The organism is Actinophytocola gossypii, from assembly GCF_025165815.1.
In the GTDB taxonomy this organism is placed as follows: domain Bacteria; phylum Actinomycetota; class Actinomycetes; order Mycobacteriales; family Pseudonocardiaceae; genus Actinophytocola; species Actinophytocola gossypii.
In genome coordinates, this window is the sequence record NZ_JAFFZE010000031.1 from 1 (window position 1) to 54,320 (window position 54,320).

General features: G+C 71.8%; 63 protein-coding genes, 2 tRNA genes and 2 pseudogenes (1 of these 67 running past the window's edge). 42 read left to right on the top strand and 25 right to left on the bottom strand.

Going from position 1 to position 54,320, the window contains the following annotated elements; genetic code table 11:
- Positions 1-384, top strand: a pseudogene (locus JT362_RS33420) (2-oxoacid:ferredoxin oxidoreductase subunit beta); the annotation flags it as partial.
- Here the strand turns inward: JT362_RS33420 and JT362_RS33425 are convergent.
- Positions 377-550, bottom strand: coding sequence for a hypothetical protein (locus JT362_RS33425; protein WP_260195905.1), 174 nt, complete (start codon positions 548-550; stop codon positions 377-379). The pseudogene JT362_RS33420 and the gene JT362_RS33425 sit on opposite strands and share 8 nt — an antisense overlap.
- A gap of 154 nt (positions 551-704) precedes the next feature.
- On the opposite strand from JT362_RS33425, the gene JT362_RS33430 reads away from it, so the two are divergent.
- From JT362_RS33430 to JT362_RS33445, 4 genes are all read left to right on the top strand, one after another.
- Positions 705-1,220, top strand: coding sequence for an aromatase/cyclase (locus tag JT362_RS33430; RefSeq protein WP_260195906.1), 516 nt, complete (start codon positions 705-707; stop codon positions 1,218-1,220).
- Positions 1,217-1,987, top strand: coding sequence for an AMP-binding protein (locus JT362_RS33435; RefSeq protein WP_260195907.1), 771 nt, complete (start codon positions 1,217-1,219; stop codon positions 1,985-1,987). The genes JT362_RS33430 and JT362_RS33435 overlap by 4 nt, the downstream gene beginning before the upstream one ends.
- On the top strand, positions 1,984-2,493 hold the full coding sequence (locus JT362_RS33440) for a flavin reductase family protein (RefSeq protein WP_260195908.1): 510 nt from the start codon (positions 1,984-1,986) through the stop codon (positions 2,491-2,493). Before JT362_RS33435 ends, JT362_RS33440 begins: the two co-directional genes overlap by 4 nt.
- A 130-nt stretch (positions 2,494-2,623) precedes the next feature.
- Positions 2,624-4,417, top strand: coding sequence for an AMP-dependent synthetase/ligase (locus JT362_RS33445; protein WP_260195909.1), 1,794 nt, complete (start codon positions 2,624-2,626; stop codon positions 4,415-4,417).
- On the opposite strand, the gene JT362_RS33450 is transcribed toward JT362_RS33445, so the two are convergent.
- On the bottom strand, positions 4,414-4,980 hold the full coding sequence (locus tag JT362_RS33450; RefSeq protein ID WP_260195910.1) for a TetR/AcrR family transcriptional regulator: 567 nt from the start codon (positions 4,978-4,980) through the stop codon (positions 4,414-4,416). The two genes, JT362_RS33445 and JT362_RS33450, sit on opposite strands and share 4 nt — an antisense overlap.
- A 50-nt stretch (positions 4,981-5,030) precedes the next feature.
- Here JT362_RS33450 and JT362_RS33455 point away from each other — a divergent pair, with 50 nt between their 5' ends.
- From JT362_RS33455 to JT362_RS33465, 3 genes are read left to right on the top strand one after another with little or no spacing between them, the layout of a single operon-like run.
- Positions 5,031-6,173, top strand: coding sequence for an FAD-dependent monooxygenase (locus tag JT362_RS33455; RefSeq protein WP_260195911.1), 1,143 nt, complete (start codon positions 5,031-5,033; stop codon positions 6,171-6,173).
- A gap of 5 nt (positions 6,174-6,178) precedes the next feature.
- Positions 6,179-6,862 carry a M50 family metallopeptidase gene (locus tag JT362_RS33460; protein ID WP_260195912.1) on the top strand — a complete coding sequence of 228 codons (684 nt, stop codon included), beginning with the start codon at positions 6,179-6,181 and terminating at the stop codon, positions 6,860-6,862.
- A gap of 15 nt (positions 6,863-6,877) precedes the next feature.
- On the top strand, positions 6,878-8,131 hold the full coding sequence (locus JT362_RS33465; RefSeq protein WP_260195913.1) for an aldehyde dehydrogenase family protein: 1,254 nt from the start codon (positions 6,878-6,880) through the stop codon (positions 8,129-8,131).
- On the opposite strand, the gene JT362_RS35790 is transcribed toward JT362_RS33465, so the two are convergent.
- Positions 8,132-8,545 carry a hypothetical protein gene (locus JT362_RS35790; protein WP_446014144.1) on the bottom strand — a complete coding sequence of 138 codons (414 nt, stop codon included), beginning with the start codon at positions 8,543-8,545 and terminating at the stop codon, positions 8,132-8,134.
- Positions 8,546-8,559: 14 nt separating this feature from the next.
- Positions 8,560-8,621 (bottom strand) — tRNA-OTHER (locus JT362_RS33475).
- Between the two features lie 159 nt (positions 8,622-8,780).
- Here JT362_RS33475 and JT362_RS33480 point away from each other — a divergent pair.
- Positions 8,781-9,653 (top strand): N-acetylmuramoyl-L-alanine amidase, encoded by an 873-nt coding sequence (locus JT362_RS33480; RefSeq protein WP_260195915.1) that lies wholly within the window; start codon positions 8,781-8,783, stop codon positions 9,651-9,653.
- Between the two features lie 21 nt (positions 9,654-9,674).
- Here the strand turns inward: JT362_RS33480 and JT362_RS33485 are convergent, their stop codons facing one another.
- On the bottom strand, positions 9,675-10,694 hold the full coding sequence (locus tag JT362_RS33485) for a LacI family DNA-binding transcriptional regulator (protein WP_260195916.1): 1,020 nt from the start codon (positions 10,692-10,694) through the stop codon (positions 9,675-9,677).
- A 168-nt stretch (positions 10,695-10,862) separates the two neighbouring features.
- Between JT362_RS33485 and JT362_RS33490 the strand changes: the two genes are divergently transcribed.
- The 12 genes from JT362_RS33490 (at position 10,863) to JT362_RS33545 (ending at position 23,436) form a co-directional block, all read left to right on the top strand.
- Entirely contained in the window at positions 10,863-11,534 is a 672-nt protein-coding gene (locus JT362_RS33490; protein WP_260195917.1) for a cupin domain-containing protein, read from the top strand.
- Between the two features lie 134 nt (positions 11,535-11,668).
- Entirely contained in the window at positions 11,669-12,544 is an 876-nt protein-coding gene (locus JT362_RS33495) for an ABC transporter permease (RefSeq protein ID WP_260195918.1), read from the top strand.
- Between the two features lie 11 nt (positions 12,545-12,555).
- Complete coding sequence (locus JT362_RS33500) at positions 12,556-13,581, top strand: ABC transporter substrate-binding protein (protein WP_260195919.1); 1,026 nt, start codon at positions 12,556-12,558, stop codon at positions 13,579-13,581.
- Complete coding sequence (locus tag JT362_RS33505) at positions 13,581-14,366, top strand: ABC transporter ATP-binding protein (protein WP_260195920.1); 786 nt, start codon at positions 13,581-13,583, stop codon at positions 14,364-14,366. Before JT362_RS33500 ends, JT362_RS33505 begins: the two co-directional genes overlap by 1 nt.
- Before the next feature lie 18 nt (positions 14,367-14,384).
- A complete protein-coding gene (locus JT362_RS33510) occupies positions 14,385-15,533 on the top strand; it encodes a Gfo/Idh/MocA family protein (RefSeq protein ID WP_260195921.1) in 1,149 nt (382 codons plus the stop codon).
- Positions 15,533-16,684: a dihydrodipicolinate synthase family protein gene (locus tag JT362_RS33515; protein ID WP_260195922.1), complete on the top strand. Its 1,152-nt coding sequence runs from the start codon at positions 15,533-15,535 to the stop codon at positions 16,682-16,684. The genes JT362_RS33510 and JT362_RS33515 overlap by 1 nt, the downstream gene beginning before the upstream one ends.
- Positions 16,681-17,487, top strand: coding sequence for a sugar phosphate isomerase/epimerase family protein (locus JT362_RS33520; RefSeq protein WP_260195923.1), 807 nt, complete (start codon positions 16,681-16,683; stop codon positions 17,485-17,487). The genes JT362_RS33515 and JT362_RS33520 overlap by 4 nt, the downstream gene beginning before the upstream one ends.
- Before the next feature lie 138 nt (positions 17,488-17,625).
- Positions 17,626-18,246, top strand: coding sequence for an ABC transporter ATP-binding protein (locus JT362_RS33525; protein ID WP_260195924.1), 621 nt, complete (start codon positions 17,626-17,628; stop codon positions 18,244-18,246).
- A complete protein-coding gene (locus JT362_RS33530) occupies positions 18,243-19,529 on the top strand; it encodes a hypothetical protein (RefSeq protein WP_260195925.1) in 1,287 nt (428 codons plus the stop codon). Before JT362_RS33525 ends, JT362_RS33530 begins: the two co-directional genes overlap by 4 nt.
- Before the next feature lie 118 nt (positions 19,530-19,647).
- Positions 19,648-21,444 (top strand): aa3-type cytochrome oxidase subunit I, encoded by a 1,797-nt coding sequence (gene ctaD, locus JT362_RS33535; protein ID WP_260195926.1) that lies wholly within the window; start codon positions 19,648-19,650, stop codon positions 21,442-21,444.
- Between the two features lie 7 nt (positions 21,445-21,451).
- Positions 21,452-22,675, top strand: coding sequence for a phosphoserine phosphatase SerB (gene serB, locus JT362_RS33540; RefSeq protein WP_260195927.1), 1,224 nt, complete (start codon positions 21,452-21,454; stop codon positions 22,673-22,675).
- Positions 22,672-23,436 (top strand): peptidyl-tRNA hydrolase, encoded by a 765-nt coding sequence (locus tag JT362_RS33545; protein WP_260195929.1) that lies wholly within the window; start codon positions 22,672-22,674, stop codon positions 23,434-23,436. Before serB ends, JT362_RS33545 begins: the two co-directional genes overlap by 4 nt.
- 162 nt (positions 23,437-23,598) lie before the next feature.
- Here JT362_RS33545 and JT362_RS33550 read toward each other — a convergent pair whose 3' ends face one another.
- Entirely contained in the window at positions 23,599-23,919 is a 321-nt protein-coding gene (locus JT362_RS33550; RefSeq protein WP_260195931.1) for a hypothetical protein, read from the bottom strand.
- A 19-nt stretch (positions 23,920-23,938) separates the two neighbouring features.
- A complete protein-coding gene (locus JT362_RS33555) occupies positions 23,939-25,969 on the bottom strand; it encodes an ATP-dependent DNA helicase (protein ID WP_260195932.1) in 2,031 nt (676 codons plus the stop codon).
- Between the two features lie 132 nt (positions 25,970-26,101).
- Here JT362_RS33555 and JT362_RS33560 point away from each other — a divergent pair, with 132 nt between their 5' ends.
- Positions 26,102-26,743: a choice-of-anchor P domain-containing protein gene (locus JT362_RS33560; RefSeq protein ID WP_260195933.1), complete on the top strand. Its 642-nt coding sequence runs from the start codon at positions 26,102-26,104 to the stop codon at positions 26,741-26,743.
- Between the two features lie 4 nt (positions 26,744-26,747).
- On the opposite strand, the gene JT362_RS33565 is transcribed toward JT362_RS33560, so the two are convergent.
- The 4 genes and pseudogenes from JT362_RS33565 to JT362_RS33575 form a co-directional block, all read right to left on the bottom strand.
- A complete protein-coding gene (locus JT362_RS33565) occupies positions 26,748-27,041 on the bottom strand; it encodes a hypothetical protein (protein WP_260195934.1) in 294 nt (97 codons plus the stop codon).
- 196 nt (positions 27,042-27,237) lie between these two features.
- Positions 27,238-27,447 (bottom strand): annotated as a pseudogene (locus tag JT362_RS35735) (RNA polymerase sigma factor); the annotation flags it as partial.
- 30 nt (positions 27,448-27,477) lie between these two features.
- Positions 27,478-28,029: an isochorismatase family protein gene (locus tag JT362_RS33570; protein WP_311202790.1), complete on the bottom strand. Its 552-nt coding sequence runs from the start codon at positions 28,027-28,029 to the stop codon at positions 27,478-27,480.
- 9 nt (positions 28,030-28,038) lie between these two features.
- Positions 28,039-29,331, bottom strand: a complete 1,293-nt coding sequence (locus tag JT362_RS33575) for a nicotinate phosphoribosyltransferase (RefSeq protein ID WP_260195936.1) — start codon at positions 29,329-29,331, stop codon at positions 28,039-28,041.
- Positions 29,332-29,365: 34 nt separating this feature from the next.
- On the opposite strand from JT362_RS33575, the gene clpS reads away from it, so the two are divergent.
- The 11 genes from clpS (at position 29,366) to rdgB (ending at position 36,627) form a co-directional block, all read left to right on the top strand.
- Positions 29,366-29,689, top strand: coding sequence for an ATP-dependent Clp protease adapter ClpS (clpS, locus tag JT362_RS33580; RefSeq protein WP_260195937.1), 324 nt, complete (start codon positions 29,366-29,368; stop codon positions 29,687-29,689).
- A complete protein-coding gene (locus tag JT362_RS33585) occupies positions 29,686-30,255 on the top strand; it encodes a DUF2017 domain-containing protein (protein ID WP_260195938.1) in 570 nt (189 codons plus the stop codon). The genes clpS and JT362_RS33585 overlap by 4 nt, the downstream gene beginning before the upstream one ends.
- The gene (locus tag JT362_RS33590) at positions 30,255-31,244 is read left to right on the top strand and encodes a P1 family peptidase (RefSeq protein ID WP_260195939.1); all 990 of its coding nucleotides are present in this window, start codon (positions 30,255-30,257) and stop codon (positions 31,242-31,244) included. The genes JT362_RS33585 and JT362_RS33590 overlap by 1 nt, the downstream gene beginning before the upstream one ends.
- A gap of 35 nt (positions 31,245-31,279) precedes the next feature.
- Positions 31,280-31,699: a M67 family metallopeptidase gene (locus JT362_RS33595; protein WP_260195940.1), complete on the top strand. Its 420-nt coding sequence runs from the start codon at positions 31,280-31,282 to the stop codon at positions 31,697-31,699.
- Between the two features lie 60 nt (positions 31,700-31,759).
- Positions 31,760-32,032 carry a MoaD/ThiS family protein gene (locus JT362_RS33600; RefSeq protein WP_260195941.1) on the top strand — a complete coding sequence of 91 codons (273 nt, stop codon included), beginning with the start codon at positions 31,760-31,762 and terminating at the stop codon, positions 32,030-32,032.
- A 6-nt stretch (positions 32,033-32,038) separates the two neighbouring features.
- Complete coding sequence (locus tag JT362_RS33605) at positions 32,039-32,989, top strand: PLP-dependent cysteine synthase family protein (RefSeq protein ID WP_260195942.1); 951 nt, start codon at positions 32,039-32,041, stop codon at positions 32,987-32,989.
- A 127-nt stretch (positions 32,990-33,116) separates the two neighbouring features.
- A complete protein-coding gene (locus JT362_RS33610) occupies positions 33,117-33,740 on the top strand; it encodes a rhomboid family intramembrane serine protease (protein WP_260195943.1) in 624 nt (207 codons plus the stop codon).
- On the top strand, positions 33,680-34,489 hold the full coding sequence (murI, locus tag JT362_RS33615) for a glutamate racemase (RefSeq protein ID WP_260195944.1): 810 nt from the start codon (positions 33,680-33,682) through the stop codon (positions 34,487-34,489). Before JT362_RS33610 ends, murI begins: the two co-directional genes overlap by 61 nt.
- Before the next feature lie 24 nt (positions 34,490-34,513).
- Positions 34,514-35,275, top strand: a complete 762-nt coding sequence (locus JT362_RS33620) for an MBL fold metallo-hydrolase (protein WP_260195945.1) — start codon at positions 34,514-34,516, stop codon at positions 35,273-35,275.
- Positions 35,276-35,284: 9 nt separating this feature from the next.
- Positions 35,285-36,031 (top strand): ribonuclease PH, encoded by a 747-nt coding sequence (rph, locus tag JT362_RS33625; RefSeq protein ID WP_260195946.1) that lies wholly within the window; start codon positions 35,285-35,287, stop codon positions 36,029-36,031.
- Positions 36,028-36,627 (top strand): RdgB/HAM1 family non-canonical purine NTP pyrophosphatase, encoded by a 600-nt coding sequence (rdgB, locus tag JT362_RS33630; RefSeq protein WP_260195947.1) that lies wholly within the window; start codon positions 36,028-36,030, stop codon positions 36,625-36,627. The genes rph and rdgB overlap by 4 nt, the downstream gene beginning before the upstream one ends.
- A 37-nt stretch (positions 36,628-36,664) precedes the next feature.
- On the opposite strand, the gene JT362_RS33635 is transcribed toward rdgB, so the two are convergent.
- The 5 genes from JT362_RS33635 to JT362_RS33655 all read right to left on the bottom strand — a co-directional run bounded on the left by JT362_RS33635 (position 36,665) and on the right by JT362_RS33655 (position 40,168).
- Complete coding sequence (locus JT362_RS33635; protein ID WP_260195948.1) at positions 36,665-37,498, bottom strand: serine hydrolase; 834 nt, start codon at positions 37,496-37,498, stop codon at positions 36,665-36,667.
- 163 nt (positions 37,499-37,661) lie between these two features.
- On the bottom strand, positions 37,662-38,135 hold the full coding sequence (bcp, locus tag JT362_RS33640) for a thioredoxin-dependent thiol peroxidase (protein WP_260195949.1): 474 nt from the start codon (positions 38,133-38,135) through the stop codon (positions 37,662-37,664).
- Positions 38,136-38,166: 31 nt separating this feature from the next.
- Positions 38,167-38,694: a hypothetical protein gene (locus JT362_RS33645; protein ID WP_260195950.1), complete on the bottom strand. Its 528-nt coding sequence runs from the start codon at positions 38,692-38,694 to the stop codon at positions 38,167-38,169.
- A gap of 157 nt (positions 38,695-38,851) precedes the next feature.
- Positions 38,852-39,028 (bottom strand): hypothetical protein, encoded by a 177-nt coding sequence (locus tag JT362_RS33650; protein ID WP_260195951.1) that lies wholly within the window; start codon positions 39,026-39,028, stop codon positions 38,852-38,854.
- A 15-nt stretch (positions 39,029-39,043) separates the two neighbouring features.
- A complete protein-coding gene (locus JT362_RS33655) occupies positions 39,044-40,168 on the bottom strand; it encodes a sialidase family protein (RefSeq protein WP_260195952.1) in 1,125 nt (374 codons plus the stop codon).
- A gap of 181 nt (positions 40,169-40,349) precedes the next feature.
- Here JT362_RS33655 and JT362_RS33660 point away from each other — a divergent pair.
- Positions 40,350-40,422 (top strand) — tRNA-Leu (locus JT362_RS33660).
- A 334-nt stretch (positions 40,423-40,756) separates the two neighbouring features.
- On the opposite strand, the gene JT362_RS33665 is transcribed toward JT362_RS33660, so the two are convergent.
- Positions 40,757-41,227, bottom strand: coding sequence for a DUF6228 family protein (locus JT362_RS33665; protein ID WP_260195953.1), 471 nt, complete (start codon positions 41,225-41,227; stop codon positions 40,757-40,759).
- A 570-nt stretch (positions 41,228-41,797) separates the two neighbouring features.
- Between JT362_RS33665 and JT362_RS33670 the strand changes: the two genes are divergently transcribed.
- From JT362_RS33670 to JT362_RS33680, 3 genes are all read left to right on the top strand, one after another.
- The gene (locus JT362_RS33670; RefSeq protein ID WP_260195955.1) at positions 41,798-42,379 is read left to right on the top strand and encodes a TetR/AcrR family transcriptional regulator; all 582 of its coding nucleotides are present in this window, start codon (positions 41,798-41,800) and stop codon (positions 42,377-42,379) included.
- Positions 42,380-42,443: 64 nt separating this feature from the next.
- Positions 42,444-43,862 carry an MFS transporter gene (locus JT362_RS33675; protein WP_260195957.1) on the top strand — a complete coding sequence of 473 codons (1,419 nt, stop codon included), beginning with the start codon at positions 42,444-42,446 and terminating at the stop codon, positions 43,860-43,862.
- Entirely contained in the window at positions 43,859-44,617 is a 759-nt protein-coding gene (locus tag JT362_RS33680) for an SDR family NAD(P)-dependent oxidoreductase (RefSeq protein WP_260195958.1), read from the top strand. The genes JT362_RS33675 and JT362_RS33680 overlap by 4 nt, the downstream gene beginning before the upstream one ends.
- A 4-nt stretch (positions 44,618-44,621) precedes the next feature.
- Here JT362_RS33680 and JT362_RS33685 read toward each other — a convergent pair whose 3' ends face one another.
- Both JT362_RS33685 and JT362_RS33690 read right to left on the bottom strand, forming a co-directional pair.
- Complete coding sequence (locus JT362_RS33685; protein ID WP_260195959.1) at positions 44,622-44,948, bottom strand: hypothetical protein; 327 nt, start codon at positions 44,946-44,948, stop codon at positions 44,622-44,624.
- Between the two features lie 80 nt (positions 44,949-45,028).
- Positions 45,029-45,961, bottom strand: coding sequence for an NAD(P)-dependent alcohol dehydrogenase (locus tag JT362_RS33690; RefSeq protein WP_260195960.1), 933 nt, complete (start codon positions 45,959-45,961; stop codon positions 45,029-45,031).
- A gap of 73 nt (positions 45,962-46,034) precedes the next feature.
- On the opposite strand from JT362_RS33690, the gene JT362_RS33695 reads away from it, so the two are divergent.
- Both JT362_RS33695 and JT362_RS33700 read left to right on the top strand, forming a co-directional pair.
- Positions 46,035-46,658, top strand: coding sequence for a TetR/AcrR family transcriptional regulator (locus tag JT362_RS33695; RefSeq protein ID WP_260195961.1), 624 nt, complete (start codon positions 46,035-46,037; stop codon positions 46,656-46,658).
- A gap of 47 nt (positions 46,659-46,705) precedes the next feature.
- A complete protein-coding gene (locus tag JT362_RS33700) occupies positions 46,706-48,244 on the top strand; it encodes a protein kinase domain-containing protein (RefSeq protein ID WP_260195962.1) in 1,539 nt (512 codons plus the stop codon).
- 1 nt (position 48,245) lies between these two features.
- Here JT362_RS33700 and JT362_RS33705 read toward each other — a convergent pair whose 3' ends face one another.
- Positions 48,246-48,893 (bottom strand): maleylpyruvate isomerase N-terminal domain-containing protein, encoded by a 648-nt coding sequence (locus tag JT362_RS33705; protein WP_260195963.1) that lies wholly within the window; start codon positions 48,891-48,893, stop codon positions 48,246-48,248.
- A 10-nt stretch (positions 48,894-48,903) separates the two neighbouring features.
- The gene (locus JT362_RS33710; RefSeq protein WP_260195964.1) at positions 48,904-49,359 is read right to left on the bottom strand and encodes a winged helix-turn-helix transcriptional regulator; all 456 of its coding nucleotides are present in this window, start codon (positions 49,357-49,359) and stop codon (positions 48,904-48,906) included.
- Positions 49,360-49,443: 84 nt separating this feature from the next.
- Here JT362_RS33710 and JT362_RS33715 point away from each other — a divergent pair, with 84 nt between their 5' ends.
- Entirely contained in the window at positions 49,444-50,097 is a 654-nt protein-coding gene (locus JT362_RS33715; RefSeq protein ID WP_260195965.1) for a DUF899 domain-containing protein, read from the top strand.
- A gap of 12 nt (positions 50,098-50,109) precedes the next feature.
- Positions 50,110-50,547: a pyridoxamine 5'-phosphate oxidase family protein gene (locus JT362_RS33720; RefSeq protein ID WP_260195967.1), complete on the top strand. Its 438-nt coding sequence runs from the start codon at positions 50,110-50,112 to the stop codon at positions 50,545-50,547.
- Positions 50,548-50,688: 141 nt separating this feature from the next.
- On the opposite strand, the gene JT362_RS33725 is transcribed toward JT362_RS33720, so the two are convergent.
- A complete protein-coding gene (locus JT362_RS33725; RefSeq protein ID WP_260195968.1) occupies positions 50,689-51,762 on the bottom strand; it encodes a PQQ-dependent sugar dehydrogenase in 1,074 nt (357 codons plus the stop codon).
- Between the two features lie 30 nt (positions 51,763-51,792).
- Between JT362_RS33725 and JT362_RS33730 the strand changes: the two genes are divergently transcribed.
- The gene (locus JT362_RS33730; RefSeq protein WP_260195969.1) at positions 51,793-52,656 is read left to right on the top strand and encodes an exodeoxyribonuclease III; all 864 of its coding nucleotides are present in this window, start codon (positions 51,793-51,795) and stop codon (positions 52,654-52,656) included.
- Here JT362_RS33730 and JT362_RS33735 read toward each other — a convergent pair.
- From JT362_RS33735 to JT362_RS33745, 3 genes are all read right to left on the bottom strand, one after another.
- Positions 52,619-53,125, bottom strand: coding sequence for a hypothetical protein (locus JT362_RS33735; protein WP_260195970.1), 507 nt, complete (start codon positions 53,123-53,125; stop codon positions 52,619-52,621). The genes JT362_RS33730 and JT362_RS33735 overlap by 38 nt on opposite strands.
- On the bottom strand, positions 53,122-53,820 hold the full coding sequence (locus JT362_RS33740) for a MerR family transcriptional regulator (RefSeq protein ID WP_260195971.1): 699 nt from the start codon (positions 53,818-53,820) through the stop codon (positions 53,122-53,124). Before JT362_RS33740 ends, JT362_RS33735 begins: the two co-directional genes overlap by 4 nt.
- Before the next feature lie 143 nt (positions 53,821-53,963).
- Positions 53,964-54,320: the 3' end of a GNAT family N-acetyltransferase gene (locus JT362_RS33745; RefSeq protein WP_260195972.1), read on the bottom strand. It continues 663 nt past the right edge of the window; the window shows 357 of its 1,020 coding nt (coding positions 664-1,020); the start codon falls outside the window, past its right edge; the stop codon is at positions 53,964-53,966.

The window sequence follows — 54,320 nt, forward strand, 5'->3', positions numbered from 1 at the left end:
ATCTTCAACGACGGCGCCTTCGACGTACTCAAAGAACCAGGACAGAAGGAACAACGCCTCATCCCCGTCCAACACGGCAAACCCATCGTGTTCGGCGACCAGGCCGTGGTGCACGGCCGGCACGGGCTCGAGATCGCCCCGCTGTCCGAAGTGGACGACGAGCGGATCGTGGTGCACGACGCGACCGTGGACGACCCGTCCTACGCGTTCGCGCTGTCCCGGCTCTCGACGCAGGACCTCGAACACGTCGTCACCGGCGTGTACCGGGCGGTCGAGCGGCCCGCCTACGACGATCAGGCCCGCGACCAGGTCACCGCCGCGCGGGAACGGCCGGCCGACCTCCAGCACCTGCTCGACGGCCCCGACACCTGGACGGTCAGCTGACCACGAGGTATCGCACCGGCTCCGCCGGGCGACCGGTGTCCCACTCCCGGTAGGCACGCACCACCAGGTTCAGGAACCGGGGCCGGCGCGTGCCGCCGCCGGATTCTGCTTCGACGGTCACCACCGCCGGCACCGGCCGGCGGGGCACCGCGTGGAAACCTCGCATCACCCCAGGGTCCGCACGTGGTCTCGAACCCGGGTCGAGTCGCGGACGACTCCGGGTCGGCTCCGCACCGCCATCGATCGTGACTCGACCACGCCTCCAGTGCCGGTGAGGAAACTCACAGGTAGGCGCTCTTTCGACGGAAGGGAGCGACGACATGGCGGAGCTGAAGATCTGGACCGCACGTCACACCACGAAGGTGGCGGCGCCGCCGAAGCGGGTCTACCAGCTGATCGCGAACGTCGACCGGTGGCCGAGGCTGTTCGAGTCCGTGCTCGCGGTCGAGCACATCGGCTACGACGGGAACAGCCAGCGGGTCAGGTTCTGGGGCACGTTCGGCGAGCGGCGGGGCAGCTGGGTGTCGGCCAGGGAGCTCAACCCGAAGCGGCTGCGGGTGCGGTTCCGGCAGGAGCACGCCGCGGCACCGCTCGCGTCGATGGGCGGCATCTGGCTGATCGTGCCCAAGGGCAGCGGGTCGATGGTCGCGCTCGACCACTACTACCGGGTGGTCGACGACAACCCCGCCGCCGCGCGGCACATCGAGCACACCATCGCCCGGTCGAGCACGTCGATGCTCGAATCCCTGCGTACCACCGCCGAGACCGACGAGGACGACCGGTGGCTCCCGCTGCCGGACCCGGCGCTGGGCCTGGAGGGGGTGCGGCTGTCATGACCGCGCCACACACGCGGGTGCCGGTCGGCTCGGCCGACGTGCTGCCCCGGCTGGCCGCCGCCCGGTGGCCGCACCGCACCGCGCTCCGGGCCGGCACCAGGAGCACGACGTTCGCCGAGCTGGACGACGCCGTGTCCCGCCTGGCGTTCGGCCTGCGGCAGCTGATCGGCGGCGACGGGCTCCCGGTCGTGGTGTCGGCCGCGCTCGGCACCGCGTTCCCGGCCGCCTTCCACGCCGTGCTGCGCAGCGGGAACGTCGCCGTCCCGGTGAACCCGAGGATGCCGGCGGAGCCGTTCGCCGGCGTGCTCGCCGAGAGCGGCGCGCGGGCGGCCCTGCTGGGGCGGGTCACCTACGAGCGGGTCCGCCGGGTGCTCGCCGGAGCCCGGCTGGAGCAGGTCGTGCTGTACGACGCGCCGGCCGAGGCGGGCCAGCCGACCTGCGCGGACCTCGCCGGCCGCGGGAGCCTGCTGGTCGAGCCCCGGGACCGCGACGAGCACGCGGCCGCCACCGTCGAGGGCCGGCGGGTGCGCACCCACCACGAGCTGAAGACGGCCGCGCTGGCCACGGCCGACGGGCTCGACCCGGACTCCGTGGTGCTCAACGCGACCTCGGCGTACCACCCGGCCGACCTCGGCGCCGGACTCGCGGCCGGAGCGACCCAGGTGCTGCTCGGCAACCCCGACCCGGCCGCCGCGGTCCGCGAGGCCGCCCGCGCCGGCGCCACCCACGTCCGCCGGGACGGCGGCACCACGGCGGTGGCGGCATGATGCCCGGCTCGACGGTCTACCCCTGCTCGGTGCGCGACGCGATGGCGAACTGGCCGACCGGCATGGCCGTGATCACCACCGCGGACGGCGACGGCTGGTGGTGGGGGTTCACCGCCAGCGCGGTCAGCCAGGTCTCCGAGCGGCCGCCGATGATCTCGGTGTCGCTGGACCGGGACGCGCACTGCCGGCCGGTGTTCACCGCCGCCGACGCCTACGCCGTGCACGTGCTGCGCACCGGTCAGGAGGAGCTGGCCGACCGGTTCTCCGACGCGCCCAACGACTTCGAGGCGCTGTCGGTGACCACCGGGTACGAGGGCGTTCCGCTGCTCGACGACGTGGCCGTGCGGTTGGAGTGCCGGCCCGTGCAGTCGCTGCCGGCGGGCGACCACGTGCTGCTGCTCGGCGAGGTGGTCCGGGCCAGGACCGGCCCCCACGATCCACTGGTCCACGTCGGACAGTCGTTCCGGAGTTTGACTCGGCCGCTCTCGCTCCCGCACGCCAGCTGAGTCAGGCGACGCTGCGTCCGGTTGCGGTAACGTTGTCGTAAACGTCCAGATCAACGTGGACGGCGCGGGCATGTGGCACTTACGATCACGCGATCCACGGGTGTCATCATCGCCGCAGCGGAGCGTGCACATGACCGACAAGACCACCGCCACGCTGTGCGCGGCGTTCCAGGACTTCGTGACCACCAGCCCGGACGCCGTCGTGCTCCGAACGCCCGGCGACCGGGACCGGATCACCTGGCGGCAGTGGGACCAGCGGGTCCGCGCGCTCGCCGCGGGCCTCGCCGCGCTCGGTGTCGGCCGGGGCGACACCGTCGGGCTGATGCTCAGCAACCGGCCCGAGTTCCACCTCGTCGACGCGGCCGCGTTGCACCTGGGCGCCGCCCCGTTCTCGATCTACAACACCTCCGTGCCCGACCAGATCGCCTACCTGTTCGGCAACGCCGGCAACAAGGTCGTGTTCTGCGACGAGCGGTTCCTGTCCCGGATCAGGGAGGCCGGCGGCTCCGTCGAGCACATCGTCTGCGTCGACGGCCCGGCCGAGGGCGCGATGTCGCTCGCCGACCTGGAGTCCCGGGGCGACCCGGACTTCGACTTCGACGCCGCCTGGCGCGCGGTCGAGCCAGGCGACCTCGCCACGATCATCTACACCTCCGGCACCACCGGCCCGCCCAAGGGCGTCGAGCTCACCCACGCGAACGTGATCGCCGAGGCCGACGCCGTGCGGGTGCTGTTCGACGTCGAGCCGGGCGACCGGGTGGTGTCGTACCTGCCGGCCGCGCACATCGCCGACCGGGTGACCGCGCAGTACTTCGCGATCCTGTTCGGCATCCAGGTCACCTGCGTGGCCGACCTGACCACGCTGGCCCAGGCGCTGCCGGACGCCAAGCCGCACTCGTTCTTCGCCGTGCCGAGGGTGTGGCAGAAGTTCAAGGCCGCCATCGACACCGGGCTCGCCGCCGAGAAGCCGGTCAAGCGGAAGATCGCCGAGTGGGCGATCGAGACCGGGATCAGGGCGGCCCGGCACGAACTGGCCGGCCGGGAGCTGCCGAGGGCGCTGGCGGCCCAGCACCGCCTGGCCGACAAGCTGGTGCTGGCCAAGCTGCGCACCAAGCTCGGCATGGACGTCTGCCGCGGCCCGGCGTCCGGCGCTTCGGCGATCTCGCCGGACATCCTGGAGTTCTTCTGGGGCCTGGGCATCCGGATCTACGAGGTGTGGGGCATGTCCGAGACCGGCGGCGCCACCACCGCGAACGCGCCGGGGCACACCAAGCTCGGCAGCGTCGGCCGGCCGCTGCTGGACATGGAGGTCAAGCTGGCCGAGGACGGCGAGCTGCTGACCCGCGGCCCGACCATCATGCGCGGCTACCGCAACGAGCCGGAGAAGACCGCCGAGACCATCGACGCCGACGGCTGGCTGCGCACCGGTGACATCGCCGAGATCGACGCCGACGGCTACGTGACGATCGTCGACCGCAAGAAGGAACTGATCATCAACGCGGCCGGCAAGAACATGTCGCCGTCGAACATCGAGAACGCGATCAAGGCGGCCTCCTCCCTGGTCGGCCAGGTGGTCGCGATCGGCGACGACCGCCCGTACGTCGCCGCGATCGTCGTGCTCGACCCGGACGCGGCGGCGGGCTTCGCGGCCGCCCACAACATCTCCTCGACGTCCCCTGGTGAGCTGGCCGCGCACCCCGAGGTCCGGGCCGCCGTGCTGGCCGGCGTCAAGGAGGGCAACACCAAGCTCGCCAGGGTGGAGCAGCTCAAGCGCATCCGCATCATCCCCACCACCTGGGACCCGGGCGGCGACGAACTGACCCCCACGATGAAGCTCCGCCGCAAGCCGATCGCGGAGAAGTACGCCGACGAGATCGACTCGCTGTTCGCCGCCACCCCGGGCGACGACGTCCTGGAGGTCTAGGCCCGCAGCGCGGCGGCCAGCATGTCCCGGCAGGCCGCACGCAGGTCGGCCTCGTCGAGCGTGCCCGCGCCGGCGACCTGGTCGAACACGAGCCCGTCGATCTGCGCGATCAGCGTGTGCCCGCGCCGCCGGGGTTCCGGCGCGCCGGCCGACATCAGCAGGTGCTCGGCCATCGCCCGGATGGCGGCGCCGTGCTCGAGCAGGGTCGCGCGCAGCTCCGGGCGGCGGGTCGACTCCAGGGACAGCTCGTAGCGGGCGAGGGTCCGCGCGCGGCTCGTGGTCAGGAACCGCCGGACCAGGGCGGCGACGATGTCGGTCAGCTCGTCCAGGCCCAGCGTCCCGCCCAGTTCGGGCACGGCGCCGGCCTCGGCGATGTCCAGTTCGGCCATCCGCCCCAGCGTCCCGATCATCAGCGCCTCGCGGGTTCGGAAGTAGTACGACGTCGACCCCTCCGGTAGGCCGGCGGCGCGGTCGACCGCTCGGTGGGTGAACCCGCGCATCCCCTCGGCGGCCAGCGTGCCGACAGCCGCGTCCGTGATGAGCGTTCGTCGGTCCGGCGTCATGCCACCACTCTACGGGTGTAGAGTCCACTACAGCTGTAGAGGAGGTTCCCATGACGAGAACAGCGGTAGTGGTCGGCGGCGGGATCGGCGGCCTGGCCGTGGCGGGCGGCCTGATCCGGAACGGGTGGGAGGTGCGCGTCCTGGAGCGGGCCGAGGAGTTCACCGAGGTCGGCGCGGCCATCTCGCTGTGGCCCAACGCGTTCCGCGCACTGGAGACGGTCGGCGCCCTCGACCGGCTGGAGGCACCCGGCCTGCCGCACACCGGCGGCCTCCGCGACTGGCGCGGCACCTGGCTGGCCCGCCTCGACGGCCTGGACGAGGTCGAGGAGGCCACCCGGGCCGCCGTGGTCGCGCACCGCGCGGAGCTGCTGGACGCGCTGCTCGCCGGCATCCCCGCCGAGTCCCGGCTGCCCGGCACCGCCGTGCACGGCGTGCGCCTCGACGGCGACCGCGCCGTCGTCGAGCACGACGGCGGGGAGCTGCCGGCCGACCTGGTCGTCGGCGCGGACGGGGTGCGCAGCGCCGTCCGCCGGTCGGTGTTCCCGGACGCAGCCCCGCCGAGGTACGCGGGGAGCACCGCGTGGCGGTTCGTCCTGCCGTGGCAGCGTGACCTGGCCGGCGGGGAGAGCTGGGGCGCCGGCTCGGTGTTCGGCGCGTTCCCGATGCCCGGCGGTCGGGTGTACTGCTACGCCACCGCCAAGCTCCCGCCCGGCGGCCGCGCCCCCGACTCCGAGCTCGCCGAGCTGCGCCGCCGGTTCCACGACTGGCACGACCCGATCCCGGACCTGCTCGCCGCCGTCGAGCCGGAGTGGGTGCTGCGCAACGACATCCACCACCTGCCCCCGCTGCCGAGCTACGTCCGCGGCCGGGTGGTGCTGCTCGGCGACGCCGCGCACGCGATGACCCCGAACCTCGGTCAGGGCGGCTGCCAGGCGTTGGAGGACGCCGCCACGCTGTCGGTACTGGCCGGCGCGACCGACCTCGATGTGGCCCTGCGCCGGTACGACGCGCTGCGCCGCCCGAGGACGCAGACGATCGCGAAGCGGGCCCTGCTGGGCAACACGGCGGTGTCGCTGTCCTCGCGGCCGGCCTGCGCGGCCAGGAACACGCTGGTGCGGCTGCTGCCGACGTCGCTGTTCGTCCGGGCGCTGACCGGCACGTTCGACTGGCGGCCACCGGGTGTGATCAGCTAACGCGCGTGTGGGAAGACCTGTTCGGCCTCCGCTTCGACCCGGACACGGCGGTGCTCGTCGCGGCCGGGATCGCGTTCGTGGTCGTCGCCGTGTCGGTGCTGTGGCGGCTGGCCAGGCACGTGATCACGATCGTGCACGAGGCAGGGCACGCGCTGGTCGCGGTGCTGTCCGGTAGGCGGTTGGCGAGCATCCGGCTGCACTCGGACACCTCCGGCCTGACCGTGACGAAGGGCAGGCCGTACGGCCCGGGCATGGTGCTGACCGGGTTCGCCGGCTACGTGGCGCCGTCGCTGCTCGGCCTGGGGTTCGCCGCGCTGCTCGGTGCCGACCAGGTGACGGCGCTGCTGGTGGCGTGCCTGGTGCTGCTGGTCGGCGTGCTGCTGTGGGTGCGGAACGTCTACGGCGTGTTCTCGGTGCTGGTCACCGGGGCGGTGCTGGTCGGCGTCGCGTGGTGGGCGAAGGGGGAGGTGCAGGTCGCGTTCGCGCACGTGATCACCTGGTTCCTGCTGCTCGGCGGCCTCCGGTCGGTGTTCGAGCTGCAGGGCAAGCGCAGGCGCGGGCGGGCGCGGGACTCCGACGCCGACCAGCTGGCCAGGATCACCGGCGCGCCCGGCCTGTTCTGGGTGACGTGCTTCGTACTGGTCGACGTGGGTTGCCTGGTGCTAGCGACGGCGTGGCTGTTGGCGTGAGGCAGACTTGCCCTCATGTCGGTCCTGGAACACAGCACTGTCGCCGAGGCGGTAGCCGCCTGCGCCACCGCCGCGAAGAAGGCCGCCCCCACCCTGGCGAACGCCCCCGACCAGGCGATCGACAACGCCCTGGCCGCGATGGCGTCCCGCCTGACCTCCGCCCGCGCGGTCGTGCTCGAAGCCAACGCCGCCGACGTCGCGGCGGCCGAGTCCGCCGGCATGAGCCAGGGCCTGCTCGACCGCCTCCGCATCACCGACGACCGCCTCACCACGATGGCCGAGGCCCTGCGCCTGCTCGCCGCCGCCCCCCACCCGGCCCGCTCGGTGGATCTGCACGAACTCCCCGACGGCCTACGCCTGGTCGAACGCAGGCGCCCGGTAGGCGTGATCGGCGCCAACTACGAGGCCCGCCCCAACGTGACCGTCGACGTGGCGTCCCAGCTGGTGAAGTCCCGCAACGCCGGCGTCCTCCGTACCGGTTCGGCCGCCCTGCGCTCCGCCATGACCCTGGTCGAGTCCGTCATCGCCCCCGCCCTGTCCGATGTGGACCTGGACCCGGACGCGATCCAACTGGTCCCCAGCCCCGACCGGGCGGCCGCCGGCGCCCTGGTCTCCCTGCCCGGGTCGGTCCCCCTGGTGATCCTCCGCGGCAGCGGCGACAGCACCCGCGAACTGGGTCGCCTGGCCGCCCAACACGGCGTCCGCACCCTGGCCCACGCCGACGGCGGCGCCGTCCTGTACGTCGACGAGGCCGCGAACCCGGAGCTGGCGGTCGACCTGATCCGCCGCAGCCTCGACCGGCTTGGCGTGTGCAACCGCCTCAACCTCCTGCTCCTGCACCGCGCGGCGTACGACAAGCTGCTCCCGGCGGTCCTCAGCACACTGTCCGAACTGGACGTGGCTCCGTCCCTCCCCCCGCACGAGCACCCGGTCGGCTACGAATGGGCCCTCGACGCCGACCGCGAGGCCACCGTCACCATCCTCCCGGTCGACGACGCCGCCGACGCGGCCCGCGTGGCCAACGAGGAGACGTCCGGCCTGGCCGCCTGCATCGTCACCGAGGACGAGCCGACCGCCGACCGGTTCATCGCCGAGTACACCGGCACCGGCGTGTTCTGGAACGCCCCGACCAGACTCCTGGACGGCTTCAAGCTCCTGGGCGTCCCGGAAACCGGCATCAACATCGACAAGGTCCCCGGCCCCCGAGGCCCGGTCACCTACCCGGACCTGTGCCTCCGCCAGTACGCGGTGCTCCCGGCCGGACGCTGACTACAGACCCCGAGCGAAGTCCGTGACCAGTGTCGGGACCGCGTCGTCGAACCCGGCGACGTCGAGCATCTCCGGGACCGTCGGGTCGGCGATCGAGCAGCGGGTGGCGGTCATCCCGACCACGACCAGCCTCGCGTCGATGCCCGTCCGGTCGCGGTACCGGCGCAACGCCTGGTGCGGGTGGGTGTTCCCGGCCCACGTCGCGTTGTCGGTGTACACGGCGAACGTGTCGACCTCGATGCCGCGGTCGAGCGCGTGCCGCATGCCGAGCGGGTGAGTCGGGACAGCTGCCGGATGAGCGCGGTCTACCGATTGAGCTACGGCGCGTTGCCGCTCCTGCGGGGTTCGAACCCGCAACACTTTGTTCCGGTAACCGATCGTCGTCGGCCCGCGGTGTCGAGGGAGGATGGACAAGCAGTGCCGACCGGAGCCGGTGGCGGGTTTCGAACCCGCGTTTCCCCTGTGACAGAGGTAGCCGAACGACTCCGGCCCGTCCTGCCTCGCGTTGCGGGCGGACGGTCGCGTGGTTCCGTCTGTCACGGATTGCGACGGATGTAACACTTTCGGGTGGTATTTAGGTTTGAACGGTGGGCGACCTGGCAACGTTGTAGTTGGTGAACTACGCAACGTTCACGGAGGTTCGGTCCCCATGGCTCCCCTGAAGATCATCAGCAGGCCCCGGTGGGGTGCTCGGCACGAGCGCGGGTTCGGTCCGGCGCCGTTGCCCGCGTCGGAGGTCTGGCTGCACCACTCGGTGACGATCGCGCCCGATCTGGCGTATGTCGACGCCAACCGCGATGGGGTCGACGACGACGAGGCGCGGGCGATGCGCACGCTCGAGGCCATCGGCGAGCAGCGGTTCGGGCGGGGCATCAGCTACACGTTCGCGGTGATGCCGTCGGGGCGGGTGTACGAGGGCCACGGGGTCGACCGGATCGGTGCGCACACCGGCGGCCGCAACTCGATCTCCCGCGCGATCGTGCTGGTCGGCGACTTCACCCGCTACGCGCTGACCGAGGCCCAACTCCGCGCGGTGGCGGCGTTGCTGCAGCACGGCCACGCCGCCGGCTGGTGGCGCCGCGCCCGGCTCAACGGCGGTCACCAGCAGGCCCCCGGCGCGTCCACCGCCTGCCCCGGCCGCTACGCGATGTCCGCCATTCCCCGCATCAACCGGCTCGCGGCCGGCCCGCCGGTTGACCAAACCCCCGGAGAGGACGACGACGTGATCCGTTTCATGAAAGGCGACAGCCGCGCCCCGCTCCCCGGCGACGGCGGCACCTACGGCGACGTGGTCTTCAAGGTCGAGTACGCCCACGAGTTCGGCGCCATCGCCGTCCGCACCAGGGTGCCGAACGCGAACGACCCCGGCTTCCGCGCCTACCTCGAAGCCGGCGGCACGGTGTACCAGGTCCCGCAGGCCGTCCTCGACGCCATCCCGGACAAGGCCAGCGCCCGCAAGGCCGACGGCGTGACCCCGGACCAGCCCACCACCCCGACCCCGAACGGCACCGACGCGCCGTAGCCGCCCGACGTTCCGTGGTTCTCAGCCGGTGCGGGGTGGGGCCAGGGACTCGCGGTGGATGACCGTGGCCTCGACCTCCTCCACGCGGGGGTTGGGCTGCTGGGACTCCAGGGCCAGGGCGATCGCGCGGGCGCCGATCTCCACCAGGGGTAGGCGGACCGTCGTCAGCGCGGGGGTGACGTCCCTGGCGATCGGCATGTCGTCGAAGCCGACGACGGTGACGTCCTCGGGCACCGACAGGCCCCGCTCCCGCAGCACCGACAGCGCGCCGATCGCCATCGAGTCGTTCAGGGCGATGATCGCGGTCAGCCGGGGGTCGGCGTCCAGGAGTGCCGCCGTGGCCGCGGCGCCGCCGTCGCGGTCGAACTCGGCGTACTCGATGCGGCGGGCCGGCAGCGTGCGGCGGTACTCGCGCGCCGCCCGCCGGAGACCCGCCAGGCGGTCCGTGGTGGTGGTCAGCTGCTTGGGGGCCGCGACCACCCCGACGTGCCGGTGGCCCGCGGCGAAGATCTCCCGGCCGATCAGGTACGCGCCCTCCTCGTTCGCGGGCATCACCGCGTCCCCGGCGAGCTTGTGGCGGCCCACGACCGACACTCGCCCACCCGTGGCCATGTACGCGCTCAGCTTCGCGTTGAGTGACTTCGTGAACCCCGGATCGTGGTAACCGGAACCCGCAAGGATGATCGCCTCGACCTGTTGGGCGCGCAGCAGTTCCACGTACTCCAGCTCCCGGTCGGGATCCCGGTACGAGTTGCAGATGATCACCAGCCGGCCCTGCTCGCTCGCCACCCGCTGCAGGCCCCGGGTGATCTCGGCGAAATACGGGTCCGACACGTCGTGCACGATCACGCCGACCGTCGTCCGATGCGACCTGGCCAGCAGCTGCGCGTGCGCGTTCGGCACGTACTGCAGCTCCTGCACCGCGCGCAGCACCCGCTCGCGAAGCTCCTCGGACACGATCTTCGGGCTGCCGTTCACGATCCGCGAGACCGTCGCAGCGGACACTCCCGCGCGCCGCGCGACATCGGCGAGCGTCGCCACCTCGCACCTACCTTCACACCGTTGACGGCCGGCTCCCGCGGGCCTAGCGTCAGGTTACAAGGAAAGCCCTTTCCTCGCCTCTGGAGGCCCCGATGCCCGCTCCGGAATTCTATGTGATCTTCCATGGCTGACCCACTACCCGGAGGGGTTGGCGTTTCGCGTCTCTGCGTGTACGACACGGTCACCCCGGACGGGCTTCCCGGTGGCACCCCGCACCTGCATCTCTGCTGCACCGAGGCCTACGTCGTCACCGGCGGCAGCGGCGCCGTCCAGACCATCTCCGGCGACGGCTTCGCCGAGTACGAGCTCGCGCCGGGCACCGTCCTGTGGTTCACCCCTGGCACCGTCCACCGGCTGGTCAACCACGGCGGCCTCGACATCGTCGTGATCATGGGCAACTCCGGCCTCCCCGAGGCGGGCGACGCGGTCCTCACCTTCCCGCCGGACGTCCTCGCCGACCCCGACCGGTACGCCGAGGCCGCCGCGCTGCCGGGCGGCGGGGCGCCGGGTACCGACGTCCGCTCCGCCTACGCCCGCCGCGACCTCGCCATCGAGGGGTTCACCCGACTGCGTGACGCCGTCGAGCGGGACGGCCCGCGGGCGATGGCCGAGTTCCACGCCGCCGCCGCGGCGCTCAAACAGCCCCAGCTCGACACCTGGCGCAACCGCTGGGAGAACGGGGCGTTCCGCGCCGCCCAGGTGACCGGCGTGCACCTCGACGCCCTCGCCAGGGGGGACGCCACCCACCTGACGCACGCCCGCGTGACCGCGTTCGCCGAGCCGGCCGAGCGCGGCCGGCTCGGTATGTGCGGGCGGCTCGACACCTACCGTCCGGAGTAGCGGGAAAGCCCTTGCCTGAACCCCGGTAACCGAATACAGTCGCAGGAAAGCGCTTACCTGCCGGATATGTCCGAGTGTCCGCCGGGCGACGCGATCATCGTGGAGAAGGTGGTGTCCTAGGGATGTCGAGCGGGATGTCGAGCATCGTGGCCGACGCGCGACAGGACGGGGACCAGGAACCCGGCGGCGACGCACCGCCGGCGCGCCGGTTCGACCTCGGCGGACAGCTGCTGCGGCTGTGGGAGGCGGTCTGGCGCCCGGGCATCCTGCTCGCGATCGTCTTCTTCTTCTGGTGGCTCGCCTCCGCGCAGGAGTGGATGCCGCACTACCTGGTGCCCACCCCGGGTCAGGTGTGGGACCGGATGGCGCAGGACTGGTCGTCGCTGATGTACCACTCCTACGTCACTCTCTGGGAGACCGTCGTCGGGTTCGTGATCGCCAGCGTGCTCGGCCTGGCGACCGCCGTCCTGATCGCGTACTCGCGCACGATGGACAAGGCGCTGTACCCGATCGTGTTGTTCGCCCAGGTGATCCCGAAGATCGCCATCGCGCCGCTGCTGGTGGTGTGGTTCGGCAACGGCCTCGCCCCGAAGATCATCCTGGCCGTGCTGATCGCGTTCTTCCCGGTGGTGGTCTCCGGTGTCGCCGGGCTGCGCTCCACCGACCCGGAGCTGCTGGAGCTGTCGGCCACGATGGGCGCGTCCCGTTGGCAGACGTTCCGCAAGATCCGCTTCCCCAACGCCCTGCCGCACCTGATGGCCGGCGAGAAGGTCGCGGTGACGCTGGCGGTGGTCGGCGCCGTGGTCGGGGAGTTCGTCGGCGCCAGCGAGGGCCTCGGCTACGTGCTGTTGCTGGCCAACGGAAACCTGGACTCGGCGATGCTGTTCGCCGCGCTGATCCTGATGTCGCTGATCGGAATCCTGCTGTTCGTGGTGGTGGAGGTGGCCGAGGCGCTGCTGATCCCGTGGCACGCCAGCCGCCGCTCGACCACCCCGCTCACCACTTCCTGAAAGGCTTGCCAATGAATGCCAAGCGCTACGCAGTAGCTCTCACCGCGGTCCTGGCGCTCGGAGCGTGCGCGCCGGGCGGCGGCCCGGACAGCGGCGACGGCACCGGCGCCGCCCCGCCTGACGCCGACAAGGTGACGCTGACGCTGAACTGGGTGCCCTACGGCGAGCACGCGCCGTTCTACTACGGCATCGAGCAGGGTTACTACGCCGACGAGGGCATCGATCTGAAGATCCAGCCGGGCAACGGCTCCGGCACCACGATCCAGGCCGTGGCGCAGGGCCAGACCACGTTCGGCTGGGCCGACACCCCGGCGCTGCTGCACGGAATCAGCGAGGGCATGCCGGTCAAGAGCGTCGGCGTGTTCCTGCAGAAGGGACCGGCGTCGCTGGAGTTCCTGTCCGAGCAGAACATCAGCTCCCCGCAGGACCTGAAGGGCAAGACCGTCGGCGGCACCCCGGGCGACGCCATGTACGCGACGTTCCCCGCGTGGCTGGCGGCCAACGGACTCAAGCCAGGCGACGTCGAGGTCGTCAACATGGACGCGGCCAACAAGATCGCGCAGCTCGCCGAGGGCCAGGTCGACGCGATCATGGGCTTCTTCCACGACCAGGGCCCCACGATCGAGGCCCGCACCGGCAAGCAGGTCGACTACCTGCTGTTCGCCGACTCCGGGCTGAACATGCTCGGCACCGGCATCGTCGCCAACGAGGACACCCTGACGAACAAGGCCGACCTGGTCAGCCGGTTCGTCCGCGCCACCCAGAAGTCCTGGTCCGAGGCCGTCACCGACATCCCGGCCGCGGCCAAGGCGATGGCCGACGGCGCCGAGAACGAGCCGCCGCTGGAGGTGCTGGAGCAGCAGCTGGAGCTCGCGGAACCGTTGCTGCAGCTGGACACCGCCGGCCAGCCGGGCGTGAACACCGAGGAGCAGTGGCAGGGCACCATCGACCTGATGGCCCAGTACGCGGACCTGAAGAACGCGGCCGACCCGGCGACCTACTGGGACGGCAGCCACGCGGACGGGTCGGGGTCCTGATGACCGGCACCCTCACCGGCACCGCCGTCGACGTCACCGACCTGACCGTCCGCTTCCAGTCGAAGCGCTCCAGCACGACCGCCCTGGACGATGTCACCATGCGCGTCGACGCCGGCGAGTTCATCAGCATCGTCGGCCCGTCCGGGTGCGGGAAGTCCACCCTGCTCAAGGTGGTCGCCGGCCTGGTGCGCCCGACCACCGGTTCGGTCAGCGTGCACGGCGAGGCGGTCACCGGGCCGCAGCGCAACATCGGCTTCGCGTTCCAACGCGCCGCGCTGCTGGAGTGGCGCGGGGTGCGCAAGAACATCCTGCTGCAGGCCGAGATGCGCGGCATGGACAAGGCACGGGCCGCGGCGCGGGCGGACGAGCTGATCGAGCTGACCGGGCTGTCCGGGTTCGAGAAGGCGCTGCCGCACGAGCTGTCCGGCGGCATGCAGCAGCGGGTGGCACTGTGCCGCGCGCTGCTGCACGAGCCGCCGGTACTGCTGATGGACGAGCCGTTCGGTGCGCTGGACGCGCTCACCCGCGAGCAGCTCAACGCCGAGCTGAACCGGATCTGGCGGGAGACCGGCACGACGATCCTGCTGGTCACCCACTCCATCGCCGAGGCGGTGTTCCTCGGCACCAGGGTGGAGGTGATGAGCCCGCGCCCGGGCAGGCTGATGCGCACGCTGGAGGTCGACCTGCCCAGGGAGCGGGACTACGCGCAGGTGATGACCGAACCCGGGTTCGGCACCCTCACCCGCGAGATCCGTGAACTCCTCGGCTCGACCAGCAACCACTGATACTGGAGGAATCGCAGCATGTCCCGTAGGTCCATCGGCATCGTGCTCAACGGCGTGACCGGGCGCATGGGGTACCGGCAGCACCTGGTCCGCTCGCTGCTGGCCATCCGGGACGACGGCGGCCTGCCCCTGGCCGACGGCACCGTGCTGTGGCCGGAGCCGGTCCTGGTCGGGCGCAACGAGCACAAGCTCGCCGAGATCGCCCACCGGCACGGCCTGTCCGACTGGACCACCGACCTGCCGTCCGCGCTGGCCCGCGACGACGTGGAGATCTACTTCGACGCGCTGACCACCGACCGCCGGGAGAAGGCGATCGCGTCGGCGTTGGAGGCGGGCAAGCACGTCTACACCGAGAAGCCGGTCGCCACCGACCTCGACGGCGCGCTCGCCCTTGCCCGCGCGGCCGAGGCGGCCGGGGTGAAGGTCGGCGTGGTGGCCGACAAGATCTTCCTGCCCGGGCTGGTGAAGCTGAAGCGGTTGGTGGACAGCGGTTTCTTCGGCCGGGTGCTGTCGGTGCGCTGCGAGTTCGGCTACTGGGTGTTCGAGGGCGACTGGCAGTCGGCGCAGCGGCCGTCGTGGAACTACCGCCGCGAGGACGGCGGCGGCATGGTGCTGGACATGTTCCCGCACTGGCACTACGTGCTCGAGCACCTGCTCGGCCCGGTGCGCGCGGTGCGCTGCACGACCGCCACGCACATCCCGCGCCGCTTCGACGAGAACGGCGAGGAGTACGCGGCCACCGCCGAGGACGCCGCGTACGCGACCTTCGAGCTGGACGACGGGATCATCGCGCAGTTCAACTCGTCCTGGGCGGTGCGGGTGTTCCGCGACGAGCTGGTCGAGTTCCAGGTGGACGGTACGCACGGGAGCGCGGTCGCCGGCCTGCGGAACTGCCGCGCGCAGCGGCGGGAGGCGACGCCGAGGTCGGTGTGGAACCCGGACCTGCCGCCGAGCGCCGACCAGCGCGGCGACTGGGCGACGGTGCCGGACAACCAGGAGTTCGGCAACGGGTTCCGGGTGCAGTGGGAGCGGTTCCTGCGGCACGTGGTGAGCGACGAGCCGTTCCCGTGGGACCTGCACGCGGCCGCCCGCGGCGTGCAGCTGGCCGAACTGGCCCTGCGCTCGGCCGGCGAGGGCCGGCGGATCGAGATCCCGGAGCTGGCCTGATGCCCGACGAAGTGGTGCTCCCCGGTGGTCTGCGGCACCGGCTGCGCGGCGGTTCGGGTACCGGCGCGGTGACCGGCCCGGCGCGCGGCCGGATCGCGTACGCGGCCGCGCACGTGGTCGCCGACCCGTCGGCGGAGAACGTCCCGGACGCCCCGGCCGAGGTCGACTGGGACGCCACGCTCGCGTTCCGCGAGCACCTGTGGCGGCACGGCCTCGGCGTCGCGGAGGCGATGGACACCGCACAGCGCGGCATGGGCCTGGACTACCCGGCCGTCCGGTCCCTGGTCCGCCGCAGCGCAGCGCTCGCCCGGGACGTCGGGGGTCGGATCGTCGCCGGGGTCGCCACCGACCAGCTCCCCCCTGGCCCGGCGACCCTCGAGGCCGTCACCGAGGCCTACCGCGAGCAGCTGGCCGACGTGGTCGACGCCGGCGCGGTGCCGGTGCTGATGTGCAGCCGGCACCTGGCGGCGGCCGCGCGGGGCCCCGAGGACTACCTGTCGGTGTACTCGTCGCTGTTGTCGTCGGTGTCGGACCCGGTGCTGCTGCACTGGCTCGGCCCGATGTTCGACCCGGCGCTGACCGGCTACTGGGGCACGTCCGACGTGGCGTCCGCCGCCGACGTGGTGCTGACGTTGCTGAAGGACCACGGCCCCCGCGTGGACGGGATCAAGGTCTCCCTCCTGGACGCCGAGTTCGAGGTCGACCTGCGCCGCCGCCTCCCCGCCGGGGTGCGCATGTACACCGGCGACGACTTCAACTACCCGACCCTGATCGCCGGCGACGCCGAGGGCCACTCGGACGCGCTGCTCGGCGTGTTCGCCGCGCTCGCCCCGGTCGCCGGGCCGGCCCTGCACCTGCTCGACGACGGCGACGCCGAGGGTTTCCTGGCCCGGATGGAGCCGACGGTCCCGCTGGCCAGACACCTGTTCGCGGCGCCGACGAGGTTCTACAAGACGGGGATCGTGTTCCTGGCCTGGCTGTCCGGCCACCAGGACCACTTCACGATGGTCGGCGGGCTCCAGTCGGGCCGGTCGCCCGCGCACCTGGCGCGCCTGCTGGTCCTGGCCGACGAGGCGGGCCTGCTGCCCGACCCGTCGCTCGCCGCGGCCAGGGCACGCGCGTTCTTCACCGTCTGCGGGGTGGACCAGTGAACCGCTTCTCCTTCAACCAGGCGACAGCGAAGTTCTGGCCGCTCCCCGACGTGATCGAGGGCTGCGCCGCCGCCGGCGTGCCGGGTGTGGGCCTCTGGCGCGAACCCGTGGCCTCCTACGGCCTGTCCCGCTCAGCGGCGCTGGCCCGCGAGTCCGGCGTCGCCGTCACGTCACTGTGCCGAGGCGGCTTCTTCGGCGCCGACGACTGGCTCGACGACAACCGCCGAGCCCTGGACGAGGCCGCCGAACTGGGCGCCCCCGCGCTGGTCCTCGTCTGCGGCGGCCTGACCGGCCGGTCCCTGGCCGAAGCCCGAGCCCGCGTGGCCGCCGGCCTGGAGGCGCTGGCCCCACACGCCCTCGACGTCGGCGTCCGGCTGGCGGTCGAGCCGATGCACCCCATGTTCTGCGCCGACCGGAGCGTGGTGGCCACCCTGGGCGCCGCGCTGGCCCTGGCCGCCCCGTTCCCGCAGGCGGCGGTCGGCATCGCCCTGGACACGTACCACGTGTGGTGGGACGAGCGGGTCTTCGAGCTGATCGCGGCGGCGGGGGAGCGGATCGCGTGCTTCCAGCTGGCGGACTGGGTCCTGCCACTACCGGCCGACGTGCTGGTCGGTCGCGGCCTGCCCGGCACCGGCCACGTCGAGTTCCCGAAGTTCCTCACCGCCGTCGCCGAAGCCGGCTACACCGGCCCGATCGAGGTGGAGGTCTTCAACGCCGACCTGTGGTCCCGCCCCGGCAAGGAAATCCTGGCCGACACCATCAGGGCGTACCAGTCGGTCACGGACGGTCTTCCGGGAGTCTGACGCTGGACGTCTCGACGTCGTCGGTTGTGACGTCCACGCCGCCCGCGTCCTCCCCGCCGACGAGCGGGAGGTCGGCACGTGGATCGGGCACGGCTCCCACTCCAGGCCGAACCGACGTGTCCCATAGGCTCGATCGCCATGGGGATCATGGTGGACGGGCTGGGGATGCGGGCCGGGGAGCACTGGTTGTTCCGCGACCTCGACCTCGCGGTCGCGGACGGTGAGTGCCTCGTCCTCGCCGGGGCCAACGGCAGTGGGAAGTCCACCCTCCTGCACTGCCTCTACGGCCTCCGCCACCCCACCGAGGGCACCGTCGAGGTCGCCGGCCGCGCTCCCGACGAGCGGGACGTCCGGTTCCGGCGGGACGTCGCGGTCCTGCTCGACGACTCCGACTTCTTCGCCGAACTCTCTCCGCGTCAGCACCTGGAACTCCTGCTCGGCACGTTCGGCGGCGAGCAGGAGACCGACCAGTACGACATCGACCGGTGGCTCGACGACGCCGGGCTCGGCGAGCGCGCCGACGTGCACGCCTACCACCTCTCCGCCGGCCAGCGCCGCCGGCTCCTGCTGCTCGGCGCCATCGCCCGCCCGCACCGCGTCCTGCTGCTCGACGAGCCGGAACGTGCCCTCGACGTGCAGGGCAAGGAGTGGCTCGCCGACCTCGCCGACGCCGAGCGGAAGGAAGGCCGCACGATCGTCATGGCCACGCACCACCCACCACTGCTCGACGTCGCCGACCACGTGGTCCAGCTCGGATGAAGACGTTCGCGGCGCGCTGGCTCTCCGGGGACGAGCGCACCCTCGGCCTGCTGCTGGCCGTCGGCGTGCTCACCATGGCGTTCTTCCGGCTCGACCGGCTCCGGCAGATCTTCGGGGTCGCCTCCCCGGAGGCCGCGCTGCTCCTGCTGCTCGTCGCCGCCGCGCTGGCCTGGTGGTCGATGCTGCCGCGCGGCTTCGTCTGGCTCGAACCCGCCGTGCTGACCTGGCGGGACTTCGGCGCCATCGACCGGGAGCGGATCGTCGCCGGGCGCCAGGCCAGAGGCTGGCTCGGGCGGGTGCTGGCCCTGGGGTACCTGCTCGCGGTCACCGCGGCGGTCATCGGGCTGAGCCGGCCGTGGGTCCTCGCCGGGGGAGCGTTCCTGCTGGCCACGGCCCTGCTCGCGCTCGGCGCAACCCGCCGGGTCCGGCGCGACGCGCGGCTGGAGGCGCTGGCCGCGCTCGGGCTCGCCGCGGCCGCCGTCGCGGTCCGGCCCGGTCCCCTCGGGATCGCGGTGGCGGCGGCGGTGCTGGTGGGGCCGGCGGTGGTGCTGCTGGCCCGCTCCGGGTCGGTCACCCGGCCGGAGGTCAGCCGAGCGGGTCGCGACGACCTGGTCCGGGGCTGGCGGGACCGCGTCCTCCGGGTCGTCGGCGTGCAGTTCCTCGACGTCGGCATGCTGCTGCCGGCCGCCCGCCCGGTGCGCGGGTGGTCGCTGCGTCGCCCGACCGGGGTGCGGCTGGCCTGGGTGGGGATCGCCGCCCGTGCCCGGCACGTGCCGACCGCCGCGCTGCTCGCGGTCACCGCCGTCACCGCGCACCTGGCCCTCCCCGCGCTGCCCGACGAGCTGGTGTTCGGCCTGCTCGGCTACCTCGCCCTGGTCCCGCTGGCCGGCGGGTTGGGGGAGCTGTGGCGCTCGCCGGGCCGCCGCCGCTGGGCGGGCCTGTCGGACACCGCGCTGCGGGCCGCGCACCTGCTCGTGCTCACCGGGTGCGCGGTCGCCTGGGCGCTGCCGGTGTACGCCTGGGCCGACTGGGACGTCACCGTGCTGCTGACCGTCCCACTCGCCGCCGCCTGCGCGGTCCGCACGGTCACCGGCGCCGCCCCGACCTACGACAACACGGCCTCCGTCGACACCCCGATGGGCTCGATGCCGGTGCAGTTGATCGCCCGCAGCCTGCGCGGTCCGGACCTCGGCCTGGTCACGCTGCTGTTCGTGCCCGTGTTGCCCGTCCCGGCGGGCGCCGCGGTGGTGGCCGCCGCGGTCCTGGTCGCGGTGCTGCGGTGACCGGAGCACTCGAGGATCACCCGAGCACGGGTTGTGGTAGCCGTCACGGCCGAGCCCAGCGGCAACACCCCACACCGCGAGGGCTACGATCGCCACGAATCAGATCAGGGAGGCAGGAGTGACGGCAGTAGCCCCGAAGCCGATCGCCACGCGGCCGTACCCGGCGCGCCCGACAGCCAAGGGTTCATACTTCCTGCAGCTGTTCCGGGAGACCGATCCCAAGAAGATCGGGATGATGTACCTGGTCACGGCGTTCGCCTTCTTCATGATCGGCGGCGCGATGGCCATGCTCATCCGCTCCGAGCTGGCGTTCCCCGGACAGCAGTTCCTCTCGCAGGAGCAGTACAACCAGCTGTTCACCATGCACGGCACGATCATGCTGCTGCTGTACGCGACGCCGATCCTGTTCGGCTTCGCGAACTTCGTGCTCCCGATCCAGATCGGCGCGCCCGACGTCGCGTTCCCCCGGCTGAACGCCTTCTCGTACTGGCTGTTCCTGTTCGGCGGGATCATCGTGATCTCCGGCTTCCTCACCCCGGGTGGCGCCGCCGACTTCGGCTGGTTCGCCTACACCCCGCTGTCGGACAAGATCCACTCGCCCGGCGTGGGCGGTGACCTGTGGATCGTCGGCCTGATCCTGTCCGGTCTCGGCACGATCCTCGGTGGCGTGAACATGCTTACCACCGTGGTCTGCCTGCGTGCCCCCGGCATGACGATGTTCCGGATGCCGATCTTCACCTGGAACATCTTCATCACCTCGATCCTGATCCTGATCGCGTTCCCGATCCTGACCGCGGCGCTGTTCGGCCTGCTCGCCGACCGCCAGCTCGGCGCGCACGTGTTCGACCCGGCCAACGGCGGCGTGATCCTCTGGCAGCACCTGTTCTGGTTCTTCGGCCACCCCGAGGTCTACATCGTCGCGCTGCCGTTCTTCGGCATCGTGTCCGAGATCTTCCCGGTGTTCAGCCGCAAGCCGCTGTTCGGCTACCGCGGCCTGGTGTACGCGACGCTGGGCATCGCGGCGCTGTCGGTCGCGGTGTGGGCGCACCACATGTACGCCACCGGCGCGGTGCTGCTGCCGTTCTTCGCGTTCATGACGTTCCTGATCGCGGTGCCGACCGGTGTGAAGTTCTTCAACTGGATCGGCACCATGTGGAAGGGCTCGCTGACCTTCGAGACGCCGATGCTGTTCTCGGTCGGCTTCCTGGTCACGTTCCTCTTCGGCGGTCTGACCGGCATCCTGCTGGCCGCGCCGGCCATCGACTTCCACGTGTCGGACACCTACTTCGTGGTCGCGCACTTCCACTACGTGCTCTACGGCACGATCGCGTTCGCCACGTTCGCCGGTATCTACTTCTGGTTCCCGAAGATGACCGGGCGCTACCTCGACGAGAAGCTCGGCAAGCTGCACTTCTGGACCACGTTCCTCGGCTTCCACGGCACGTTCCTGGTCCAGCACTGGCTGGGCAACGAGGGCATGCCGCGCCGCTACGCCGACTACCTGGCCTCCGACGGGTTCACCACGCTGAACACGATCTCCACCATCGGGGCCTACATCCTCGGCGCGTCGACGCTGCCGTTCATCTGGAACGTGTTCAAGAGCTACCGCTACGGCGAGACCACCACCGCGGACGACCCGTGGGGCTACGGCAACTCGCTCGAGTGGGCCACGAGCACGCCGCCACCCCGGCACAACTTCACCGAGCTGCCCCGGATCCGCTCCGAGCGGCCCGCGTTCGACCTGCACTACCCGCACATGGTCGAGCAGGCCAACCAGGAGAAGTACACCGGGCTGTTCAGCGGCAAGCACGGCGGTGTCGCGACCGCCGAGGCACCGCCGGCGCCGTCGGAGATCCTCGCCGAGAAGATGAACCCGGACGACATCTCCAAGGGCGATCCCAAGAAGCCGAACTGACCTGGTCGTGAGTACGCCGAACACGCCGGTGCTGATCACGGTCACCGGGCCGGACAAGCCTGGTGTGTCGTCGGTGCTGTTCGCCGTGCTGACCAGGCACGGCGTGGAGATCCTGGACGTCGAGCAGGTCACCATCCGTGGCCAGCTCGTGCTGGGCGTGCTGGTCGGCAGCGAGCACGACCCGGAGGGCCTGCAGGAGGCCGTCGAGCAGGCCATGGCCACGGTCGCCATGCAGGTGCACGTGGAGGTCGGCGCCGACCCGCTCACCCCGGCGCGGGTGGGTTCCAGCCACGTGCTGATCGTGCTCGGCCGCCCGCTCCCGGCCCGGGCGTTCGCCGAGGTCGCGCGCCGGCTGGCCGCGCTGGACGTGAACATCGACGCGATCCGCCGGGTCGCCGACTACCCGGTCACCGGCCTGGAACTGCGGGTGTCGGTCGCGCAGGACACCCGCGAGGGCGACGCCGAGCTGCGGTCCGCGCTGGCGGAGCTGTCCGCGCGGGTCGGCCTGGACATCGCGGTCGAGCGGGAGGGCCTGACCAGGCGGGCGAAGCGGCTGGTCGTGTTCGACGTGGACTCAACGTTGATCCAGGGCGAGGTCATCGAGATGCTCGCCGAGCGGGCGGGCTGCGGGGACAAGGTCCGCGAGGTGACCGAGGCCGCGATGCGCGGTGAGCTGGACTTCGCGGAGTCGCTGGTCCGGCGGGTGGCGTGCCTGGAAGGGCTGTCGGCGTCCGTGCTGGACGAGGTGGCCGACTCGCTGGAACTGATGCCGGGCGCGCGCACCACGATCCGCACGCTCAAACGACTCGGCTTCCGCACCGGTGTGGTCTCGGGTGGCTTCACCACGATCATCGACCGGCTCGCCGAGGACCTCGGCCTGGACTTCAGCCTCGCCAACGACCTGGAGATCGTCGACGGCACGATCACCGGCCGGGTACTCGGCGACATCGTCGACCGGGCCGGCAAGGCGACCGCGCTGCGCCGCTTCGCCGCGAGTTTCGACGTGCCGCTGGCCCAGTGCGTGGCCATCGGCGACGGCGCGAACGACATCGACATGCTGTCCACGGCGGGCCTGGGCGTGGCCTTCAACGCCAAGCCCGCCCTGCGCGAGGTCGCGGACACGGCGCTGTCGCACCCGTACCTGGACGTCGTCCTGTTCGTGCTGGGCGTGACCCGCGCGGAGGTCGAGGCCGCCGACGCCGCCGACGGCCTGGAACCGTTCCGCCCGTGATCCTGGACCCACTGGCCGCCCGCTACGCCGACTGGCTGAAGCTGCCCGCCGCCGCGACCGCCGACACCGCCGCCGAGGACCCCGCGCTGGTACGGGCCATGCCGGTGATCCTGCGCATCGAGCGATCCGAGCCGCCCGGCCGGACCGCGCTCCTGGAAGCCGCGGCGTCCGCCGCCGTGGCCGTGTGCCTGGACCCCCGCGCCACCTCGCCGGAGGGCGAGTGGCACGCCGACGTCGCCGACTGGGTGCGGATGCACATCAGGAAGGTCTCCCGCCGAGCCCGCGGCGCCCACTGGACGGCGGCGGAGACCCTGCCCGGCGTGACCGTGACGGTGGGCGGCGCGTCGGTCCGGGCGCTGGTGCCCGGCCGGGTGGCGGAGACGCCCAAGGAGGTGTCCCGCCTGCAGATCGCCGGCAGCGACCTGCCGGCCGACGAGCCGGGCCCGGTCGAGCCCGGCGTGCCGGTGCTCTGGCTGAACCCGACGATCGAGATGACCGCCGGGAAGGCCGCCGCCCAGGTCGGCCACGCGACGATGTTGTTGGCCGCACTGTGGCAGGCGGACGGCGCGGACCTGTCGGACTGGGCGACGGCCGGCTTCCGCTGCGCGGTCCGTAATCCGTCCCGGTCCGAGTGGGCAGCCGCGCATCCCGGCGACGACCCGGCGTCGGCCTGGCGGTCGAAGGGCGTGGTGGCGGTGCGCGACGCGGGGTTCACCGAGGTGGACCCCGGTACGGTCACCGTGCTGGCGCGACGCCCATAGCCGTCAGCAACCCGGTCCAGGCCGCGGTGGGGACCACGAGCACCGGACCGCGGACGGACACCGGCGCGACGCGCCCGGCGAATTCCCCTGCCCCGAGGAGTTCGAGTACGACCAGCGCATGGTCGGTGTCCTCGTCGACGGACTGCGCCGGAACTGACCGCGCTACTTGTCGCGCTGCCAGACCACGAACAGGCCGTCCTCCTGGGTGGTCATCGCCTCGACGAAGGCGTCGTTGTCGAAGCCGGGCATGGATTGGAGGCGGCTCATCAGGTCGTCGGCGGACGGGTCGCCGGCCGGGACCGCGCAGCCACCGCCGCCGGCCCGGACCAGCAGGAAGAACACGTCCTCCTTCCACGGGCCCTCCGGGGTGGTCCTGATCGCCACCTCGGCGAGGTCCGCCCAGGTCACCGACTCCTCGGTGCCGTCGGCGAGCAGCCGTCGGACGCCGTCGTCGTCGACGGTGATCGCGGATTGAGTGGACACGCACGTTCTCCCTGGTTGATCAGTTCGCGGCCAGCCGGCGCAGGGCCGCGCGCACGACCTCGGCGTCCGAGGTCGTCCAGTACTCGGGTAGTGACGCGCGCAGGAACCCGCCGTAGCGCGCGGTCGCGATCCGGGGGTCGAGGATCGCCACCACCCCCTTGTCGTCGGTGGCGCGCAGCAGCCGGCCGGTGCCCTGCGCGAGCAGCAGCGCCGCGTGGGTGGCCGCCACCGACAGGAAACCGTTGCCGCCACGGGCTTCCACCGCCCGCTGCCGGGCCGACGCGAGCGGGTCGTCCGGGCGGGGGAACGGGATCCGGTCCACCACCACCAACGACAGCGACGGCCCGGGCACGTCGACGCCCTGCCACAGCGACAGCGTGCCGAACAGGCAGGTGGCCTCGTCCTCGGCGAACTTGCGCACCAGCAGGCCGGTGGAGTCGTCGCCCTGGCACAGGATTGGCAGCTCCGACCGGCCGCGCAGCGCCTCGGTCGCCTGCTTCGCCGCGCGCATCGACGAGAACAGCCCGAGCGTGCGCCCGCCGGCCGCGGCCATCAGCTCCGCCAGCTCGTCCAGGTAGGCCGGGGGCAGCCCGTCCCGGCCGGGTGGCGGCAGGTGCCTGGCCAGGTACAGGATCCCGGACCGCCGGTGGTCGAACGGCGAGCCGACGTCCAGGCCGGTCCACTTCGGACCGTCCGGTGCCTTGTCGGTCGCGGTGCCCTCGGCCTTCGTGCTCGCGCCCTCCCGGTCCGCCGGCAGGCCCCAGGACCGCGCCATCGAGTCGAACGTGCCGCCCAGGGTCAGCGTCGCCGACGTGAGCACGGTCGTGTGCTGGCCGAACAACCGCTCCCGCAGCAGCCCGCCGACGGCCAGCGGCGCGACCTTCAGCGCGGGCGGGCGCGGCGGGCCGAGACCGCTGTCGGCGGTGCGCCACACCACGTCCCGCTTGTGCGCCTCGTCGGCGTCGAACGCGCGGAGCAGCCGCACGGCCGTGTCGTGCACCTCGTCGAGCTGGGACTGGGCGAGCTTGCGCGCGGTCGCCACGTCGAGGTCCGCCGGCCGCTCCGGGCCGAGGCCGGACAGGCACGTGTACGCGGCGTCCCGGACCACGGCCAGCGCCCCGGCCAGCGGCTCCGGCATCGCGTCCAGCCGCCCGCTCGGCAGGTCCTCGAGCATCAGGGCGAACCCGTCGCCCGCCTCGAGCAGCCGGTCGGCGAGCTCCTGGTCGACCACCCGCCCGGCGCGCCGCGCGGCGGCGGACACGGCGGCCGAGGTCAGCTCGCCGGTGGCGACCGAGGTGACCCGGTCGACGAGGTCGTGCGCCTCGTCGACGATCACCAGGTCGTGCTCGGGCAGCACCTGGAAGCCCTGCAGCGCGTCGATGGCGAGCAGCGCGTGGTTGGTGACCACGATGTCGGCCCGGCCCGCCTCCGCGCGGGCCTTCTCGGCGAAGCAGTCGGTGCCGATCGGACAGCGGGACGCGCCAAGGCACTCCCGCGCGGTGACCGACACCTGCCGCCACGCGTGGTCGGTGACGCCGGGGACGAGCTCGTCGCGGTCGCCGGTCTCGGTGTCGGACACCCACTCGCGCAGCCGGGTGACCTCCCGGCCGAGCGCGGAGACCTGGAACGGGTCGAACAGGGCCTCGTCGTCCGGCTCGTCCTGCATGCCGCTGTCGAGCTTGTTCAGGCACAGGTAGTTGCGCCTGCCCTTGAGGATGGCGAACGTCGGCTTGCGGCCCAGTGGCTTGGCCAGCGTCTTCTCCAACCGAGGCAGGTCCCGGTCGACGAGCTGGCGCTGCAGCGCGATCGTGGCGGTCGAGACGACGACGGTGGCCTCGCGTTCGACGGCGTGCCGCAGCGCCGGGACCAGGTAGGCGAGCGACTTGCCGGTGCCCGTGCCGGCCTGCACGGCGAGGTGGTCGCCGGTGCGGATGGCGCGGGCCACGGCCTCGGCCATCTCGACCTGGCCGGGTCGCTCGGTCCCGCCCACCGCCGCCACCGCCGTCGCCAGCAGCTCGGACAGGCCGGGGAGTTCGGTGGTGGGCGGCACAGCCGGAACGGTACCTCTGCCGTCGGACAACTCTGCGCATGCACCCGGTCGGGTTGTCCTGCGTCCCCGACCGGGTGGCGCTCGGCCGGTCGGCTGGCGCCGACGTGCCCGGCGCCGGTCTTCTCTGTCGCCATGACGACACGAAGGGTGTTCGCCGGGCTGGCCGCGGTGGCGGTCGTGCTGTCCACGGCCGCTCCGGCGCGGGCGGCGGCGCCGGTCGCGCGGGCGTCCCTCGGCTCGGCCGACCTGGTGCTGGACGGTGAACCGGCGACGATCGAGACACTCGCCCCGTGCGCTGGCGAGGTCGAGGACGCGACCACCGAGGGCGGCGGGATCGAGGGCTTCGCCGAGTTCGAGGCGGGCGACACGACGTGCGAGGTCGACCAGGGCGTGGCGAGCGCGTCGGTCACCGGCGGCCGGTTCCGCCTGGCGGGCCTGGCCCAGTACGGCGGCCCCGAACTGATCCGGATCGCCGACTTCACCGCGACCTGCGAGTCGACCGAGACCGGGAGCAGGTCCCGGGTCCGCCTCGGCGAGCTGAGCGGCGTGACCGTGCCGTCCCCGATCCCGCCGAACTACCTGGTCACCATCCCCGGTTCCGAACCCGATGCCCCACCGATCGCGACCCTCACCTTCAACGAGAAGACCCTGACCGAGCCCACCGACGGCGCGATGACGGTGAACCTCCTGCACGTCCGCCTGTTCCCCGACGGCCCGACCGAGCAGGTCACCGGCGACATCGTCGTCGGCACGGTGACCTGCTCGCCGTCCTGACCCGCTACTGCGCGTCGACCAGCTCGCAGGGTGCCACGGGACGGCGGGCGGTGCCGATGCTCAGGCTGAGCCTGCTTTCGGTGAACTCGAACCCGTGCTGCTCGTATTCGGTGACCTCGGTGGAGTACTCGATGACCAGGGTCCGGTCACGGAGGTCCGCCGGCCGCACGGTCCACGAATAGCCGCCATCGGGGTCGAGCACCGAGCTCGTCGGGGGCTCGTTCGGCGCGGACTCGTAGCGCGGTGGCGTGTCCCGGCACCACTGTCCCGGTGGGGCGTAGTCGACCTCGGCCGCCACGCCGTGGGCCGCCAGCTCGCGCTCCAGCCCGTCGGCGTCCTCGAAGCGTTCGACGGTGCGGTGACAGCCCGGTCAGCTCGCGCCGGCCGGCGATCCGTTCGTGCGCCCGGTGCTCCCGCGCCCGGCGCGCGCCGCTCGGCGGACACCACGTTGTGCGCGACCCCGTACAGCCAGCCCGTGACGCTGCCCGGTCGGCCCGGTACCCGTGCGCCGACCGGACCACCGCGAGGAACACCTCGGCGGTCAGGTCCGCGACCAGGTGCGGGTCCGCCACCCGGCGGGCCACGAACCGCTGCACCGTGTCGAGGTGTGCGCGGTAGAAATCCTCGAAGGCGTCGGGGTCCCGCCCCGATGTCCGCCATGCCGTTTCGTCCTCGTCCACCCGCTGCCTCCGTTCCCGATTCACCGGTACTTGGTCCGGGAACGGGGGCGCGTTTCAGCCGAGCCGGACCCCGCTCGCGGTCAGCTCCTGGAGGGCCTTGTCGACGGTCGCGGCCGACACGCCGGCGGTGAGGTCGAGGCGGACGGTGGTGGCGAAGCCCTCGCGGGCGGCGTCCAGGGCGGTGGCCCGCACGCAGTGGTCGGTCGCGATGCCCACGACGTCCACATCGGACACGTCGTGGGCGCGCAGCCAGGCCGCCAGCGTGGTGCCGTCCGCGGTGGTGCCCTCGAAGCCGGAGTACGCGGCCTCGTAGGCGCCCTTCGAGAACACCGCCTCGACCCCGGACACGTCCAGCTCCGGGTGGAACGACGCGCCCGGCGTCCCGGCCCGGCAGTGCGGCGGCCACGAGTCCACGAAGTCCGGGTCGTCGCTGAAGTGCGCGCCCGGGTCGACGTGGTAGTCCCGCGTCGCCACCACGTGGCCGTACTCGCCGGACCCGATCAGCCGGGTGACGGCGGCCGCCACCGCGGCACCGCCGGCCACGGCCAGCGAGCCACCCTCGCAGAAGTCGTTCTGCACGTCGACCACGATCAGTGCGTTCGCCACCATCGGCTCCTACTGGTAGACGGTCGGGATCGCTGGCTCGCCGTGGGACAGCTTCAGGCCCTCCCACGGCAGGCTGACCAGCCCGTCCCGCACGCGTTGCCGGCTCTCGTCCAGGGTGGGCGGGTCGCCCACCGGTTGTCCACCCCGCAGCATCGGCTCCACCAGCTCCCGGTCGTGCTCGCCGCGCTCCGGCGTGCCGTCGGCGACCGCGTACACGACCTCCTCCAGCGCCGTCCCGGTCGGCTTGCAGCGGCGCAGCGCGGCCTTCCACCCGGCGCGGGACTCCTTGTGCGAGCTGCGCTTGGCCACCGGCCGACCGTCCACCTCGACGAGCTTGTAGACCATCCCGGCGGTCGGCGAGCCGGAGCCGGTGACCAGTGACGTCCCCACCCCGTAGGCGTCCACCGGCTCCGCCCGCAGCGCCGCGATCGCGTTCTCGTCCAGGTCGCCGGACACCACGATCCGGGTGTTGCGTGCCCCCAGCGCGTCCAGCTGCGCCCGCGCCTGCCTGGCCAGCACCCCGACGTCACCCGAATCGATCCGGATCGCGCCGAGCCCCGTCCCGGCCACCTCGATCGCGGTCTCGATGCCCTGGGTGATGTCGTAGGTGTCCACCAGCAGCGTCGTGTCCGAGCCGAGCGCCTCCACCTGCGCGGCGAACGCGTCCCGCTCGCTGTCGTGCAGCAGGGTGAACGCGTGCGCGCACGTCCCCGCGGTCGGGATCGTGTAGGTCCGCCCGGCCTCCAGGTTCGACGTCGTCGCGAAACCCGCCAGGTACGCCGCCCGCGCCGAGCTGACCGCGGCCCGCTCGTGCGTGCGGCGGCCACCCATCTCGATGATCGGCCGCCCGTTCGCCGCGCTCACCATCCGCGCGCCGGCCGACACGATCGCGCTGTCGTGGTTGAGGATCGACAGCACCAGCGTCTCCAGCAGCACCGCCTCGGCGAACGTCCCGCGCACGGTGAACAGCGGCGAGCCGGGGAAGTACAGCTCGCCCTCCGGGTACCCGTCGACGTCGCCGCGGAAGCGGTAGTTCGCCAGCCAGTCCAGTGTCGCGGCGTCCACGACCTCGTGGTCGGCCAGCTCGCGCAGCTCGTCGTCGCCGAAGGTGAAGTCCGCGATCGCCTCGATCACCCTGGCCGTGCCGCCGACGATCCCGTAGCGGCGGCCGTCCGGCAGGCGGCGGGCGAACGTCTCGAACACGCACCGCCGGTCGGCGGTACCGGCGGCCAGCGCGGCGGCCACCATGGTCAGCTCGTAGTGATCGGTGAGCAACGCTGTGCTCGCACCAGATCCGGTCATGAGTGATCAGCGTAGTCGTGCCACCATGGTCGGTATGTCGGTCGGGATCAGGGCAAGTACGCCGGTGCCTGTCGAGCAGGAGCAGACCCGGGCCGAACCGGTCGGGTCCGAGTACGCGGCCGAGGACAAGCCGTGGCAGACCGTCGTGTGGAACGACCCGGTCAACCTCATGTCCTACGTGACCTACGTGTTCCAGAAGCTGTTCGGGTACTCCCGCGAGCACGCCACGAAGCTGATGCTCGACGTGCACCACAAGGGCAAGGCGATCGTCTCGTCGGGCTCCAAGGAGAAGGTGGAGGGCGACGTCGCGAAACTGCACGCGGCGGGCCTGTGGGCGACGATGGAGCACCAGTCGTGATTCCCTGGGAGCGCAGGGGCGACACGGTCATCAGCAAGCTCGACCGCCGCGAGGCCACCGTCCTGCGCGGCCTGATCACCCAGATCGACGGCATGCTGCGCGCCCGCCTGGAGGCCACCCCGCGCGACGAGCTGTCCGAGCTGACCGGCATCCGCACCGGCATGTCCACCGCCCCGGACGACCCGATCCTGTCCCGCCTGCTGCCCGACTTCCACCGGATGGACGGCGAGGAGCCGTCGAAGGAGGAGCGCGACTCCGCCGCGGCGCTGCGTTCCCTGCACGAGCCGGAGCTGCTGGACCTCAAGACCGGGGTGGCCGGCGTCGTGCTCGACACCTGCCCGGCGAACGGCGGCTCGGTCAAGCTGAGCCTGGAGCAGGCCGACGCGTGGCTGTCCGCGGTCAACGACGTCCGGCTGGCGCTGGGCACCACGCTCGACGTGTCCGAGGACATGCCGGACGAACTGCCGGAGGACGACCCGCGCAGCCCGCACCTCGGCGTCTACCAGTGGCTGACGTGGATGCAGGAGCACCTGGTCATGGCGTTGAGCCCAGATGACGACCGCTGATGACGGCCGCTGACGCGATCACCGACGTCGCGGGCGTCGAGGTCGGCCACCACCAGCGCATCGGGGACGGCTGGGCCACCGGCACCACCGTCGTCCTGCTGCCACCCGACTCCACCGGCGCGGTCGACGGCCGGGGCGGCGCCCCCGGCACCCGGGAGACCGACCTGCTGGTGCCGGAGAACCTGGTGCGGCGGGTCGACGCGGTCTGCCTGTCCGGCGGCTCGGCCTACGGACTGGCGGCCGCCGACGGGGTGATGCGCTGGTTCGCCGAACACGACCGGGGGATGCGGGTCGGCGCCGCGCCGCACGAGGTGGTGCCGATCGTGCCGGCCGCGGTGATCTTCGACCTGCCCCGCTCGGCCTGGGGCAACCGGCCGACCGCCGACTTCGGCTACCTCGCGTGCACCGCGGCGGCCGCCGGGCCGGTCGCGCAGGGCTGCGTCGGCGCCGGCACCGGCGCGCGGGTCGGCTCGCTCAAGGGCGGTGTCGGCACCGCGAGCGCCGAGGTCGAGGGGTTCACCGTCGGCGCGCTGGCCGTGGTCAACGCGGCCGGCGAGGCGGTCGACCCGGCCACCGGGCGCCCCTGGGCCGCCGACCACTTCGACACGAGCTGGCCCGACCGCCCCGGCGTGCTGCCGGACACGGCGCCGTCGGACCTGAACACCGTCGTCGGCGTGGTCGCGGTGGACGCCGACCTGGACAAGGCCGAGTGCCGCCGGGTCGCCGTCGCCGCGCAGGACGGCGTGGCCAGGGCGATCCGGCCGGCGCACACGATGTTCGACGGCGACACGGTGTTCGCCGCCGCCACCGGCGCCCGCCCGCTGACCGAGGCGGACGCCCCGTTCGGCCCGGTCGCGCGCGCCGCCGCGCTGGACCGGCTGTGCGCGGCGGCCGCGGAGGTGTTCGCCAGGGCGATCGTGCACGGCGTGCTGGCCGCGACGCCGCTGGCCGGGCTGCCCGCGTACCGCGACGTGTGGCCTTCTCAGTAACTGGGAACGTCCTGTCCAGCCAGTAGGATCGAGGCGTGCTTCGGATACGTGAGGACCTGGTGGCCGCGATGGTCGCGCACGCGCGCCGCGACCACCCGGACGAGGCGTGCGGCATCCTGGCCGGGCCGGAGGGCTCCGACGAGCCCCAGCGGGTCATCGAGATGCTCAACGCGGCTCGTTCGCCCACGTACTACGAGTTCGACGCCACCGAGTGGAACGCCGTCTACCGGGAGATGACCGGCAAGGACGAGGAGCCGGTGGTGATCTACCACTCACACACCGCGACCGAGCCGTACCCCTCCCGAACCGACATCGCCCGAGCGGGTGAGTACGCCCAGCTGCTGCCGTCGCCGCACTACGTGCTGATCGGCACCAGCGACCCGGACCAGCACGTGCTGCGCTCGTACCGGATCGTCGACGGCGCGGTCACCGAGGAGCCGGTGGAAGTGGTCTGAAATACCCGCGGACCCCAGAACGTCTTTGTCTTCAGGAAGCCACACACACGGAGGTAGCACATGGCCGTCACCGTCTCCATCCCCACGATCCTGCGCACCCACACCGGTGGGGAGAAGCAGGTCCCGGCGGAGGGCAGCACCCTGGCGGAGGTGATCGACAACCTCGAGGCCAACCACGGCGGCCTCAAGGCCCGCCTGGTCAAGGAGGGCTCGCTGCACCGGTTCGTCAACGTCTACGTCAACGACGAGGACGTGCGGTTCGCCGGCGGACTGGACGCCGCGGTCGCCGACGGGGACAACGTGACCATCCTGCCGGCCGTCGCCGGGGGCTGACCCGCGATGGCGCGCTTCGACTCGCTGCTCGACGCCCTCGGCGACACCCCGCTCGTCGGCCTGCCCCGGCTGTCGCCGTCGGCCGACGTGCGGCTGTGGGCCAAGCTCGAGGACCGCAACCCGACCGGCTCGGTGAAGGACCGGGTGGCGCTGCGGATGATCGAGGCCGCCGAGCGGGACGGCGTGCTGCGCGCCGGGTGCACGATCCTCGAACCGACGTCCGGGAACACCGGCATCTCGCTGGCCATGGCCGCCAAGCTGAAGGGCTACGGGCTGGTGTGCGTGATGCCGGAGAACACCTCCGAGGAGCGTCGGGCGCTGCTCAAGGCCTACGGCGCGCGGATCGTGAACTCCCCGGCCGCCGGCGGCTCCAACGAGGCCGTCCGGCGGGCCAAGGAGCTGGCCAAGCAGAACCCCGACTGGGTGATGCTCTACCAGTACGGCAACCCCAACAACGCCGGCGCGCACTACACCGGCACCGGCCCGGAGATCCTGCGCGACCTGCCCACGGTCACCCACTTCGTCGCGGGCCTCGGCACCACCGGCACCCTCGTCGGCGCCGGCCGCTACCTGCGCGAACACAAGCCCGACGTCCAGGTCGTCGCCGCCGAGCCCCGCTACGGCGAGCTCGTCTACGGCCTGCGCAACCTCGACGAGGGCTTCGTCCCCGAGCTCTACGACCCCGAGGTCCTCACCGGCCGCTACTCCGTCGGCTCCTACGACGCCCTCCGCCGCACCCGCGAGCTCCTGGAGACCGAGGGCATCTTCGCCGGCATTTCCACCGGCGCCATCCTGCACGCCGCCCTGGCCGTCGCCGACAAGGCCGCCCGCGCGGGTACCCCCGCCGACGTCGTCTTCATCGTCGCCGACGCCGGCTGGAAGTACCTCTCCACCGGCGCCTACTCCGGCACCCTCGACGAAGCCGCCGAACACCTCGACGGCCACCTCTGGGCCTGAACCCGCGAGTCGTACGTTCGCGTCGCGCGAGTCGTACGTTCGCGTCGCGCGAGTCGTACGTTCGCGGGTCCGAATCTCCGGGTAAACCCCGATCCGGCACCCCGGATCCGCACGTAGCCTCGATGACATGAGCACCACACCCGCGAAGACTCCGGCCAACCGGATCCTGCCGCCGAACCTCGCGCAGGCGGGGATCGTCGTCGGCGCGTTCACCGTGCTGCTCTACCTCGTCGAGGTGCTCGACGTGATCCTGCCGGCGAACCTCGACAACCTCGGCATCCAGCCGCGCACGCTCGGCGGGCTCGACGGGATCCTGCTCGCGCCGCTGCTGCACCACGGCTGGGCGCACCTGTTCGCGAACACGCTGCCGATCCTGCTGTTCGGGTTCCTCGCCATGGCCAACGGTCTCGGCCAGTGGATCGCGGTCACCGCCACGATCTGGCTGGCCAGCGGCACCGGCGTCTGGCTCACCGGCGGTGAGGGCGTCACCGTCGGCGCGTCCGGCATCGCGTTCGGTTGGCTGGCGTTCCTGCTGGTCCGCGGCCTGTTCACGCGCAGCTTCGGTCAGCTCGCGGTGGCCGTCGTGCTGTTCCTGTACTGGGGGAGCACGCTGCTCGGCGTCCTGCCGGGTGACCCGCGCATCTCCTGGCAGGGTCACCTGTTCGGCGCGCTCGGTGGCATCCTGGCAGCGTGGCTCGTAGCGGCAGCGAACAAGCGATCGGCGTCTTCGACTCCGGCGTCGGCGGTCTGACCGTCGCGCGGGCGATCGCCGCCCAGCTCCCCGCCGAGCGGCTGCGCTACGTCGGCGACACCGCGAACGGCCCGTACGGCCCGCTGCCGATCGCCGAGGTCCGCACCCGCGCACTCGCGGTCGCCGACGAGCTGGTCGCCAGCGGGGTGAAACTGCTGGTCGTGGCCTGCAACACGGCGTCCGCGGCGTGCCTGCGCGACGCCCGCGAGCGCTACGACATCCCGGTCGTCGAGGTGCTCGTGCCGGCCGTGCGACGCGCGGTCGCCAGCACCCGCAACGGCCGCGTCGGGCTGATCGGCACCGCCGGCACCGTCCGCTCCCGCGCCTACGACGACGCGTTCGCCGCGGCCCCGCACATCGAGCTGACCAGCGCGGCCTGCCCGCGGTTCGTGGACTTCGTGGAGCGCGGCATCACGTCCGGCCGCCAGGTGCTCGGCCTCGCCCAGGGCTACCTGGAGCCGCTGCAACGGGCCGCCGTGGACACCGTCGTCCTCGGTTGCACCCATTACCCGCTGCTCACCGGGGTCCTGCAGATCGTGATGGGCAACGAGGTCACCCTGGTGTCCAGCGCTGAGGAGACCGCCAAGGACGTGGTGCGCGTACTCACCGAGCTGGACCTGCTGGCCGAGCCGGGCACCGAGCCGAGGCACGAGCTGGTCGCGACCGGGCCGGCCGAGCCGTTCGCCCGGCTGGCGCGCCGGTTCCTCGGACCGGAGCTCGGCGCGTTCGCGCCCGTCACCACGGGGTGAGCCGGGTGTGCCAGGCTGTCCCGCGTGAAGCTGTTCGTCCTCGGCTGCTCCGGCAGCGCGCCGGGGCCGTGTGCCCCCTCCTCCGGATATCTGCTGGAGGCCGACGGCTTCCTGCTCGGCGTCGAGCTCGGCAACGGCACGCTGGCCGAGCTGCAGGCGGTGCGTGACCCGTTCGCGCTGGACGCGCTGCTGTTCTCGCACCTGCATCCCGACCACTGCGCCGACTTCTCCGCGCTCACCGTGCTCCGCCGCTACCACCCGGCGGCGCCGCGCCCGCACCGGTTACCCGTGCACGCGCCGAGCGAGGCCCCGAGCCGGTTCGCCGCCGCCTACAGCCCCGACGCCGCGGACCGGGCGGTGGAGGACCTCACCGACGTGTACGAGTTCCACCCCCTGCACAGCGGCACGGTGACGATCGGCCCGTTCCAGGTCACCGCCGCCAAGGCCGCACACCCCTGCGAGGCGTACAGCTTCCGCGTGGTCCACAACGGACGCTCCCTGGTCTACACCGGCGACACCGGCCCCTGCGCCGCCCTCGACGAGCTGGCCCAGGACGCCGACGTGCTGCTCGCCGAGGCGTCCTGGACACACGCCGAGGACCGCCCGCCGGACCTGCACCTGTCCGGCACGCAGGCCGGCCGCCTCGCGCACGCCGCCGGCGCCGGCCGTCTCCTGGTCACCCACGTGCCCCCGTGGACCGACCCCGACGCGGTGCTCGCCGAGGCCCGAGCCGAGTTCACCGGTCCGGCGGAGCTGGTGACCAGGGGTGCGACCTACGCGGTCTAGGGTGACCCGGTGGCACGAAGCGATGGCAGGAACGACGACCAGCTCAGGGACATCACGATCACCCGCGGTTTCCAGGTGTGGCCGGCGGGCTCGGTGCTCGTCGAGTTCGGCAAGACCCGGGTGTTGTGCGCGGCGAGCGTCACCGACGGGGTCCCGCGCTGGCGAAAGGGATCGGGTCTGGGCTGGGTCACCGCCGAGTACGCGATGCTCCCCTCAGCGACGAACACGCGCAGTGACCGCGAGTCGGTCAAGGGCCGGATCGGCGGCCGCACCCACGAGATCAGCCGCCTCATCGGCCGCTCCCTACGCGCCTGCATCGACCTCGCCGCCCTGGGCGAGAACACGATCGTGATCGACTGCGACGTGATCCAGGCCGACGGCGGTACCCGAACCGCGGCCATCACCGGCGGCTACGTAGCCCTTGCCGACGCCGTGACGTGGCTCAACGCCGCCGGCCGCCTGGCCGACCCGCAACCGTTGTCCTGCGCCGTCTCCGCCATCAGCGTGGGCGTGGTGGACGGCCGAGTCCGCCTCGACCTGCCGTACGAGGAGGACGCCCGCGCCGAGGTCGACATGAACGTGGTCGCCACCGACGCCGGCACGATCATCGAGGTCCAGGGCACCGGCGAGGGCGCGACGTTCACCAGGTCGACGCTCGACACCATGCTGGACCTGGCCCTGGCCGGCTGCGCCACGATCAACCAACGCCAGTCGGAGGCGCTGGCCGAGCCCTACCCCGGTCAGCTCCCCGCATGAGCAAGCTCCTGGTGGCGTCCCGCAACGCCAAGAAGCTGACCGAACTCCGCCGCATCCTCACCGGCGCCGGGGTGGAGGTCGTCGGCCTCGACGACGTAGCCCCGTTCCCCGAAGCTCCGGAAACAGGAGCCACCTTCGAGGACAACGCCGTCGCCAAAGCCCGGGACGCGGTGGCCGCGACGGGCCTACCCACCGTGGCCGACGACTCCGGCATAGCCGTAGACGCCCTCAACGGCATGCCCGGCGTCCTGTCGGCCCGCTGGGCAGGCAAGGCGAAGGATGACGAGGCGAACCTCCGCCTGCTCCTGGAACAAGTAGCCGACGTTCCCGAAGAGCGCCTGACCGCACGATTCGTGTGCGCGTCCGCGCTCGCGTTGCCCGACGGCACGGAAATCATCGTCCGGGGCGAGTGGCCGGGCCGCCTGACCCGCGCCCCCCGAGGCACGAACGGCTTCGGCTACGACCCCATCTTCGTCCCCGATGGCGAAACCAGAACCTCCGCCGAACTCACCGCGGAGGAGAAGGACACCGCCTCCCACCGAGGCCGCGCACTCCGCCTGCTCCTACCCCACCTGCGCGCCCTACCCCGCCCCTGACCCCAGTTGTGCACATGTCGATCACGCCCACGGGCCGTCATGCCTTCGGAAGCAGGTCGTGCAGCGCCTTCGCCGCGGCCGTCACCGAGTTCGCGGACTTCCCCCAGTCCGACCCGAGCGGATGCTCGGTCAGCAGCACCACCAGGTACCGCCAGTCCCTCCCGGCCAGCCCTGTGCTGTGCAGCACCATCGCCAAGTCGTTGTTCCCCCACCCCTGCTTGATCGCCCACCGCATCCCCAGCCCGTCCGGAATCCCGAAATGCTGGTCGAACCCGTCCGCGGCGACTCGCGGCGCGGACGCGAGCGCGTCGACCACCAGTGCGCGATCCGCGGTGGGCATGTCCAGGATGTACTCGTAGATCCGCACCACGTCGGCCGGCGTGACCAGCACCTCGCCCCACTGACCACGCACCTCCGGCGGCATCGTCCCGGTCAGACCGAGCTCCGCGCTCGTCCGCACCACGATGTCCGGTCCGCCACCCCGCACCCAGTACTCGCTCGCGAGCCCGTCATCGCTCAGCTCCAGCATCTGGTACAGGCGCCGACGATCCTCGCCGTCCGCGCCGCGTTCCAGAGCGTCGATGGCGATCAGCAGCTTCACCAGCGAGGCGGACCGGAACTGCCGGTCGGCGTTGATCGCCAACGGCCGCCCCCCACTCGCCCGATCGAGGACGACAGCACCCACGATCGTGTTCGGTTCGACCTCGGTCGCCGCCCGCTCCACCGCGGCCGCACCGGTGGTCCGAGGCCCGACGCCGGGCTGGTTCCTCGGCTCGACCGCCGCCCGCGGCGCCGGCTGCACCGGCTCGGGCGGTCCCGCGGTCACGGCACCGCAGCCGACGGCCAGGGTCAGCGGAGCGGCGACGAGCACGTACCGAAAACGACGAAGTAACGAGTTGCGCATGCCATGGTTACGCAACCTGGATTCACAAAGTTGACCCGTTCGAGTGGCAACTTTCCGCACGTCAGTGGCGTACGGAACACTCCGTCACTACGTTGTCCGGCCGCCCGGAACCGCGACCGTTCCGTGACGTTCAGACCCCGAGATCCCGCCGAAGTTTCGCCACGTGTCCGGTCGCTCGCACGTTGTACAGCGCCTTGGCGATCTTCCCGTCCGGGTCCACGACGAACGTGGACCGGATCACCCCGGTGACCGTCCGGCCGTAGTTCTGCTTCTCGCCGTACGCGCCCCACGCGGTCATGACCTCCCGGCTCTCGTCGGAGAGCAGCGGGAAGGTCAGCCCCTCGTCGGCCACGAACTTCGCCAGCTTGGCCGGCTTGTCGGGGGAGACGCCCAGCACCGCGAACCCGGCCCCGTCGAGCTCGGCGAGGTTGTCCCGGAAGTCGCAGGCCTGCTTGGTGCACCCGGGCGTCCCGGCGGCGGGGTAGAAGTAGACGACGACGTGCCGACCGCGGTAGTCGGCGAGGGAGACCTCGGTGCCGGTGCTGTCCGGGAGGCGGAAGTCGGGGGCGGGATCGCCCTCGGCCAGCCGTTGCTGCGCTGTCATGAACGCGACGCTATCGCGTTGGCCGCCCCGTTCACACGGTGCCGTCGTAGAGCAGGATCGATGTGGTGGCCGAGGACTTCTGCCGCACCGCGACCCGCATCCGGCTGGGCTCGTCCGGCGTGGCGAACGCCACCGCGATGCGCAGCGAGGCGCCGGGCGCGATCTCCTCGGTCGCACCGGCGGTGCCGGTGTAGCCCTGGGTGGAGTCGATGACCTGCTCGCTCGGGGCACCGTCGACGGTGGCGGTGAAGGCGAGGCCGGCGGGCCGGTAGGGGATCGGGCCGCCGTTGTCGATGGTCAGCTCGAAGGCGACGGCCCGGGCGGCGCGGGGGTAGGCGGTGTCGGTGGGGGTGAAGGACGTGGGTCGGGAAATCGTCAGGACGACACCGTCGCCGAGGAGTCTGCGGGCGTTGTCGGTGGCGCGGTACTCCGAACGCTCGGCCGCCGCGGTGGGGGACGCGGTCCGCGCGGAAGTGTCGACTTCTGAGGAATGTCCGATTCCGCATCCGACCAGAACCAGCAGTACGCATGCCGCGACCGCGAGTCTGGCGAGCTGCACGGGGATACCCCTTCCTGGGGGAGAGTTGTACGTCTGAATGCACTATCCCGGGGGGAGGCGGCGAGCACCGGCGATGAAGCGGGGTTGGTGTCGTGCCGTGGCCGACCTGTGATCACCGTGGCACCGAAAGTGATCGACGCCACGCCGAACGGGCTCGCTAGGCGGCCAGCGCGAAGAAGAGGACGAAGACCGCGAGCGTGACCAACCAGGTGGCGATGAGCCAGCCGAAGTCCCGCCAGGCGGAGATCGGCTTGTGGTCCTCGCCCGGCACGTAGACACCGCGGGCCTCGAACCGTTCGACGATCGCGTGAACGGCGCGGAAGGGGTTGCGCACGGGCGACTCCGAGGTTCAGGTGACGGGTCCGCTGGCGTAGAAGGCCTTGCAGACGCCGTCGACGGTGTCGGTGGCGATCTGGAGGACGCTGGTCCCGTCCGTCGAGGCGAGCAGGGTCGGGCTGAAGTTGCGACAGCCCTCGTTGTTCGGATCGGGAACCTCGACCGGCGCGGGGATCTCCCGCCAGTCCCCGGCACCGCCCCGATCGTTGACCAGGATCGTGCGACCGTTGCCGGGGGCGTGGCTGCCGTCCGCGTTCACCAGCATCTCACTGACCAGCAGGATCGAGCCGTTCGGACTCACCGTGATGGTCGGCGTGTGCCGAGGATACTTCCCGTCCCCGGTCCGGACGCCAGTCCCGAGATCGTTCGGATCCCCGAAATCCCACCCGTCCTGTGATGTTCGGAAGTAGATGGAGCACAGCGGCTCCCCCTCGATGTTGCACACCTCGTACACGAGGAAGTAGGTCCCGTCGGCGAGCTGCCGCACCCCCGGCATGCCCGGTCGCACGAAGAAGTCGTCGTTCACGACCGTGTCGGCGGGCTGGCTCCAGTTGACCCCGTCCCGCGACCGCACCTGAACGATTTTCTGGTCGTGGTCCGGCTTGTCACTCTCGTCCGCGTACAAGGCCACCAACTGCCCATCACCGGCAACAAAGAGCTCCGGCTCCCAGGCGTTGTACTGGTTGGGTGACGTCGCGATGTCCGACTTGAAGGTCCAGGTCCGTCCCAGATCCCGACTGACCCACAACCGCTGTGTGGTCGCCCGATCGGCCGGCGACACCGAGTACCCGGTGGTGGTGGCCCACAGCAAGGTCCCCGCCGGCATGTCCCCGACCGGAGATGGAAGCTCGTACAGCGACCCGCAACACATCCCGCGCCCGTTCGCCCCAGCGGGATCGGCGATCGTCCCCACGTGCTGGAAGGTGTCCCCGCCGTCCGTGCTCTCGAGGATGATCCCGACGCTGTCCCCGTCGATCACGCTGCCCACGCTGGCGAGCACCCGCCCGTTGGCGTTCCCGCTGTGCTCCAGCCGGATGACCCGTGGGTAACTGGCTCCGCCCGGGTAGATGAGCTGTCGATCCTCCTGCGGGCGCTCCCGCGCCTCCGCTGGCGCGGGTAAGCCCACCAACGCGCCCACCAAGCCGCCCAGACCCAGGACAAGCCCAACCCAAACCCGTAACCGCACCATGATCACGCCCCGACCGTGCTCGTGCCGCCACTGTCCGAGGTCGGATCCTAACCAATAGGTAGCGCCATGTCGTTACTCTCAACCAAACGACCCTGGCTACGCTGTCGGAGGCGCGGGCACCACCCCGCCCGGGGCCGTAGCCCAACGGCAGAGGCACTGGATTTAGGTTCCAGCCAGTGAGGGTTCGACTCCCTTCGGCCCCACCGATTTGGTCATTGCGCGAACCACTCCGTTCGTGGTCGTTTCCGCGGGCAGGGTGGTTGCGGCCTCGTCGTCGCGGGTGTTGGTGATGGTGGCATTGGCGACGAGGGCTTCGACGAGTGTCTTGGTCTGGTTGTGGGTACCGCTGGACGCTTGACCGCGCCGGGCGAGGTAGGCAGTCGAGGACCTGGCGAAGGCCGGATGGACGGGCGAGGCCTTCGACAGCGCACATATCGCCTGTCGGCATGGCCGGCCGTCCTCGACAGATTGGCCGGCTGGCGTCGGCCAGCCCTCGCTAACCTGCCACCGAAAGTCACCCTTCGGCCCGTCAGGTTGTCAGTTGAACTCGTTGTCGCTCTCGAGGTAGTCGACCGGGAATCCTTCCGCCGTCATGAAAGCGTCGAGTTGGGCGACCAGATCATCCTTCGCCGCACCGGCCTCCAGCCAAGTGACGGTCGTTACGCCCCAACCACCATAAGCAGAACGCCACGGTTGCAACGTCCACGTCAGCGCAACATGTCCCCCCGGCTCGAACCTCGCGCCGACCATCAGATCGCGATCAGCGTTGGTCCAACGTCGCTCACCCTGCCAACCGCGAAAGTCCATGCTGTCAACAAAACGAACGAGACCCCGGCCCACCACGAAATTGGTGACGCCCTCCAGCCGAGCATCCAGCCCGGGTGCCTGCGCGCCAACGACGAAGAACATCCTGCGGTCGTGCGGCGCTGGCACTACATGCCGTTCCGCGAAACGCACCGACACCGACGGGTTGCGCTCGCACCGGAGCACGACCTCGACATCGTCCAAGCAGGCCAACTCGAGCTCTGGAAACGACCAGCCGTGCGGACACCCTGTGATCACATCACACACGGTACTCGCGGCAGCCCTTCCAACTCGGGATAGCTTGCCTCGGTCAAGACCAGGCTGGCGGGGCTCCGCGGCGGCGGGGTTGGACGCCGGGACCGAATCGATACGACGGTCGAGAGGTTCTGCGCTATGGGCGCCTTGCGAGTCGAGCTCCGTGACGACGGCGGTGGCACGGCGATCCTGATGCGCCACGGTCAGTCCGCTGTTTCGAGGCCGGCATGGCGCCATGGACCTCGAATCCATGGAACGCAGTGCCTCCTCGCTTGATCACCTGCTCGTCGAGCTCGGCGGGAATGCGCTGAGTGAACGGGAAGCCGGTTGAGTGCTTCCGGCGTCCGGTACGGGGTGAGGGCGGCCGCGGGATGGAGACGCTCGGTCCCCGGACGGCTCGACAACCGCTCGGCCGGTGTCGGCTGAACACCGCTCCGTCGACGGTCGCATCGATCCGCTACGGAGAACGTGGGCAACTCGATATTTGACTGATCGATCTAGTTTGGCTAGTCTTCGGTCGTGCCGAGGACCAAGGAGTTCGACCCCGATGTCGCGCTTGACGCGGCGATGGAGCTGTTCTGGTCGCGCGGGTACGAGGCGACGTCGACCGCTGACCTCGTCGAACACCTGGGGATCGCGCGAGCCAGTCTGTACGCGACCTTCGGCAGCAAGCACCAGTTGTACGTGCGCGCCTTGGACCGCTACATCCAGTCGCGTGATCCTCTTGTCGTCGAGACCTTGTCGCGTCCCGGCCCCGCGCTGCCCGCGGTGCGGGAGTTGCTCGAGGGGTTCGTCCGCGAAGCAACCGGTGAGCAGCGGGAACGCGGTTGCCTGGTGGTGAACGCCGCGGTGGAGCGGTTGCCCGGCGATCGCGTGGTGGCGCGGTGTGTCGAGTCGAGCTGGAACACCGTGGAGGTGGCGTTGACCTCGGCGCTGCTGCGCGCGAAGGCCCAGGGCGAACTTCGCGACGGCGCCGAGCCGCGGCGGATCGCCCGGTTCCTCCTGGTGTTCCTCGAAGGGCTTCGGGTGGTCGGCAAGGGTGGCTGGGACGAGCGACACCTGCGGGACGCGGTGACCGAGGCGCTGAGCACGTTCGCCTGAGGGGCGCTCGCGGTCGTTTTTTGCTGGGTAAATACTAGATTGATCAGTCCAAATTGGGGGCGTTGTGCGAGCGGGGTTCGCCGTGCTGGGCACGGTGCAGGTGGTGCTCATCGCGGCGATCACCGTGATCACGGTGTCCCTGCCAGCGATAGGTCGGGAGCTCGGCCTCGGATATGCCGATCTCGCGCTGGTGAGCACCGCGTACGGGCTGGCGTTCGGTGGCCTGTTGTTGTTGGGCGGCCGGTTGGCCGATCGGTGGGGGCACCGTCGTGCCTTCCGCGCCGGGGTACTGGGGTTCGCCGTCGCTTCGGTGGCGGCGACGGTGAGTCCTGGGCTCGTGGTGTTGCTGATCGCGCGGCTCGCGCAGGGCGCGGCCGCCGCGCTCGCCGCTCCCGCGGCGATGGCTCTGCTGGCCACCCTGTTTCCCGACTCGCTCCGGCGGGAACGGGCGATGGCCGCCTGGGGTGGACTCGCCGCCATGGGCGCCACGGCGGGCAATCTGCTGTCCGGTGTGGTGAGCACCTGGGCGTCGTGGCGGTGGGCGTTCGTCGTTCCCGCGCTGCTGGCCGCCGGTGCCGGCCTGTTGGCGTCGAAGCTGCTACCGCCGGGGCCGCCACCATCCCCGGCTCCGCTGGCCGTTCCCGGCGCGGCGTTGGCGACCGTCGGACTGTCGGCGGTCACCTACGCGCTGGTGAGCGTCGCGGGCAGTGGATCCGGCACGGCGACGTGGGTCGCGTTCGGCCTCGGCGCCGTCGCTCTCCTCGGGTTCGTCTCGGTGGAGCGACGCGGCCCGGCACCGCTGGTCCCACCCGGTCTGCTGGCGTCGCCACGGCGTGTGGTGGCGCTGGTCGTGATCCTGGTGACGGCCGCGGTCATGGCCAGCACGTTCTTCCTCCTTTCCCTGTACTTCCAACAGGTCCGCACCTTCTCGCCGGTGCTGACGTCGCTGGCCTTCCTCCCGTTCGGCGTGGCCCAGCTCGTCGCCTGGAGCCAGTCCGGCCGGGTGGTGCTCCGGCTCGGCCCGTGTTCCACGGTCATCACCGGCACGGCGGTCACCACGGTCGGGTTCCTGCTGCTCGCCCCGCTCGGCGACGACACGCCGTACCTGGGCGGCGTTCTCGCCGCGCTGCTGGTCCTGCCGGTGGGGATCACGTTGGCCTTCTCCGGCGCGATGTCCGCCGCGACGCGGGACACCGAGGTCGGTCGGGCCGGTGTCACGGCCGCCGTCGCGAACACGGCGATGGAGGTCGGGCCCACCGTCGGCCTGGCGGTGTTCGCCACCCTCGCCGCGCGGCGTTCCACCCAACTGATCAGCGAGGGAGCCGGCCGGAACACCGCGACGGCCGCCGGCTACCAGTTCGCCTTCCTCGTGGCCGCGGGCGTGACCGCCGCGGTCACCGCACTCGCCGTGGCCACCTTCGCTCGGACACGTCACCGGCGTGCGCGAACCGGAAATCCCATCACAGAACAGGAAATGCGATGACCACACAGTTCACCGGCAAGGTCGTGCTCGTCACCGGCGGCGGCTCGGGTATCGGCCGCGCCTGCGCGCGGACGTTCGCCCGCGCGGGCGCGACCGTTGTCGTGGCCGGCCGCGGTGCCGAACCGCTGGCGCGGACGGTGGAGTTGATCGAGGGCGATGGCGGCCACGCGGACGCGATCACCGTCGACATCACCCGGGCCGGGGGCATCGAGCACCTGATCGCCACCGCCGCCGGCCGGCACGGCGGACTGCACGTCGCCGTCAACAACGCCGGCGTGTTCGCCGGCGGGGCGGTCGCGGACCTGGACGAGGAGTCCTGGAGCCGGGTGCTGGACACCAATCTCACCGGCACGTGGCTGGCCATGAAGCACGAGATCAACCACATGCGTCAGCACGGTGGCGGCGCCATCGTCAACGTCGCCTCCAACCTCGGGGCGCACATGCGCATCCCCGGCATCAGCGCCTATATCGCCGCCAAAGCCGGGGTCAGCGCGCTCACTCGCGCCGCCGCCCTCGAGTACATCGGCGACGGCATCCGCATCAACGCGGTCAGCCCCGGGCCGGTGGACACCCCCATGTCCCTCCTGCCCGGGGAAACCGCCGAGGGCCGCGCCGAACGCATGAAGACCGCGCTGCCCATCGGCCGCGTCGCCACCGTGGACGAACTCGCGAACACCATCGCGTGGCTCGCCGGAGAACAGGCCAGCTACCTCGTCGGGCACGATCTGCTCGTCGACGGGGGCGCCGCGGCGTAGGCGTTCAGAGCATGATGCTCGGCATTTCGCTCGGAACCTCGTCGGGCGTCTTGTCGTCGGTCTTGTCGTCGGTCTTGACCAGTTTCTGCAGTTGTCCGCTCAGCTGGCCGAGTCGGCTTCCCATCCACGATTCCGGCTCTTCCATCGCGGCGTACAGGTCCGCGCAGTCCTCGAAGATCCCCAGCGCGCTGTCGACGTCCTCGTTGTCGACGGCGGATTGGAGTGCGGTTATGGAAAGCGAGAACACAACTTCGCTTCGCTGGCCCTCCTTGGATTTCTGCAGGATCTTGTCGAGCGCGATGTGGAATCGAATCATTCTTTCGCTGGACATTGATGCCTCCGCGAGTGGGAACCTGTGAAAGGTGAGTCGACCGGGTCGCGCTCGCTGTTACCTGTTGCGGCACAAAAGGTTCACGGAAGTTCGACGACGATCTTCCCGCGCACGCCACCCCGCTCCAGGGCGCGGTGTGCGGCGGCGATGTCTGCCAGTGGAAACACCCGGTCGACAACCGGACGGATCGCGCCGGAGGTGACCCAGCGGCCGAGTTCGGCGAGCAGTGCCGTCGTCGGGTTTCCGCTGAAGGCGCGGACCCAGCGGCTCCGCCGCACCGCGTGGGCCGCGATGTAGCTCAGCGAGCGCACCGGACGGTCGAGGTCGAACGCGATCGCGACCAGCCGGCCGCGTTCGCTGAGCAGCCCGCGATACGCGGGCAGTTCGGTGCCGACCGTGTCGAGGATGACGTCGAAACGTCCCAGTTCCCCGGGTGCGCGGTAGTCGATCGCCTCGTCGGCGCCGAGTTCCGTCACCAGGTCGAGGTTGGCGGCGCCGGCCAGGCCGGTGACGTGCGCGCCCATCGCCTTCCCGAGTTGGGTGGCGAGGTGGCCGACGCCGCCGGTCGCTCCTCGGACGAGCAGCCGCTCGCCGGGTGCCAACGCGGCGAGGTCGCGCAGTGCGGTGATCGCGGTCGTTCCGACGGGAAGGGCGGCGGCCCGGACCGGGTCGAGGCCGGCGGGAACGTGGTCGAGCCGGTCGGCCCGCACGGCGACGTACTCGGCGGCCGACCCCATCCGGCGACCCAGCACGCCCCACGCCAGGTCACCGGCCGCGAACCTGCTGCCCGCCGGCTCGACCACCTCGCCGACCAGGTCGACGCCCACCCGCTTGGGGAACCGGTTGCCGCTGAACGGGCGCAGGCGGCCGGCGCGCATCGACAACTCCCCGCCGTTGACCGACACCGCTCGCACCCGGACCAGGACCTCGCCGGGACCCGGGCGCGGCACGGGGGCGGTGGTCACCGACAGGACCTCGGCGGGGCCGTACCGGTCGTAGGTCGCGAGTCGCATCGAAGTGGAAGACATATTCCACTTGTACCGGCGGAAACGGAAGATGGCTTCCACTTCCGCTAAAGTGAGAGAGGTGCCGAAGCCATCGCCTCGCTTGCGTACCGACGCCGCCGCCAACCGGACCAGGATCCTCGACACGGCGCGGGACGTCTTCGCCACCGAGGGGCTCGGCGTCCCGATGAGCGAGATCGCGCGCCGCGCCGGACTCGGGGTGGCCACCCTCTACCGCCGGTTCCCCACCAAGGAAGCCCTGGTCGCGGAGGCCTTCGCCGAGCAGATGGGCGAGTGCGCCGGAATGCTCGACGCCGCCCTCGCCGATCCCGACCCGTGGCGGGCCTTCTGCCGCGTCCTCACCGAGGTGTGCGAGATGCAGGCCCGCGACCGCGGGTTCTCGAAGGCGTTCGTCACGGCCTTTCCCCACGTCACCGAGTTCCGGGAGATGCGGGAGCGGGCGGAACGAGGGTTCGTCGAACTGGTGCGGCGCGCGCAGGCGGCCGGCGCGCTGCGCCCCGACTTCGACCCGGCCGACGTGGTGCTCGTCCTGCTGGCCAACGGCGGCGTCCACGCCGGCACGTCCCAAACGACCATGGACGCCTCCCGCCGGCTCGTGGCCTACCTGCTGCAGGCCTTCCGCGCCGAGAACACCGCCCCGCTGCCCCGCCCGGCCGCCCTCCCGCTCGACGCGGCGCTCACCTGAACTATGGCAGGCTGCCCACGCGGGTGGCTGACGGTAGGAGGGTGAACGTGAAGTCACTCGGGGACTCGGACCCGAGACAGGTCGGGCCGTACCGGCTGGTCGCCGGGCTCGGCACGGACGAGACGGGGCCGGTGCTGCTGGGCAGCGGGCCGGACGGCCGACCGGTGGCGGTGAAGCTGGTCGACCCGCGGCTGACGGCCGACGAGGGGTTCCCGCAGCGGCTCGCGCAACAGGTGGCGGCGCTGCGTCAGGTGTCCGGGACGCACGTCGGACGGCTCGTCGACGCCGGCACCGGGCAGTGGCTGGCCGCGGAGTTCGTGCCGGGGGTGTCGCTGCGCGAGGTGGTCGAGCGTGGCGTCCTGCTCGGCGAGGACGCCGTGCTGCGGTTGGCGGCCGGGCTGGTCGGCGCGCTGACCGAACTCCACCGGGCCGGCCTGGTGCACCGGGATCTGACGCCGGGGAACGTGTGGCTCACCGACGACGGGGTGCGCGTGTTCGACTTCGGCGTCGCCAGGGCCCTCGACCACGACGTCGCCCTGGCGGTCGCGGCCCCGGAGTTCATGGCGCCCGAGCAGGCGAGCGGTCAGCCGGTGACCCCGGCCGCGGACGTGTTCGCGCTCGGCTCGGTGCTGCACCTGGCCGCCACGGGACGTAGCCCGTTCGACGCCGCGACCCGGGCCGAGACGTTGGCGAACGTGGTGGGCGCGCAGCCACCGCTGTCCGGGGCGCTCCCGTCCCGGGTCCGTCAGCTGCTGGCGGCCTGCCTCGCCAAGGACCCTCGGCAGCGGCCGACCGCGGACCAGCTGCGCGGGATGATCGGCCCGAGCGCGCACCCGTGGCCGTCCCTGGTCGCCTCGGGCATCGCCGCGCGGCGGGGCGAGGCCGCTCGGCTGCTCGGCGGCCAGCCGAACGTCGACGCGCCGACCACGGTCATCGCGCCGGTGTCCGCGCCGCCGCGACGCAGGCCGGTGCCACGCGCCCGGCGCTGGAAGCCGGACACCTGGGCGCTCGTCTCCGGCGCGGCGGTCGTGGTGACCATCGTGTTCGCCGTCGTCATGTTCAACGTGCTCACCCCCGACCGGCCGATCCGGGCGAGCCAACAGGAGCCAGACCGGGACGTACCCGTCACCACCGAATCGGCCGCGCCGACGACGACCACCACCACGACCACGACGACCACCACGACGACGACGCAGCAGGCCCCGTCCGGTCAGGTCACGGGTCTGGCCGGGAAGTGCATGGACGTCGCCGGCGCCGACACCGCGAACGGGACGCCCGTCCAGCTCCACGAGTGCAACGGGACCGACGCGCAGCAGTGGGAGTTCCTGCTGGACGGCACGGTGCGGGTGTTCGGCAAGTGCCTCGACGTGAACGGCGGCGCCACCGACGACGGCGCGACGGTCCAGCTCTACGACTGCAACGGCACCGGAGCCCAGCAGTGGGCGGTCACCTCCGAGGGCTGGATCATCAACGTCCAGGCCACCAAGTGCCTCGACGTGCCGGGCAGCGACACCTCCGACGGCACCCAGCTGGTCATCTGGACCTGCCACGGCGAGGACAACCAGGTCTGGGCCCCGCCCGGCTGACCTACCCCAGGACGAACGGGAGCCGCGCGCCGAACGCGGCCGCCTCCGCGTCGGTCGGCGTCCGCCGGCCGGTACCGACCAGCAGCGCGTCCCGGTCGGAGAACGACGCCGGGAACGCGGTGCCGGCGATCGCCTCCAGCAGCTCGCGGGACCGGGCGAGGCCGTCCGCCGGTGGTCCCGGCACGTCCGGGAGGTGCGCGACCAGGTCGAGGTGGTGCAGCGTCCACTCCAGGACGTACACGTCGAGGAAGTCGGCGGCGGTGATGACCTCGTCGCGGGTGCCGAACCGCTGGGCCGGGTCCATGAGCGCGGCGGCCCGGCCGGCGGCGGAGCCCACGTCGTCGAGGTGGAACGTGAGCAGCCCCGGGTCCTCGTACGCGGCGGCCATCCGGACGGTCAGCGCGTCGAGCGGGTCCTCGCCGGTCGGCGGCGTGTCGGTGACGGTCCAGTAGGTCACCGCGTCGCGGGTGGGCTCTGCGTCGACCGGGGTGGCGAACGTGATCAGGACGTCCTGGGAGTCGATGACCAGGTGGCACACCAGGTCCCGCACCAGCCACCCGGCGCAGCCCGACGGCCGGCCGAAGTCCTCGTCCGCGAGCCCCGCGACGGCGGCGCGCAACGCCGCCCACGAGCGGGTGAAGAGATCCACTCCGGGCACGTTAGCAGCGCGCACCCGGGCCGGGCAGGAGGTCGACGTCGGCGGCGCCGATCGGGCCGCCGCACGCCGAGCAGCGCAGTTCGGCCTGGCTGATCTCGCCGCAGGCGTGGTGGCGACGCAGGACCGGGGGACCGGCCTCGCCCGCGGTGAAGCGGTCGCCCCAGCGGGCCATGACCAGGAGCAGGTCGCACAGCTCGGTGCCCTTGGGGGTGAGCACGTACTCGTGCCGGGGCGGGCGGGTGGAGTACTCGCGTCGTTCGAGGACATCGTTGTCGACCAGCCAGCGCAGGCGTTCGGCCAGGACCTTGCGGGAGATCCCGAGGTCCTGCTGGATCTGCTCGAAGCGGTGGATGCCGGCGAAGACGTCGCGCAGGATCAGCGGCGACCACGGCTCGCCGATGACGTCGAGCGTGCGGGCGATCGAGCAGGCCATGTCGCCGAACCGGGTGCGCTGCATGGGAGCGATTCTAGCGCTTCGGGTTCCCTCAGGGAACGCAGTCTGTTAGCGTTCCCTCAGGGAACCAACCGGAAGGGGTCGGACATGAACCGCCCACCAGTCGTCTCCGCCGCCGAGTGGCAGGCCGCGCGGGACACGTTGCTGGTTAAGGAGAAGGAGCTCACCCACGCACTCGACGCGCTGGCCGCCGAGCGCCGCCGGCTGCCGATGGTCCGGCTGGACGACGACTACCCGTTCACCGCGCCGGACGGTGGCGACGCGAGCCTCACCGACCTGTTCGACGGACGGCGCCAGCTCGTGATCTACCACTTCATGCTGTCGCCGGGCCACGACGAGGTGTGCGGCGGCTGCGCGTCCTTCACCGACAACCTCGCCGACCAGTCCCACCTCAACGCCCGCGACACCACGCTGATCCTGATGTCGCCGGCGCCGCGGAACGAGATCGACGTGGTGCGCCGTCGGTTCGGCTGGACCGTGCCCTGGTACTCGGCCCACGGCAACGACTTCTACGCCGACCTCGGCCTCGGCGGCGGTTTCGGCCTGAGCGTCCTGCTGCGCGACGGCGACGAGGTGTTCCGCACGTACTTCACCACCGCCCGCGGCGTCGACCGCCTGCGCATGGACTTCAACCTGCTCGACCTCACCCCGTACGGCCGGCAGGAGGAGTGGGAGGACTCGCCGCCCGGCTGGCCGCAGGACCCCACCATGGCCTGGATCAGGCTCCGCGACGAGTACTGAGGAGACCTCGCGATGCGTGCGCTCACCGTGCCCGAACGCGAGGACTTCCTCGCACAGCCCCACATCGGCGTCCTCAGCGTGCCGAGCGACGACGGTCGGCCGCCGCTGACCGTCCCCGTCTGGTACGGCTACGAGCCAGGCGGGAACCTCACGTTCTTCACCGGAACGGGAGGCAGGCGGGCGCGCAAGACCCGGCTGCTCGAACGTGCCGGCAAGCTCAGCTTCTGCGTGCAGGACCCGCGGCCTCCGTACCGGTACGTCACCGTGGAGTGCACCCTCGTCGGCACCGACCGCGAACCGCCGGTGGCCGACGTCGCCGCGATCGCCGGCCGGTACCTGCCGGAGCCCGACGCCAACGCCTTCGCGAAGGCCGAGGCGGGCCGTCCCAGTGGGACGTTCGTGCTGTTCACCGCCCGCCCCGACCGCTGGCTGAGCCTGGACTCCGGCTGAGTCGTCGCGCGGTCAGGCGTGCCGACGCCCGGGCCGGCACGGCGACCAGCGCCACCATCGCCGCCGCCAGCCGACCCGAGCAACCGCGCCGGTCGCACCTTGCCCTCCGTCGTCGCGTGATCGTTGAAGCCGCGGGTGGGCTCACTGCTCGACGAGTTCGATCCGGAGGATGCGGTCGTCACCCGGTCGGGGGTCGGCGCCGCCCCAGGTCGCGCCGTCCGTGTTCGATGTGGTGATCCACAGGGCGCCGTCCGGGGCGACCTCGACGGTGCGGATCCGGCCGTAGTCGCCCGCGTAGTGCGCGATCGGATCGCCCGTGGCCTCGGTGCCGTCGACCGGTAGTTGCCACAGCCGCTGCCCGCCGAGCGCGCCCATCCACAGGGAGCCGCCGGCATAGGCGATCCCGGACGGAGATGCCTCGTCCGGATGAAGAGTGAAGATCGGGGGCTCGCCGGTGTCGCCGTCCGTGCCTTCGGTCTCCGGCCAGCCGTAGTCCACCCCGGCGCGCAGCACGTTCACCTCGTCCCACGTGCGGTGACCCAGTTCCGACGCGTACGCCGTGCCGTCGGGGCCGAACGCGATGCCCTGCACGTTCCGGTGCCCGGTCGAGTAGACCGCCGTGCCGGACGGGTTGTCCTCGGGGATCGACCCGTCCGGGCGCACGCGCAGGACCTTGCCGTTGAGCGACGTGTCGTCGGCGGCGTTCTCCGGCAGGAACGCGTCGCCGGTGCCGATCCACAGGTTGCCGTCCGGGCCGAAGCGCAGGCGGCCGCCGTGGTGGCGGTCGGCCGTCTCGATCCCCTCGAGGACGACGCGTTCCTGGCGCAGCGAACGGAAGTCCTCGGCGATCCGCAGCGCCACGACCCGGTTCGTCGGGCTCGACGACACGTAGGCGTACACGGTCCGGTCGGTCTCGAACGCCGGCGAGGTCGCCAACCCGAGCAGGCCGCCCTCGGCGCTGCCCAGCACGTCGGGCACGACGCCGACCGGCGTCGGCTCGCCGCCGGCCGCCGGCACGCGGTTGATCTCGCCGGACGTCCGGGACGTGACCAGCGCGGAACCGTCGGGCAGGAACGCCAGGCCCCACGGCATGTCCAGACCCGTGACGAGTTCGGTGACCTCGCCGGGGGCGACCAGCTCCGGGTCGCGCGGCTCCTGCTGGGTCGCCGTGCAGCCGGCGAGCACCAGGACGGTTAACAATGATATCGGTCTCATGTTATCGACGGTGCCAGTACCGTTGGGGGCGTGCGGGTGGTGACGTGGAACGTGAACTCGGTCAAGCAGCGGCTGCCCCGGTTCCTGCCGTGGCTGGACGAGCGGCGGCCGGACGTGCTGTGCCTGCAGGAGACCAAGGTCCCCGACGACACGTTCGCCGAGCTGCTCGACGACGAGCTCGCTCGCCGCGGGTACGAGGTCGCCGCGTACGGGGAGGCGCGGTGGAACGGGGTGGCGATCCTGTCCAGGGTCGGGCTGGACGACGTGGTGCGCGGGATCGAGGGCGCGCCAGGTTTCCCGAACCCCGAGGCCAGGGCGCTCGCGGCGACGTGCGGCGGGGTCCGCGTGCACTGCCTGTACGTGCCGAACGGGCGGGTGCCCGACTCCGACCACTACCACTACAAGCTCGCCTGGCTCGCCGCGTTGCGGGAGGTCGTCGCGGCCGGCCCGGCGGACGCGATCGTGAGCGGTGACATGAACATCGCGCCCACCGACGACGACGTGTTCGACCCGGCGGCCTACGTCGGGCAGACGCACGTCACCGGGCCGGAGCGGGACGCGCTCGCCGCGCTGCACGGGCTCGGGCTGCGGGACGTCGTCCGGGACCGGTGGCCGGACCAGCGGGTGTTCACCTACTGGGACTACCGGGCCGGCATGTTTCCGAAGGACCTCGGCATGCGGATCGACCTGGTGCTGGCGTCCGAGCCGGTGGCGGGTCGGGTGCGGGCGGCGTGGGTCGACCGGCAGGCGCGCAAGGGAACCGGGCCGAGCGACCACGCGCCGGTGGTCGTCGACCTCGACGAGGCGCCGGACGGGGACATCGGGCCGGTGGTGCCGCCGCCGTCGGCGCCGTCGGTCAGGCGCGGGTCGACGCGGCTGCCGCAATCGCGTTGACGGCCGCGCGCGGGTCGTCGGCGCGGAACCGGACCCTCGTGGTGTCGTGGAGCTCGACCAGGATGTCGGTCTGGTTGCCGATGGGGAAGCTCAGCTCGCCGGGTCGCTCGCGGTGGGTGCGGGGGTCGACCCGGACCGCGTCGATCGTGGTCAGCGGGATCCGGAGTTCCTTGGTGGGGCCGTCGCGGAGCACCAGTTCGGTGCGGGTGACGACGTGCGGGTGGACGACGCCGGCGGCCGCGATGCCGAGTACCTGGAGCAGGGCCAGGACGTCCAGCAGGTGTAGCCACGGCCAGGGCACGAGCACGGCGAGGAGCGCTGTCTCCACGGCCAGGACGCCGGCCAGCGCGATGAGCATCGGCGTCTGCTCACGGGCGTGACCGATGGCGATGTCGTCCGGGCCGACGCCGATGCGGCGGCCGCGCAGCCAGGGCCACAGTGCGGCGAACGTGCGCAGGAGGAAGGTCATGGGCGGGCCAGGCGGATGGCGTGCCGGATCACCTCGGCCTGGGCCGGGGTGAGGGAGTCCAGTAGGGCTTCGCTGAACGGGTCGTCGGTGTCGGTGATCATGGCGCGGAGCGCGGGCGGGATCGTGGCGGCGATGTCGGCGGCCAGAGCGGGGATCCGGGGGTCGTCCGGGCCGGCGTCAACGAGTTCGTGCAGCCGGTGCTGGGTGTCGGGGGTCTGTTCGGCCAAGCCGAGGGCCGCGACGATCCGGTGGCGGTCGGGGTGCCGGTCGAGCAGGGCGAGCAACTCGCGTTCCCGTTCGGCCATGGGGGACGGGGCGACCGCGTCGAGTACCGCGAGCAGGTCCGGTGGGACGGCGTCGTCGGCGTGCGGGCGGGCTCGGTCGATCAGGACGGCCAGGCGGGCGCGCCGCTCGGCCAGGTCGCGTTGCTGGCGGGCGAGGTCGTCGTCGAGTTCTCGCAGGATCTCGTGCAGGTCGCGGGTGGTGTCGTCGGCGAGTGCGTGGGCGACCTCGTCGAGGGTCAGGCCGAGTTCGGTCAGCCGCCGGATGCGGGCGAGGGTGATCACGTCGCGCAGGCCGTACTCGCGGTAGCCGTTGGGCCGACGCGGTGGTTCGGGCAGCAGACCGCGACGGTGGTAGTGCCGAACGGCTCTGGTGGACACGCCGGCCGTAGCGGCCAACTCCCCGATGCGCATGCCTCCAGTCAAGACCCTGACGTCGCGACAAGGTCAAGCCGCGATGCGGAAAACCGCACCTCAACTATGCGGTAAACCCCATGGCACCCGATCCCCCAACAGACCAGAGTGGACATCGCCGGCACTTCGTCCACCTCGCGGGATCAGCCCAGATCCCGGAAAGGAGCAGCGTATGTGAAGTCCCCGCGGATCGCCGACCGGTAGGCGCTCAGCGGACGTGCCTGGAAATGCGCGACCCACTCCGCGACAGGTGGGACGATGCCGAGCTCGACGGCCGGTCGGAAGCCGAACCTGGGGTAGTAACCGGTATGCCCCAACAGCACCACGACCGGCTCGTCGAGCGCGTCCGCGGCACCGAGCACAGCGTGCATGAGGGCCGACCCGACCCCCGCACGTTGCCACTCCGGCAACACACCCAACGGGCCGAGCCCGAGCACCGGCACCCCACCCACCATCGCGCGGGTGCAGACCACGTGCCCAACCACGCCGCCAGCCACAGG

What these genes read in the sequence shown, in the direction of transcription:
- JT362_RS33425 (WP_260195905.1), bottom strand. Translation starts at nt 550, where the DNA reads ATGCGAGGTTTCCACGCGGTGCCCCGCCGGCCGGTGCCGGCGGTGGTG.
- JT362_RS33430 (WP_260195906.1), top strand. Translation starts at nt 705, where the DNA reads ATGGCGGAGCTGAAGATCTGGACCGCACGTCACACCACGAAGGTGGCG.
- JT362_RS33435 (WP_260195907.1), top strand. Translation starts at nt 1,217, where the DNA reads ATGACCGCGCCACACACGCGGGTGCCGGTCGGCTCGGCCGACGTGCTG.
- JT362_RS33440 (WP_260195908.1), top strand. Translation starts at nt 1,984, where the DNA reads ATGATGCCCGGCTCGACGGTCTACCCCTGCTCGGTGCGCGACGCGATG.
- JT362_RS33445 (WP_260195909.1), top strand. Translation starts at nt 2,624, where the DNA reads ATGACCGACAAGACCACCGCCACGCTGTGCGCGGCGTTCCAGGACTTC.
- JT362_RS33450 (WP_260195910.1), bottom strand. Translation starts at nt 4,980, where the DNA reads ATGACGCCGGACCGACGAACGCTCATCACGGACGCGGCTGTCGGCACG.
- JT362_RS33455 (WP_260195911.1), top strand. Translation starts at nt 5,031, where the DNA reads ATGACGAGAACAGCGGTAGTGGTCGGCGGCGGGATCGGCGGCCTGGCC.
- JT362_RS33465 (WP_260195913.1), top strand. Translation starts at nt 6,878, where the DNA reads ATGTCGGTCCTGGAACACAGCACTGTCGCCGAGGCGGTAGCCGCCTGC.
- JT362_RS33480 (WP_260195915.1), top strand. Translation starts at nt 8,781, where the DNA reads ATGGCTCCCCTGAAGATCATCAGCAGGCCCCGGTGGGGTGCTCGGCAC.
- JT362_RS33495 (WP_260195918.1), top strand. Translation starts at nt 11,669, where the DNA reads ATGTCGAGCATCGTGGCCGACGCGCGACAGGACGGGGACCAGGAACCC.
- JT362_RS33500 (WP_260195919.1), top strand. Translation starts at nt 12,556, where the DNA reads ATGAATGCCAAGCGCTACGCAGTAGCTCTCACCGCGGTCCTGGCGCTC.
- JT362_RS33505 (WP_260195920.1), top strand. Translation starts at nt 13,581, where the DNA reads ATGACCGGCACCCTCACCGGCACCGCCGTCGACGTCACCGACCTGACC.
- JT362_RS33510 (WP_260195921.1), top strand. Translation starts at nt 14,385, where the DNA reads ATGTCCCGTAGGTCCATCGGCATCGTGCTCAACGGCGTGACCGGGCGC.
- JT362_RS33515 (WP_260195922.1), top strand. Translation starts at nt 15,533, where the DNA reads ATGCCCGACGAAGTGGTGCTCCCCGGTGGTCTGCGGCACCGGCTGCGC.
- JT362_RS33525 (WP_260195924.1), top strand. Translation starts at nt 17,626, where the DNA reads ATGGGGATCATGGTGGACGGGCTGGGGATGCGGGCCGGGGAGCACTGG.
- JT362_RS33530 (WP_260195925.1), top strand. Translation starts at nt 18,243, where the DNA reads ATGAAGACGTTCGCGGCGCGCTGGCTCTCCGGGGACGAGCGCACCCTC.
- JT362_RS33560 (WP_260195933.1), top strand. Translation starts at nt 26,102, where the DNA reads ATGACGACACGAAGGGTGTTCGCCGGGCTGGCCGCGGTGGCGGTCGTG.
- JT362_RS33575 (WP_260195936.1), bottom strand. Translation starts at nt 29,331, where the DNA reads ATGACCGGATCTGGTGCGAGCACAGCGTTGCTCACCGATCACTACGAG.
- clpS (WP_260195937.1), top strand. Translation starts at nt 29,366, where the DNA reads ATGTCGGTCGGGATCAGGGCAAGTACGCCGGTGCCTGTCGAGCAGGAG.
- JT362_RS33590 (WP_260195939.1), top strand. Translation starts at nt 30,255, where the DNA reads ATGACGGCCGCTGACGCGATCACCGACGTCGCGGGCGTCGAGGTCGGC.
- JT362_RS33600 (WP_260195941.1), top strand. Translation starts at nt 31,760, where the DNA reads ATGGCCGTCACCGTCTCCATCCCCACGATCCTGCGCACCCACACCGGT.
- JT362_RS33605 (WP_260195942.1), top strand. Translation starts at nt 32,039, where the DNA reads ATGGCGCGCTTCGACTCGCTGCTCGACGCCCTCGGCGACACCCCGCTC.
- JT362_RS33610 (WP_260195943.1), top strand. Translation starts at nt 33,117, where the DNA reads ATGAGCACCACACCCGCGAAGACTCCGGCCAACCGGATCCTGCCGCCG.
- rdgB (WP_260195947.1), top strand. Translation starts at nt 36,028, where the DNA reads ATGAGCAAGCTCCTGGTGGCGTCCCGCAACGCCAAGAAGCTGACCGAA.
- bcp (WP_260195949.1), bottom strand. Translation starts at nt 38,135, where the DNA reads ATGACAGCGCAGCAACGGCTGGCCGAGGGCGATCCCGCCCCCGACTTC.
- JT362_RS33680 (WP_260195958.1), top strand. Translation starts at nt 43,859, where the DNA reads ATGACCACACAGTTCACCGGCAAGGTCGTGCTCGTCACCGGCGGCGGC.
- JT362_RS33685 (WP_260195959.1), bottom strand. Translation starts at nt 44,948, where the DNA reads ATGTCCAGCGAAAGAATGATTCGATTCCACATCGCGCTCGACAAGATC.
- JT362_RS33690 (WP_260195960.1), bottom strand. Translation starts at nt 45,961, where the DNA reads ATGCGACTCGCGACCTACGACCGGTACGGCCCCGCCGAGGTCCTGTCG.
- JT362_RS33710 (WP_260195964.1), bottom strand. Translation starts at nt 49,359, where the DNA reads ATGCAGCGCACCCGGTTCGGCGACATGGCCTGCTCGATCGCCCGCACG.
- JT362_RS33715 (WP_260195965.1), top strand. Translation starts at nt 49,444, where the DNA reads ATGAACCGCCCACCAGTCGTCTCCGCCGCCGAGTGGCAGGCCGCGCGG.
- JT362_RS33720 (WP_260195967.1), top strand. Translation starts at nt 50,110, where the DNA reads ATGCGTGCGCTCACCGTGCCCGAACGCGAGGACTTCCTCGCACAGCCC.
- JT362_RS33725 (WP_260195968.1), bottom strand. Translation starts at nt 51,762, where the DNA reads ATGAGACCGATATCATTGTTAACCGTCCTGGTGCTCGCCGGCTGCACG.
- JT362_RS33735 (WP_260195970.1), bottom strand. Translation starts at nt 53,125, where the DNA reads ATGACCTTCCTCCTGCGCACGTTCGCCGCACTGTGGCCCTGGCTGCGC.
- JT362_RS33740 (WP_260195971.1), bottom strand. Translation starts at nt 53,820, where the DNA reads ATGCGCATCGGGGAGTTGGCCGCTACGGCCGGCGTGTCCACCAGAGCC.